The organism is Saccharothrix sp. ALI-22-I (assembly GCF_001984175.1).
Lineage (GTDB): Bacteria > Actinomycetota > Actinomycetes > Mycobacteriales > Pseudonocardiaceae > Actinosynnema.
In genome coordinates, this window is sequence record NZ_MTQP01000055.1 from 115,343 (window position 1) to 173,013 (window position 57,671).

Annotated in this window: 50 protein-coding genes and 2 pseudogenes (2 of these 52 running past the window's edge); 28 read left to right on the forward strand and 24 right to left on the reverse strand. The window is 67.6% G+C overall.

The window, feature by feature from the left end; translation table 11 throughout:
- Positions 1–290, reverse strand: the beginning of a protein-coding gene (locus ALI22I_RS14810) for a cytochrome P450 family protein (protein ID WP_077006069.1). It extends 946 nt beyond the left edge of the window; only the first 290 of its 1,236 coding nucleotides appear in the window; it begins with the start codon at positions 288–290; its stop codon lies off the left edge, out of view.
- Between the two features lie 418 nt (positions 291–708).
- Between ALI22I_RS14810 and ALI22I_RS50830 the strand changes: the two genes are divergently transcribed.
- The 3 genes from ALI22I_RS50830 to ALI22I_RS14825 are packed head-to-tail and all read left to right on the forward strand — an operon-like array spanning position 709 to position 3,179.
- Positions 709–1,248 (forward strand): phosphopantetheine-binding protein, encoded by a 540-nt coding sequence (locus ALI22I_RS50830; protein WP_179118236.1) that lies wholly within the window; start codon positions 709–711, stop codon positions 1,246–1,248.
- Between the two features lie 5 nt (positions 1,249–1,253).
- Positions 1,254–2,402: a pyridoxal phosphate-dependent aminotransferase gene (locus ALI22I_RS14820; protein ID WP_143532208.1), complete on the forward strand. Its 1,149-nt coding sequence runs from the start codon at positions 1,254–1,256 to the stop codon at positions 2,400–2,402.
- Between the two features lie 3 nt (positions 2,403–2,405).
- Positions 2,406–3,179: an SDR family NAD(P)-dependent oxidoreductase gene (locus ALI22I_RS14825; protein ID WP_077006072.1), complete on the forward strand. Its 774-nt coding sequence runs from the start codon at positions 2,406–2,408 to the stop codon at positions 3,177–3,179.
- A gap of 21 nt (positions 3,180–3,200) precedes the next feature.
- Here ALI22I_RS14825 and ALI22I_RS14830 read toward each other — a convergent pair whose 3' ends face one another.
- Genes ALI22I_RS14830 through ALI22I_RS14845 form a run of 4 tightly spaced genes read right to left on the reverse strand, consistent with a single transcriptional unit; the run spans position 3,201 to position 6,446 of the window.
- Positions 3,201–3,434: an acyl carrier protein gene (locus ALI22I_RS14830; RefSeq protein WP_077006073.1), complete on the reverse strand. Its 234-nt coding sequence runs from the start codon at positions 3,432–3,434 to the stop codon at positions 3,201–3,203.
- 30 nt (positions 3,435–3,464) lie between these two features.
- A complete protein-coding gene (locus ALI22I_RS14835; RefSeq protein ID WP_077006074.1) occupies positions 3,465–4,493 on the reverse strand; it encodes a beta-ketoacyl-ACP synthase III in 1,029 nt (342 codons plus the stop codon).
- The gene (gene dmpG / locus ALI22I_RS14840; RefSeq protein WP_077006136.1) at positions 4,490–5,539 is read right to left on the reverse strand and encodes a 4-hydroxy-2-oxovalerate aldolase; all 1,050 of its coding nucleotides are present in this window, start codon (positions 5,537–5,539) and stop codon (positions 4,490–4,492) included. The genes ALI22I_RS14835 and dmpG overlap by 4 nt, the downstream gene beginning before the upstream one ends.
- Positions 5,540–5,543: 4 nt before the next feature.
- Positions 5,544–6,446 (reverse strand): acetaldehyde dehydrogenase (acetylating), encoded by a 903-nt coding sequence (locus ALI22I_RS14845; protein ID WP_077006075.1) that lies wholly within the window; start codon positions 6,444–6,446, stop codon positions 5,544–5,546.
- Positions 6,447–6,683: 237 nt separating this feature from the next.
- Between ALI22I_RS14845 and ALI22I_RS14850 the strand changes: the two genes are divergently transcribed.
- The 11 genes from ALI22I_RS14850 to ALI22I_RS14900 all read left to right on the forward strand — a co-directional run bounded on the left by ALI22I_RS14850 (position 6,684) and on the right by ALI22I_RS14900 (position 23,138).
- Positions 6,684–8,006, forward strand: a complete 1,323-nt coding sequence (locus tag ALI22I_RS14850) for a condensation domain-containing protein (protein WP_202970975.1) — start codon at positions 6,684–6,686, stop codon at positions 8,004–8,006.
- A 39-nt stretch (positions 8,007–8,045) separates the two neighbouring features.
- Positions 8,046–9,386: an extracellular solute-binding protein gene (locus ALI22I_RS14855; protein ID WP_083751731.1), complete on the forward strand. Its 1,341-nt coding sequence runs from the start codon at positions 8,046–8,048 to the stop codon at positions 9,384–9,386.
- 82 nt (positions 9,387–9,468) lie between these two features.
- Positions 9,469–11,232, forward strand: coding sequence for a non-ribosomal peptide synthetase (locus ALI22I_RS14860; protein ID WP_077006076.1), 1,764 nt, complete (start codon positions 9,469–9,471; stop codon positions 11,230–11,232).
- Positions 11,233–11,247: 15 nt separating this feature from the next.
- On the forward strand, positions 11,248–12,792 hold the full coding sequence (locus tag ALI22I_RS14865; protein ID WP_077006077.1) for a 4-hydroxyphenylacetate 3-hydroxylase family protein: 1,545 nt from the start codon (positions 11,248–11,250) through the stop codon (positions 12,790–12,792).
- Positions 12,793–12,833: 41 nt separating this feature from the next.
- Positions 12,834–13,850 (forward strand): methyltransferase, encoded by a 1,017-nt coding sequence (locus ALI22I_RS14870; RefSeq protein ID WP_077006078.1) that lies wholly within the window; start codon positions 12,834–12,836, stop codon positions 13,848–13,850.
- Positions 13,851–13,885: 35 nt separating this feature from the next.
- Positions 13,886–15,124, forward strand: a complete 1,239-nt coding sequence (locus tag ALI22I_RS14875) for an acyl-CoA dehydrogenase family protein (RefSeq protein WP_083751732.1) — start codon at positions 13,886–13,888, stop codon at positions 15,122–15,124.
- A 38-nt stretch (positions 15,125–15,162) separates the two neighbouring features.
- Complete coding sequence (locus ALI22I_RS14880; RefSeq protein ID WP_077006080.1) at positions 15,163–15,831, forward strand: O-methyltransferase; 669 nt, start codon at positions 15,163–15,165, stop codon at positions 15,829–15,831.
- Positions 15,832–16,058: 227 nt separating this feature from the next.
- Positions 16,059–16,268 carry an MbtH family protein gene (locus ALI22I_RS14885; protein WP_077006081.1) on the forward strand — a complete coding sequence of 70 codons (210 nt, stop codon included), beginning with the start codon at positions 16,059–16,061 and terminating at the stop codon, positions 16,266–16,268.
- Between the two features lie 50 nt (positions 16,269–16,318).
- Positions 16,319–21,259, forward strand: a complete 4,941-nt coding sequence (locus ALI22I_RS14890) for a non-ribosomal peptide synthetase (protein WP_179118237.1) — start codon at positions 16,319–16,321, stop codon at positions 21,257–21,259.
- A 27-nt stretch (positions 21,260–21,286) separates the two neighbouring features.
- Positions 21,287–22,363: an LLM class flavin-dependent oxidoreductase gene (locus ALI22I_RS14895; protein ID WP_077006083.1), complete on the forward strand. Its 1,077-nt coding sequence runs from the start codon at positions 21,287–21,289 to the stop codon at positions 22,361–22,363.
- 58 nt (positions 22,364–22,421) lie between these two features.
- The gene (locus ALI22I_RS14900) at positions 22,422–23,138 is read left to right on the forward strand and encodes a class I SAM-dependent methyltransferase (RefSeq protein WP_238598368.1); all 717 of its coding nucleotides are present in this window, start codon (positions 22,422–22,424) and stop codon (positions 23,136–23,138) included.
- A 281-nt stretch (positions 23,139–23,419) separates the two neighbouring features.
- Here the strand turns inward: ALI22I_RS14900 and ALI22I_RS14905 are convergent, their stop codons facing one another.
- From ALI22I_RS14905 to ALI22I_RS14915, 3 genes are all read right to left on the reverse strand, one after another.
- Positions 23,420–25,351 (reverse strand): KedN5 family methylcobalamin-dependent radical SAM C-methyltransferase, encoded by a 1,932-nt coding sequence (locus tag ALI22I_RS14905; protein ID WP_077006084.1) that lies wholly within the window; start codon positions 25,349–25,351, stop codon positions 23,420–23,422.
- Positions 25,352–25,498: 147 nt separating this feature from the next.
- Positions 25,499–25,705, reverse strand: coding sequence for a hypothetical protein (locus ALI22I_RS14910; RefSeq protein WP_077006085.1), 207 nt, complete (start codon positions 25,703–25,705; stop codon positions 25,499–25,501).
- Positions 25,706–25,754: 49 nt separating this feature from the next.
- On the reverse strand, positions 25,755–26,492 hold the full coding sequence (locus tag ALI22I_RS14915) for a class I SAM-dependent methyltransferase (protein ID WP_077006086.1): 738 nt from the start codon (positions 26,490–26,492) through the stop codon (positions 25,755–25,757).
- A 396-nt stretch (positions 26,493–26,888) separates the two neighbouring features.
- On the opposite strand from ALI22I_RS14915, the gene ALI22I_RS14920 reads away from it, so the two are divergent.
- The 7 genes from ALI22I_RS14920 (at position 26,889) to ALI22I_RS53650 (ending at position 34,883) form a co-directional block, all read left to right on the forward strand.
- Complete coding sequence (locus tag ALI22I_RS14920) at positions 26,889–28,298, forward strand: nucleotide disphospho-sugar-binding domain-containing protein (protein WP_077006087.1); 1,410 nt, start codon at positions 26,889–26,891, stop codon at positions 28,296–28,298.
- Positions 28,299–28,455: 157 nt separating this feature from the next.
- On the forward strand, positions 28,456–29,370 hold the full coding sequence (locus ALI22I_RS14925; protein WP_077006088.1) for a putative sugar O-methyltransferase: 915 nt from the start codon (positions 28,456–28,458) through the stop codon (positions 29,368–29,370).
- A gap of 16 nt (positions 29,371–29,386) precedes the next feature.
- Positions 29,387–30,523: a DegT/DnrJ/EryC1/StrS family aminotransferase gene (locus ALI22I_RS14930; protein ID WP_077006089.1), complete on the forward strand. Its 1,137-nt coding sequence runs from the start codon at positions 29,387–29,389 to the stop codon at positions 30,521–30,523.
- Between the two features lie 283 nt (positions 30,524–30,806).
- Positions 30,807–32,393 carry an MFS transporter gene (locus ALI22I_RS14935; protein WP_443216938.1) on the forward strand — a complete coding sequence of 529 codons (1,587 nt, stop codon included), beginning with the start codon at positions 30,807–30,809 and terminating at the stop codon, positions 32,391–32,393.
- Positions 32,394–32,606: 213 nt separating this feature from the next.
- The gene (locus ALI22I_RS14940; protein WP_143532209.1) at positions 32,607–33,980 is read left to right on the forward strand and encodes an FAD-dependent oxidoreductase; all 1,374 of its coding nucleotides are present in this window, start codon (positions 32,607–32,609) and stop codon (positions 33,978–33,980) included.
- A 197-nt stretch (positions 33,981–34,177) separates the two neighbouring features.
- A complete protein-coding gene (locus tag ALI22I_RS14945; protein WP_238598369.1) occupies positions 34,178–34,690 on the forward strand; it encodes a hypothetical protein in 513 nt (170 codons plus the stop codon).
- Entirely contained in the window at positions 34,626–34,883 is a 258-nt protein-coding gene (locus ALI22I_RS53650) for a GNAT family N-acetyltransferase (protein ID WP_238598370.1), read from the forward strand. Before ALI22I_RS14945 ends, ALI22I_RS53650 begins: the two co-directional genes overlap by 65 nt.
- 125 nt (positions 34,884–35,008) lie before the next feature.
- On the opposite strand, the gene ALI22I_RS14950 is transcribed toward ALI22I_RS53650, so the two are convergent.
- Positions 35,009–36,229: a class I SAM-dependent methyltransferase gene (locus tag ALI22I_RS14950; RefSeq protein WP_077006091.1), complete on the reverse strand. Its 1,221-nt coding sequence runs from the start codon at positions 36,227–36,229 to the stop codon at positions 35,009–35,011.
- A gap of 84 nt (positions 36,230–36,313) precedes the next feature.
- On the reverse strand, positions 36,314–37,336 hold the full coding sequence (locus ALI22I_RS14955) for an alcohol dehydrogenase catalytic domain-containing protein (protein ID WP_077006092.1): 1,023 nt from the start codon (positions 37,334–37,336) through the stop codon (positions 36,314–36,316).
- Positions 37,337–37,752: 416 nt separating this feature from the next.
- On the opposite strand from ALI22I_RS14955, the gene ALI22I_RS14960 reads away from it, so the two are divergent.
- Together ALI22I_RS14960 and ALI22I_RS14965 are read left to right on the forward strand one after the other, a co-directional pair.
- Positions 37,753–39,099, forward strand: a complete 1,347-nt coding sequence (locus ALI22I_RS14960; RefSeq protein ID WP_077006093.1) for a nucleotide sugar dehydrogenase — start codon at positions 37,753–37,755, stop codon at positions 39,097–39,099.
- Positions 39,096–40,088, forward strand: a complete 993-nt coding sequence (locus tag ALI22I_RS14965; protein ID WP_077006094.1) for an NAD-dependent epimerase/dehydratase family protein — start codon at positions 39,096–39,098, stop codon at positions 40,086–40,088. The genes ALI22I_RS14960 and ALI22I_RS14965 overlap by 4 nt, the downstream gene beginning before the upstream one ends.
- Positions 40,089–40,236: 148 nt before the next feature.
- Here the strand turns inward: ALI22I_RS14965 and ALI22I_RS14970 are convergent, their stop codons facing one another.
- From ALI22I_RS14970 to ALI22I_RS14995, 6 genes are all read right to left on the reverse strand, one after another.
- Positions 40,237–40,818 (reverse strand): dihydrofolate reductase family protein, encoded by a 582-nt coding sequence (locus ALI22I_RS14970; protein ID WP_077006095.1) that lies wholly within the window; start codon positions 40,816–40,818, stop codon positions 40,237–40,239.
- Positions 40,819–40,985: 167 nt separating this feature from the next.
- A complete protein-coding gene (locus ALI22I_RS14975) occupies positions 40,986–42,389 on the reverse strand; it encodes a condensation domain-containing protein (protein WP_077006096.1) in 1,404 nt (467 codons plus the stop codon).
- A 259-nt stretch (positions 42,390–42,648) separates the two neighbouring features.
- The gene (locus tag ALI22I_RS14980) at positions 42,649–43,932 is read right to left on the reverse strand and encodes an FAD-dependent monooxygenase (RefSeq protein ID WP_077006141.1); all 1,284 of its coding nucleotides are present in this window, start codon (positions 43,930–43,932) and stop codon (positions 42,649–42,651) included.
- 131 nt (positions 43,933–44,063) lie between these two features.
- The gene (locus ALI22I_RS14985; RefSeq protein ID WP_179118238.1) at positions 44,064–45,383 is read right to left on the reverse strand and encodes an MFS transporter; all 1,320 of its coding nucleotides are present in this window, start codon (positions 45,381–45,383) and stop codon (positions 44,064–44,066) included.
- Positions 45,384–45,387: 4 nt separating this feature from the next.
- A complete protein-coding gene (locus ALI22I_RS14990) occupies positions 45,388–46,194 on the reverse strand; it encodes a TIGR03084 family metal-binding protein (protein WP_077006098.1) in 807 nt (268 codons plus the stop codon).
- A 364-nt stretch (positions 46,195–46,558) separates the two neighbouring features.
- Positions 46,559–47,359: a helix-turn-helix transcriptional regulator gene (locus ALI22I_RS14995; protein ID WP_238598371.1), complete on the reverse strand. Its 801-nt coding sequence runs from the start codon at positions 47,357–47,359 to the stop codon at positions 46,559–46,561.
- 570 nt (positions 47,360–47,929) lie between these two features.
- Here ALI22I_RS14995 and ALI22I_RS53660 point away from each other — a divergent pair.
- A pseudogene (locus ALI22I_RS53660) lies at positions 47,930–49,425 on the forward strand (IS701 family transposase).
- Between the two features lie 57 nt (positions 49,426–49,482).
- Here ALI22I_RS53660 and ALI22I_RS15010 read toward each other — a convergent pair.
- Positions 49,483–49,776: a hypothetical protein gene (locus ALI22I_RS15010; RefSeq protein WP_077006101.1), complete on the reverse strand. Its 294-nt coding sequence runs from the start codon at positions 49,774–49,776 to the stop codon at positions 49,483–49,485.
- A gap of 238 nt (positions 49,777–50,014) precedes the next feature.
- Here ALI22I_RS15010 and ALI22I_RS15015 point away from each other — a divergent pair.
- Positions 50,015–50,750, forward strand: a protein-coding gene (locus ALI22I_RS15015) for an IS5 family transposase (RefSeq protein WP_443216941.1) whose coding sequence is annotated in 2 segments (ribosomal slippage) — positions 50,015–50,292 and positions 50,291–50,750 — 738 coding nt in all. Because the reading frame shifts where the segments join, the coding sequence is not laid out codon by codon here.
- Between the two features lie 237 nt (positions 50,751–50,987).
- Here ALI22I_RS15015 and ALI22I_RS15020 read toward each other — a convergent pair.
- Positions 50,988–51,752, reverse strand: a complete 765-nt coding sequence (locus ALI22I_RS15020; protein WP_077006103.1) for a helix-turn-helix domain-containing protein — start codon at positions 51,750–51,752, stop codon at positions 50,988–50,990.
- 304 nt (positions 51,753–52,056) lie between these two features.
- Here ALI22I_RS15020 and ALI22I_RS15025 point away from each other — a divergent pair, with 304 nt between their 5' ends.
- Together ALI22I_RS15025 and ALI22I_RS15030 are read left to right on the forward strand one after the other, a co-directional pair.
- Positions 52,057–52,311 carry a hypothetical protein gene (locus ALI22I_RS15025; protein ID WP_077006104.1) on the forward strand — a complete coding sequence of 85 codons (255 nt, stop codon included), beginning with the start codon at positions 52,057–52,059 and terminating at the stop codon, positions 52,309–52,311.
- Between the two features lie 262 nt (positions 52,312–52,573).
- Positions 52,574–52,804 carry a MerR family transcriptional regulator gene (locus tag ALI22I_RS15030; RefSeq protein ID WP_143532210.1) on the forward strand — a complete coding sequence of 77 codons (231 nt, stop codon included), beginning with the start codon at positions 52,574–52,576 and terminating at the stop codon, positions 52,802–52,804.
- Positions 52,805–52,944: 140 nt separating this feature from the next.
- Here ALI22I_RS15030 and ALI22I_RS15035 read toward each other — a convergent pair whose 3' ends face one another.
- The 3 genes and pseudogenes from ALI22I_RS15035 to ALI22I_RS55115 all read right to left on the reverse strand — a co-directional run.
- A complete protein-coding gene (locus ALI22I_RS15035) occupies positions 52,945–53,787 on the reverse strand; it encodes a DUF6239 family natural product biosynthesis protein (protein ID WP_077006105.1) in 843 nt (280 codons plus the stop codon).
- A gap of 58 nt (positions 53,788–53,845) precedes the next feature.
- Positions 53,846–54,178: a hypothetical protein gene (locus ALI22I_RS53665; protein WP_077006106.1), complete on the reverse strand. Its 333-nt coding sequence runs from the start codon at positions 54,176–54,178 to the stop codon at positions 53,846–53,848.
- A gap of 51 nt (positions 54,179–54,229) precedes the next feature.
- Positions 54,230–54,445, reverse strand: a pseudogene (locus tag ALI22I_RS55115) (hypothetical protein); the annotation flags it as partial.
- Between the two features lie 147 nt (positions 54,446–54,592).
- Between ALI22I_RS55115 and ALI22I_RS47745 the strand changes: the two are divergent.
- Positions 54,593–55,228, forward strand: a complete 636-nt coding sequence (locus ALI22I_RS47745) for a hypothetical protein (RefSeq protein ID WP_143532212.1) — start codon at positions 54,593–54,595, stop codon at positions 55,226–55,228.
- Between the two features lie 169 nt (positions 55,229–55,397).
- On the opposite strand, the gene ALI22I_RS15050 is transcribed toward ALI22I_RS47745, so the two are convergent.
- The 3 genes in view from ALI22I_RS15050 to ALI22I_RS15060 are tightly spaced (each overlapping or abutting the next) and all read right to left on the reverse strand, a layout consistent with a single transcriptional unit that may run on beyond the window.
- Positions 55,398–55,946, reverse strand: coding sequence for a hypothetical protein (locus ALI22I_RS15050; protein ID WP_077006108.1), 549 nt, complete (start codon positions 55,944–55,946; stop codon positions 55,398–55,400).
- Positions 55,943–57,559 (reverse strand): FAD-dependent oxidoreductase, encoded by a 1,617-nt coding sequence (locus ALI22I_RS15055; protein ID WP_077006109.1) that lies wholly within the window; start codon positions 57,557–57,559, stop codon positions 55,943–55,945. The genes ALI22I_RS15050 and ALI22I_RS15055 overlap by 4 nt, the downstream gene beginning before the upstream one ends.
- Positions 57,556–57,671: the 3' portion of a DUF5987 family protein gene (locus ALI22I_RS15060; protein ID WP_077006110.1), read on the reverse strand. It continues 442 nt past the right edge of the window; 116 of the gene's 558 nt are visible here — the last part of the coding sequence; its start codon lies off the right edge, out of view; the stop codon is at positions 57,556–57,558. Before ALI22I_RS15060 ends, ALI22I_RS15055 begins: the two co-directional genes overlap by 4 nt.

The window sequence follows — 57,671 nt, forward strand, 5'->3', positions numbered from 1 at the left end:
AGGTGGTTCTCGCCGTAGGCGGTGGCCATGTTGTCCATCGCCACCCAGCTGATCATCTCCCAGTCGGGCGGGATCTCGCCGTTGATGAACTTCGGCCAGTGGTCGCGGGCACTCTTGGTGACCCTCGGGTCGGTCAGCAGCTGCTTGATCACGTCCGCACGGGTGACCGACCACGCCAGGACACCACCGGGCAGTTCGACCTGGGTCGCCGGGCCCAGAGCTCGCAGGCGGGCGGCCTCTCCGTGGATGTCGCGTCCCGTGGGATCCAGGACCGGGCAACGGCTTTCCATCAGCTCGCCTTTCGGGGACGGGGGAGAACGGGCGAAAGAACGGAGGTCGTCGATGCGGCGCCCTCGGGGTGGAGGCAGTTCCTCCGGCCAGCGGGTGCCGGCCAGCCGCTCGTGTGGATCGTCGACTGCATGCCGCCCCCAATCGGTGCGATCGTGGCTGATCCGAAATCGGCCGGGTGTACGCGAGTTCCGGCCCGCAGTCATCCTCGCGCTACGCCGAATGCGGTACGTCTTCTGCATTGCGTGGTCCCGGCCATCCGGTAGTGCCGCCGTTCTCCCTGAAAGGGATGTCTCCGTTGGCACCTCTTCGATTGCCGGGTCGGGCCCGGATCCGAGCAACGTGGAGGACCTGCCGGCACGCCGAGGCTGCGAAGGTGTCCAGGGGAGTCCCGGAGCTCGAATGGAAGGTGAGCGGCTGATGGCAGTGACTGCGATCCAGGATGTGCGAGAGGTGCTGGGCGCTTACCCCGAACTCGCGGAAGTCGCGGTCCTGACACACGTTCAGGAACCCGTGGGCCAGGTCCTGGTGGCCTACGTCGTACCCGGCAGCCCCGGTTTCGACCTGGCGGCGCTGCACAAGTACGTCAGAGCGACGTTGCCAGGCAGCGCGGCGCCTGCCGCCATCACGGTCGTCGACGCCATCCCGGTGGACTTCACGGGAACGCCGGAGCCGCAGGCGCTCCCCGCACCTGATCTGCGCGGCCTGCTGCCCTACCGATCACCCGAGACCCCGCGCCAAGAGGTCCTGTGCACGATCTTCGCCGAAGTGCTCGCCCGGCCTCGGTGCGGCGTCGACGACGACTTCTTCCGCATGGGAGGTGAGTCGATCGACGCCATGCTGATCGCGAGCCGGGTCGGCCCGGCGGTCGGCGTGGAGATATCGATGAACGAACTCTTCGACGCGCCCACAGTCGCGGAGCTCGACCAGCTGCTGACTCGGCTGAGCACCGGAGGCTGACCACGGTGAAGGTCGCCAACAGGTTACGTGGCCTAGAGCAGTCCGCACTCGGGGCCATGACGGTGCGCTGTCAGGAACTCGGTGCCCTCAACCTCGCGCAAGGGCTCAGCCTGGTGCCGCCGCCCGCTTCGCTGCTGGCGGAGGGCGCACGAGATTTCCAGCACGTCGGTCACTCGTACAGTCGGCCCGAGGGCCTCGCGGTCTTTCGCGAAGCCGTCTCCGACAAGGTGAAGAGGCGCACCGGGCTCAGCGTCGAGCCCGCGACTCAAGTCCTGGCCACGGTCGGCGCGACGGGAGCTCTCATGGCGACGCTCACGGCGCTGCTCGACCCGGGAGACGGCATCATCCTGTTCGAACCCTTCTACGGCAACTACCTGCCCTCGCTCAGGATGCTGGACCTGCGCCCCGAGCCGGTACGGCTGGCCGGGCCGGATTTCGCGATCACCGAGGAACCGTTGCGGGCCGCCGTCGGCGGCCGGACGCGTGCGATGATCCTCTGCTCGCCGAACAACCCGAGCGGGCACCGGCTCACCGCGGCGGAGCTCGAGATCGTCTCGGCCGTGGCGGAAGAACACGATCTGCTCGTCATCTCCGACGAAGTGTACGAGGACATCTACTTCGGACCGGCTCCGCATCTCGCCGCGGCGACGGTCGGAAACCTCAAGGAGCGAACGGTGACCCTGGGGTCACTGGGGAAATCGTTCAGCGTTCCCGGGTGGCGGCTCGGTTACGCCTACGGCCCGGAACCACTGATCAGCGCGATCAGGATCGCGGCCGACGCACTCGTGGTCTGCGCACCCGCTCCGCTGCAGGAGCTCGGCGCGCGGGCGCTGAATCTGGGTGAGGACTACTACCGTGACCTCCGCGCGATGTACGACCGGAAGCGCCGGACCCTGGCGGAAGGCTTCGCCGCCGCCGGGTTGTCGCCCAACGAACCGGAGGGTTCCTACTACCTGTACGTCGATTGCTCGCGGATGGGCGTGCCGACCGGGGTGGAAGCGGCCGAGCTCCTGCTGGCGAGCAGTCTCGTCGGGACGGTGCCAGGAGAGGCGTTCCACCTGACCGCACCGGATCGGCCGTACGTCCGCGCCTGCTTCTCCCTGCCGGACGACGTCATTGCCGAAGCTGTCAGCAGATTGGTGAGAGGGGTCTGACCCATGGTCGAGAACACCAGTGAGCCGGCCGGTGGGCGCGCGGTTCTCGTGACCGGCGCGGCCAGGGGTATCGGGTGGGCTGTGGCGAGGCGGTTCGCGGCGGCCGGTGACCGGGTGGCGATTCTGGACAAGGTGCGGGGCGGTGCCGCGGAGGACCTGGTGGCCGGGCTCGACGGCAGCGGGCACACCGTCGTTGAGGCCGATCTGCTGGACAGTGCGGCCGTGCTGGCGGCGGTGGACTCGGCCGCCGGGCAGCTCGGCAGTCTGGACGTCCTGGTGAACAACGCAGGCATCTTCGTCGCGCACCCGATCACAGAGGTGAGCTACGCCGCCTGGCAGGAGCACTGGCGGTCGACGCTGGGAGTCAACCTCGTCGGAGCGGCCAACGTGACCTGGTGCGCGGTGCGGCACATGAAGGAGCACGGCGGGCGGATCGTCAATGTCTCGTCGCGGGGTGCGTTCCGCGGCGAGCCGGACGTGCCGGCCTACGGGGCCAGCAAGGCGGGCCTGAACGCACTGACCCAGTCGCTGGCGATCGCGCTCGCGCCGTACCGGATCGCGGTCTCCGCCGTGGCACCCGGGTTCGTGGCCACGGACATGACCACGGACTGGCTCGCGCCGCCGGGCGGTGACGAGATCCGGGCGCAGAGCCCGTTCGGCCGGGTCGCCGAGCCGGACGAGATCGCCGCGGGCGTGTTCTACCTGGCCTCCGCTCAGGCCGAGTGGGCCAGCGGCACCATCCTCGACCTGAACGGCGCCTCCTACCTGCGGGCGTGACCAGGCAGCGGCGACGGGACGTCAGGCGGCGGTCCGCTTCCGTTGCTCCATGAGCGCGACGATCTCCGCCACCGTGTCGAGTTCGAACAGCTCGTCGTCGGTGACCTCGATGCCGTGGTGCTGGCTGAGCACCATGGACAGCTCGACGACGGCGAGGGAGTCCAGGCCCGCGTCCTCGCGGAGTGCGTCCGGACGCACTCCGTCGACGTCCAGCAGCAGGACCTCGCTCATGACTGACTTCAGTAGCTCGAACATTGCGTCCTCCGGTGTCCGTTGGCTGGCTGCCTATGTGTCGTGGACTTCGAGTCCGGGCCAGGTCAATGTGGTGGCGCCCCAGGTGAGGCCGCCACCGAAGGCGGCGAGCAGCACCCGGTGGCCGGGTTCGAGGGTCCCGTCCAGTGCCGCCTGGGCGAGCAGGACCGGAATCGAGGCGGCGGCGGTGTTGCCGACGTCGGCGATGTTCTGCGGTGCCGCGTCCCGGCGCAGGCCGAGCCGGGTGGCCAGCGCGGCGCTGACGCGCGCGTTCGCCTGGTGGGTGATCATGCGGTCGACGTCGCTCAGCCGCCAGCCCGCCCCGTCGAGGGCCTCGGTTGCCGCGGCGCTCATCCGCTCGACCGACTGCCGGAACACCTCGCGTCCCCGCATCTGGAAGTACTGCGACCCGTCGTCCGGTACCGCCGTCCGGAACGGAATCCGTGAGCCGCCTGCCTTCACCGTGATCAGCTCGGCGCGAGCGCCGTCACTGCCCAGCACCAGCGGTCCGATGGCTCCCGGCTCGTCGGCCCGGCCACGCCGCAGGACCACGGCGCCCGCCCCGTCGCCGAAGATCGGCTGGGTCGTCCGGTCGTCCGGGTCGAGCAGGGTGGAGAACGCCTCGGCGGCGATCAGCAGGACGCGGTCGGCCAGCCCCGCCGCGATGAAGCCCGCCGCCGTCGCCAGGCCGTAGACGAACCCCGTGCACACGGCGGAGACGTCGAAGGCGGCGACGCCGTTCAGGCCGAGGCGCGCGGCCACGTCGGGCGCGGTGGCCGGGCAACGGTAGTCCGGGGTCGTGGTCGCCAGCACGACGGCATCGACCGGCCCGCCGCCCGCCGACTTGAGCGCGGCCCGGCCCGCCCCGACCGCGAGGTCGGACGTGGCCTCACCCGGCTCGACCCAGCGGCGGCGGGAGATCCCGGTGCGTCCCACGATCCACTCTTCCGACGCGTCGAGCCGCTCGGCCAGCTGCGCGTTGGTGACCACCCGCTCCGGCAGCCAGTACCCGAGACCGCAGACGACCGCGCGGTCCGCGGGCCCGGTCGCACCACCCGTCACGACCGGTCCCCGGTCCCGGCGCCCCGCAGGGCCAGCGCGACGTCCACGATGAGGTCCTCCTGGCCGGCGACCGCCTGGCGGCGGCCGAGCTCGAAGAAGACATCGCGCGGGTCGACGCCCTCGCGGGCGGAGACGTCGAGCACCCGGGTCTTGAACCCCGAGAACACGCCGGCCAGGCCGCTGACGATGGAGATGGAGTCGACTTTGGGCGGTGCGGGCATCAGGTCCCGTTCGGCGACGTCCGCCGCGTCCAGCAGGCGGTACAGGTCGATACCGGTGCGGTAGCCCACGCGTTCGAGCACCGGCACCAGCGCCTCGAGCTGGGTGTTGCCCGCCCCCGCACCGAACCCGCGGGCGCAAGCGTCCAAAATAGACGCTCCAGCCTCGGCCGCCGCGACCGAGTTCGCCACGGCCATGCCGAGGTTGTTGTGCCCGTGGAACATCACCGGCACGTCGACCGCACCGCACATGGCCGTGATGCGCTCGGTGACGTCGGTAGGCAGGTAGTGGCCCGCGGAATCCATGATGCCCACGCCGGTGGCTCCGAACTCGACCAGGCGCGCGCAGTGCTCGGCGAGTTTGCCGGGAGTGGCCATGTGGCTCATCAGGAGCACCGCGTGCGCCTCGACCCCCTGCTCACGCAGGAAACCGAGGTACCGTTCGGCCAGACTGGACTCGGTGCAGTGAGTGCCGATACGCACCAGGTCGACGTCATGCGCGATGGCGTTCTTGAGGTCGTCGATCGTGCCCCAGCCGGGCAACATGAAGACCGCGAGCTTGCTGTTCGTCAGCGCCTGCCTGGTGAGCGACAGCATCTCGTCGTCGCTGAGCCTGGCCCGGCCGACCTGGAGGGAGGAGGCGCCCAGCCCGTTGCCGTGGCCGACCTCGACCACCGGAACACCGGCGGCGTCCGCGGCCAGCGCGTAAGCGCGCAGCTGATCCGCGCCGAGGCTGTGCCGGACGGCGTGGTGGCCGTCCCGCAGAGTCGGATCGTGAATCTGGATCGGCTTGTCCCCGGCGACGTCCCGGCTGGTTGTCTCGGTCATGAGTTCACCCACCTGCCATCGAGAGCCGGTCCGCCGCGTAGGTCTCCGCGGCCAGGAGCGCGGCGGAGTTGATGATGTCGAGATTCCCGGCATAACTCGGGACGCGGTCTCCGGACGACGTGACCTCCACGGCGACGAAGCCCTTGCCGTCGTTCGCGGTGCACGCCTTCACTTCGAAACCCCTGGCGAAGGAGCGGACCTCGGCCGCGGCTGCCGTCACGACCGAGCGCAGCGAGTCGGTCGTGAGGTCCTTGCCCAGCAGGGACATGGCGACCCGGAAGGTCGCGGGTGGTCGCGCGGGGCTGATGTTGAGGATCGCCTTGACGTCGGCGACCCCGGTGAAGCAGCGGACCGCCTCCTGCGTGGTGTCCACGTACTCGTCGAGGTTCATGCGCGTCCCGCGGCCGATGCTGAGGGTGGCGGCAGTCGTCACCACCTCGATGTAGTCGATCTCATGGATCTGCGAGATCGCGTGCAGGATCGGCACTGCCGCCTGCCCGCCGCAGCTCACCATGCTGAGGTCACGGTGTGCGGAGATATCCGCCCGATTGACGGTCGGGAAGATCATCTGCCCGCTCCGGCTGGGCGTCAGGTCGATGAGCATGGTGCCCAAGGGTGCGAGCTTCTCGACGTGCTCGGCGTGGGAGGACGCGCTGGTGGCGTCGAACACCACGTCGAACGGTCGTTCGGAGTCCACAAGGGACTGGACACCCCCTGTCGCGACCGGCACCCCGAACCGGTGCGCCTGCCGCAGTCCTGAAGTGGCTTGGTCCCGGCCGACGACGAGCCCCAGGTCGAGGTGGTCCGAGCGGGCGATCTTGGTCATCAGGTCGATGCCGATGAGGCCGGCGCCGAGCACTGCCACGGACAGCCGGCCTGCCGCTGCCCGGGAGCCGTTGTCGGTCATTCGTCACTCCTGACGCGAGAATCCTGGTTCCAGGCCGAGCCGCGGCGCGGCGACGTGGAGACAGCACTGGTCGGCAACCATGGTCGCAGCCCACGGCGCCTGCCGACGTCTTCGAAACTGCGAAACAGGCGGAATAGTGAGCAATCATGAAGGTGTCTCGAACTTATGTCGTGAGCATGCTGGGAACGAATTGCGATGACCGATCCGACGTCGACCGGTAGATGATGGAGCTGCACCGTGGATCAGTATCCGCTGACTTCTCGGCAAAAAGACCCGAGTGGCCTGGCTCGCTCACCACGGCACGTCGTCGCGCTCGCTCTTCGCATCAAGGGAGAGTTGCGCGTCGATGCCCTTCAAGGCGCGCTGGACGAAGTGGTGGAACGGCAGGAGGCGCTGCGCACCCGGCTCCACTACGACGAGAACGACGGCACGCTCGGGTTTCAGGAGGTGCTGCCGCCGCGGCCGGTTCCGCTCACCGTGCACGACACTCCGCTGCCCGCAGGCCGGGCTCGCGACGAAATGGCCCTCGAGGTGCACGTCGCGTTGCACGACGCGGAACTTTCCTTTCTCGCCACGCCGTCCCTGCGAGCCGAGCTGTATCGTTTCGACGACCAGGACGCGCTGCTGACCCTGGTGACCCACCACCTCTTCAGCGACGGCTGGTCGTCCGACGTGCTCCGCCGCGAGATCGCGGCGGGCTACCGGGCAAGGGTGGCCGGGGTGCCGCACACGCTGCCGAGCCCGGTCCCGTACCGGATGTTCGCTTCCTGGCAACAGGAGTTCCTCGGCAGCGAGAAGGCGGCGGAGTGCCGTCGGTTCTGGGGGCGCGAGTTGGCCGGCGTCGAGATGTACACGATGCCTGCCGACCGGCCGCACGGTCCCGGAACCCGGGCACCGCGAAGCGTGGTGGAGAACTTCTCGATCGACGCAGGCACGTTCGCCGGGGTCACCGCGAGCGCGGCCCGGCATCGATGCAGCGTCTGGCATGTTTTCCTGGCGGCGTTCATGGTTCTCGCGGAAAAGGTCTCCGGCCGGACCGACATCGCCCTGCTGACCGTGAACAACGGGCGACAGGACGAGAAGTTCTATCACACCATCGGCTTCTTCACTGATTTTGTTCCCATTCGACTCGCATTCGGCGACTGTGTTACTTTTCGCGACCTCATGCTTCTCGCGCGCCGGGCGAGTGCGGATTCGCAGCGGTACAGGATGTCTTTCGATTCGGTACTCGATATCTTTCCCGAGCTGATGAAGGGTGCTTTCGATCCGCTGACGTTGTTGCCCACTCTCAACTACGTCCGCTCGCCGAAGGCCGAGTCGCAGGCCCAGTTCGCCACCAGGGTCGAACCGGTCGTTCCGGCGGAGGAAGTGTCGGCTTCGTATGTTCGCGGCGCGTTCATCTGGACCTTTCTTGTTCTTCCGTCCGGCGAGTTTCGATGTGTCGTCGAGTATGAACCCGACGCGATCGACGCGACTACGGTCCGGCGTTGGGGAACTGAGTTCGTCGATCTGGTCCAGGCGATAGCCGACCGCCCCGGCCAGAAGTGGAATGTCCGTTAGAAACCGTTGGCCACCGGTACCGAGTCGTGGAGGATTCTCATGCCGACAGACATCGACGTATGGATCGCGGCCAGCCCCGGCAACGCGCTTCCCGGGGTCGGCGACCCGCTGGTCACCGCCGCCGAATCGTTCAACCGGGCCCATCCGGGGTATCAGGTTCGCGTCCGCAAGATCGAGGCGCACCTGATGCCCGAGACGGTGGCCGACGCGGTCGCGCGGGGAAACCCGCCGGACATCGCGGAATACATGTACTCGTCGGCCCAGACCGCGCTGGACACCCGCGCCCACAACGGTGAACCGTTGTTCGTGCCGGTCCAGCGCGCGATCGGCGGCCGGTCCAAGATATTGGGGGAGCGGGTCGTGGTCGAGGATCTCGTGCCCGTCGTGCGTGACTACTACACCGTCGGCGGTGAACTCGTCGCCATCCCGAGCTTCGTGGCCACCAACATCCTCTTCGCGAACAAGACCATGCTGTCCGCCGCCGGAATCGAGCGCATGCCCGTGACCTGGCAGGACCTCGCGGCGGCGTGCGCCGCCATCGCCGAACTGCCGGGCGGGCCGGGGCACGGGGTCAGCTGGCCGAACTACGGCTGGGTGTTTCACCAGGAACTCGCCGGGCAGCGCGCGTTGCTGGTCAACAACGGCAACGGCCGGTCCGGCCGGGCCACCCGGGTCTTCCTCGACTCCCCGGAGATGCTCAACTACGTGCGGTGGTGGAAGCGGATGTACGAGGACGGCCACTACCTTCCCACCGAGGAACTCCACTACTTCACCGCGATGCAGGCGTTCGAGCGCAAGGAGATCGCGTTCGTGGTCTCGTCGTCGGCCATCGGCCGGATGATCAGCGACATGGCCACCGCGGCAGGCTTCGAACTCACGGCGGGCCAGTTGCCGCGCCCCGTCGAGGACTGTTCCACCGGCGGCACCGTGGCCGGCCAGGCGCTCTTTCTCGCCAGGGGCCTGCCGAAGGAGAAGGAGGACGGCGCCCTCGCCTTCCTGCAGCACCAGCTCAACACGTCACACGCGGTGGCGCGCATGCACGACCCCGCGAATCCGATGACCTCACACCCGATCACCCTGGCCGCCTACCAGCGGTCGACGGCGGACGACTGGGTCGATCCGTACCCCGGCTACGGGGCGGCGGTCGCGCAGGTCGTCACGGCGGAGCGGACTCCGGCGGGGGCAGGCCCGATCGTCGGCAACCTCAGCGGCATCAACATCGCCATCACCGAGGCGATGGAGGACGTGCTGCTCAACGGGGCGGACCCGGTGGCCCGGTTCCGAGCGGCGACCGAGCAAGCGCAGGAAGTGCTCGACCGGTACAACGCGGCGGCCCTGGCCTACCCGCCGAGGACCCCGGCCGACCTCAGGGCGGGCTGAAAGCCGGCGACCTCCAGCACCGCCAGGACCAGGGACGCGGCCGGGCGGCCCAGACCAACCAGACCTTGACGAGGAGAACGGAATGGTAGCCCTTTCGATCCCCGCCCGGTTCGCCGAACAACTCGCGCGGACCCCGGACGCGACGGCGGTGACCGAGGCCGCGACCGGGGCGAAGCTGAGCTATCGGGAACTGGACCGCCGGGCCAATCAACTCGCACAGCACCTGAACGGACTCGGCGTCGGCCGTGAGGACCGGGTGGCGGTGCTGATGGACCGGTCGATCGGCCTTGTGGTGGCCTTTCTCGCGATTCTCAAGGCCGGCGCGGTCTACCTGCCGATCCACGAGTCGTATCCGGCCGACCGGCGGCAGTGGGTGATCGACCGGGCAGGCGCCGCGGTGCTGCTGACCGGCGGGGCGGAGCGCGCGACGGAGCTACCGGCCGGTGTTCCGGTCGTCGCGGTGGACGATCCGGCGCTCGTGCGTGAACCGGCCGTCGACCTTGGGGTGCCGATCCTTCCCGGCCAGCTGGCCTATGTGATCCACACCTCGGGGTCCACCGGCCTGCCGAAGGGGGTCGCGGTGACCCAGCAGGACGTGGTGCGGCTGCTGACCGATCCACAATGGACGCCCGAGCGGTACGCGCGGATGTTGCTGCTGGCACCGCACGCCTTCGACATCTTCGTCTTCGAGGTCTGGCTGCCGTTGCTGCACGGCGGGCAGGTGGTCGTTGCGCCACCCGGACGGCTCGAGCCCGCGACGCTGCGCCAGTTGATCGTGACGCACCGGATCACCGGGCTCCACCTGACCGCGGGCCTGTTCCGGGTGATCGCGGAGGAAGCGCCGGAGACGTTGCGCGGTCTGCGCGAGGTACTCACCGGTGGTGACGTGATCGCGCCCACCGCGGTCAACCGGGTGCTGGAGGTCTGCGACGGCCTCGTGGTCCACGCGTCGTACGGCGCGACTGAAGGGACGGTGCTGTCCACCCGTCTCCCGCTGACCAGGGGAACGCCGATCGGCACCACCGTGCCGATCGGCGACCCGCTGACCGGCGTCACGATCCGCGTTCTGGACGAGCACCTGACGCCGGTACCCGCCAATGTGACCGGCGAGATCTATCTCGCGGACGCGGGCGTCGCACGCGGCTATCTCGGCCAGCCCGGCCTGACCGCCGTGCGGTTCGTGGCCGACCCGTTCGGTGCGCCGGGATCGCGCATGTACCGCACCGGCGACCTGGCCCGCCGGACCACCGACGGCGTGCTCGAGTTCCTCGGGCGGGCGGACAGCCAGTTGAAGATCCTCGGTTTCCTCGTCGAACCGGCCGAAGTGGAGGCGGCGCTGGCAAGCTACCCAGGGGTGGCCCAGGCCGTCGTGCTGGCACGCGAACCCGGGAACAACGGGGAGAAACAACTGGTCGGTTATGTGGTGCCGGAATCCGGCGAGCTTGATCTCGCGGCACTGCGCGCCCACACCAGGAGCCGGTTGCCGGACTACATGGTGCCCGCCGCGTTCGTCCAGCTGGACTCGCTTCCGCTGACCGCCAACGGCAAGCTGGACCGGGCGGCGATGCCGGAGCCGGACTTCGACCGGGTCACTGCCTCCCGTGCGCCGGAAACCGCCATGCAGCGGCTCCTCTGCGAGGTCTTCAGCTCCGTGCTCGAGGTGCCCGAGGTCGGGATCGACGACAGCTTCTTCGATCTCGGCGGCCAGTCGCTCCAGGCCATGCGGCTGCTCAACCAGATCAAGGCCAAGACCGGCGTCGAGGTATTGGTCAACACGCTGTTCGACGCACCGACCGTGGCCGAACTGGCCGCGTTCGTCGACGCCAAGCGGACCACCGCGGCCTGAGACAAGGAGAACGCGATGACCGGACAGACCCGGCCGCTGACCGGCGCCGAATATCTCGAGAGCCTCCGTGACAGCCGGGAGATCTACCTCTACGGCGAACGAGTCAAGGACGTCACCGCACATCCCGCGTTCCACAATCCGGCGCGGATGACGGCCCGGCTCTACGACGCGCTGCACGACCCGGAGCACCGGGACGTACTGACCACCGAAACCGACGCCGACGGCTCCGACGGCTACACGCACCGCTTTTTCACCACGCCGCGGAGCGCGGCCGACCTGGTCGCCGACCAGCAGGCCATCGCCGCGTGGTCAAGGCTGAGCTACGGCTGGATGGGCCGTAGCCCGGACTACAAGGCGTCGTTCCTCGGCACACTCGGTGCGAACGCCGACTTCTACAACCCGTTCGCCGCCAACGCGTTGCGCTGGTACCGGGAGTCGCAGGAGAAAGTCCTGTACTGGAACCACGCTTTCGTGCATCCGCCGGTGGACCGGCATCGGCCGGCGGACGAGGTCGCCGACGTGTTCGTGCACGTCGAACGGGAAACCGACAGTGGGCTGGTGGTGAGCGGGGCGAAGGTCGTCGCGACGAACTCCGCCCTCACGCACTACAACTTCATCGCCCATACCGGGCTGCCGATCAAGGACCGCAAATTCGCCGTCGTGGCCACCGTGCCGATGAGTGCGCCCGGCCAGAAACTGATCTGCCGCCAGTCGTACGCCGCCTCGGCGGCGCTGACCGGTAGTCCGTTCGACTACCCGCTGTCCTCACGGCTGGACGAGAACGACAGCATACTGGTGATGGACAAGGTGCTGATCCCGTGGGAGAACGTGTTCATCTACGGGGACGTCGCCAAGGTCGGCATGTTCACCGGGCAATCCGGATTCAACGAGCGCGCCATGTTCCACGGTTGTACGCGGCTCGCGGTGAAGCTGGAGTTCATCGCCGGGCTGCTGGCCAAGGCGCTGGACATGACCGGGGTGGCCGATTTCCGCGGGATACAGGCGCGACTGGGCGAAGTGCTCGCCTGGCGCAACCTGTTCTGGGGGCTGTCCGACGCGGCAGCGCGGAACCCGGTGCCGTGGCGCAACGGCGCTGTCTTGCCCAACCCGGACTACGCCATGGCCTACCGCTGGTTCTCCCAGGTCGGCTACGCCCGGATCAGGGAGATCGTGCTCCAGGATGTCGCGAGTGGACTGATCTACCTGAACTCCAGCGCGCGGGACTTCCACAACGATGACATCCGACCGTATCTCGACAAGTACCTGCGCGGCTCGAACGGGATCGACGCGGTCGAGCGGGTGAAGGTGATGAAGCTGCTCTGGGAAACGGTCGGTACCGAGTTCGGCGGCAGGCACGAACTCTACGAACGCAACTATTCCGGGAACCACGAGAACACCAGGATCGAACTGCTCCGCGGTCAGCTCGGCGACGGCAAGCTCGACGGCTACCGCGAGTTCGTCGACCGCTGCCTCGCCGAGTACGACCTGAACGGCTGGCGGGTGCCCGACCTCGCCTCGTTCGCCGACATCGGCGCAGCGGGCCGCGCCGCACTCGGCTGACTGGTTGTCCCGGTTTCCACAGACGAGTGATAGGACACTTCATGAGCGTTCCTGATCAGGCGGATATCTCCCCTCAGGTCCAGATGATCCAGCTGTTGACCGGATTCGAGGTCTCGCAGGCGTTGTACGTCGTGGCGAAGCTCGACATCGCCACCATCCTCAGCGACGGCCCGCAGCCGATCACCCGGCTCGCCGCCGAGACGAACGCCAACGCGGACGCGCTTGAGCGGATCATCCGTTTCCTCGCCACCATCGGCGTCTTCCGTACCGAGGACGGCCAGGTCGAGATCACCGAGCTGGGACTGACGCTGGCCGACGGCCGGCCGGAGTCGGTCCGGTACGGCGCGCTCTATTTCATGGAGACGCATTACGGTCCGTTCGGTGAGCTCCTGCACACGGCGCTGACCGGGGAACCGGCGGCTACCCGTCACTACGGTCAGCCGTTCTTCGACTGGATCTCCGCCGACCCGGAACGGGTGGACGTGCAGAACCGTGCGTTCGCGAACATCACCACCGGGCTGCGGGCAGGAATGTTCGAGGGATACCGGCTACCGGACGGCGCCGTCGTCGCCGACATCGGTGGAGCCGACGGCTCGATGCTCGTCCAGTTGCTCGCCGATTCCCCTGACCGCGACGGCATCGTGTTCGACCGCCCCGAGGTCGTGGTGGCGGCGAAGGACAAGCTGGCCGAGCACGGTCTCGCCGATCGGGTCCGCTGCGTGGCCGGCGATTTCTTCGAGTCCGTTCCGGCCGCTGACGTCTATCTCCTTTCCTACATCCTCCATGACTGGGACGACCAGTCGTGCTTGCGGATCTTGCGCACCATCGGCAAGGCAGCCGATTCCGGTGCCCGGCTCGTCCTCGTCGAGGCGGTCATTCCGCCAGGAGACACCCCACATCCGGCGAAGGGGATCGACTTGACGATGCTGGCGCTGGTGAGCGGGCGCGAGCGCACCGCCGACGAGTACCGGGAACTCCTGGACGCGGCCGGGTTCACCCTCGACCGGGTGATACCGAGCTCGACGTCGTTCTCGTTCGTCGAAGCGACGCTGCGCTGACAAGTGATCATGTTCGGTGAAAGGACGGTCAGTACATGACAGCCGCCATGGATACCTCGGCGAACGACTATCCGGCTCCGCCGGAGCCAGGTCTGACCGAGCACGAGGTCCTTGCCCGCGCCGAGCGGATCGCCGAGACCCTCATCGACCGGCAGCAGGAGACGGAGGAGCGCGGGTACTACGCGCCGGACACGCATGAAGTGCTGCTCAACGCCGGCTTCTACCGGCTGTTGGTGCCAAGGCGGTATGGCGGTTACGAGTTCGGTGTCGACACACACATGCAAGTGGTGGCCAGGCTTGCCCGGGGGTGCGCGTCGACGGCGTGGATGTACACCTTCGGGGCGTCCCATGCGCATCTGGCCGCTACGCTTTTCGGCGAACAGGCGCAGAACGAGTTGTTCGCGGGCGGCGACTTCATCTGCCCGGGTGTCGTCGCGCCAGCCGGGTTCGCCGAGCCCGCCGAGGACGGCGGCTGGATCGTGGACGGCGTGTTCCGCTATGCCTCCGGCTCGCCCTACGCCACTCATTTCGTCGGTCAGACCTTCATCGCGGGAGCGGAAGGAGAACCGCCCGAGCAGCTGATGTTCATCGTGCCGAGGGACCAGTGGCGGCGGCTGGACGACTGGGGTTCGCAACTCGGCCTGAAAGGCAGTGGCTCGTACAGCGTCAAAATCGAGAAGGCCCGTATCCCGGCGCACTACGCGTTGCCTGGTACGCACATGGGGTTGTTCTCCGTCGTGGGGGGAACGCCGGGGCTCCGGTTGCACGGCAACACCTTGTACGGAGGCAGCGTGCTGGCCCCGTTGAACTTCCAGGTCGGCGCGCTGGCCGTGGGCTTGGCCGGCGCGGCGCTGGATGTCTACGGCGAGCTGACGCGGGAACGTGCGATCGCGTATCCGCCGTTCGGACCGCGTTCCGAGGACCCGGATTTCCAGCTGCGCTACGGCGAAGCTGACGGACGCGTCGCGGCGGCACGGTCGGCGATGACGGACATGCTGCGACAATGGCGGGAGACGGCCGAGCTGGGGAACGCCACCCGTGAGGTGGAGCTGCGCATGTCGATCATCAGTCGTGAAGTCGTGCGGCTGGCCTGGAGCGCGGTGTCCGACATTCTGTTCCCCACGGCCGGGACCAGCGCCGTGCGTGCGGGTGAACGGCTTGAGCGGATCTGGCGCGACATGTCGACCCTGCACACGCACGCCGGAGTGCACATCTATCTGGCCACCATCGCCCCACGGGAACTCGCTCGACTGGCGCTGGGCATCGCGAACTGAACCCACAACACCCGTATCGCCATGATCAGGAGGAACCGGTGATCCACAGTTTGGTGCTGGACCACGAACTCCAGGAATACGTGCGGGACGTATCGCTTCGCGAGGACGACATCGCGCGTGAACTGCGGATGGCCACCATGCAGCTGTTCGAACACGGCATGCTGACCCCGCCGGAGGAGGCGCAACTGCTCGGCTTCCTCGTCGGGCTGATGTCGGCCACCACCGTCGTCGAAGTCGGGACGTTCACCGGGTACGGCACGCTGGCCATGGCCCGCGCGGTCCCCGCACACGGGCGCGTCATCACCTGCGATCTCAACGCCCGGTGGACCGAGATCGGCCGTCCGTTCTGGGAACGGGCCGGGGTCGCCGACCGGATCCAGCTGGAGATCCGCCCCGCCGTCGAGACCTTGGACATGCTGCTGGCGGCGGGCGGCGCGGGCACCGTGGACTTCGCGTTCATCGACTGCAACAAGGAGAACTACGCCGACTACTTCGAACGATGCCTTGAACTGCTCCGGCCGGGCGGATTGCTGGTGGTGGACAACGTGCTCTGGTCAGGCAAGGTGGCGCGCCCCGGCGTCAGCGACCAGGAGACGGACTCGCTCCGTGCGCTGAACGCCGCACTACGCGACGACAACCGGGTCGAACTGAGCATGCTCCCCGTTTTTGACGGCGTGACACTGGCGTACAAGCGCGCCACGTCATAGTCCACAGTAGACAGCTAGTTCGGGCACGGCGAACGGCTCGCGCCAGGACAGGCGCGGGCCGTTCACCGTGTCGGTGCGAGTACGGGTTGTGGGCCGCGCGGATGGGCAATTGTTGAGATGTGCCGGGTGAATCGGCCGGGCAGACTGGTCAGCGTGCCGCCCGTCGTGGGCGGGCGACCGTGAGCGACGTAGTGCCCGCTGATCGTCCTAAGTGGAATGAGGTTGCCGTGTCCAATCCGTTCGAGGACGCTGACGCCCTGTACTTGGTCCTTGTCAATGACGAAGGACAGTACAGTCTGTGGCCCGTCGGCATCGCCGTCCCGGCCGGCTGGATCACCGTGCATCACGCGGACTCCCGCGCGAACTGCCTCGCCTACGTCGAAGCACAGTGGACCGACATGCGGCCGAACAGCCTTGTCCGCGCCGAACGAGCGTGACTGAGATGTATCTCCAGCGGCGCCCGGGTGTCCCGGGGCGGAGCGACACCGTGCGGAAACTGCCCATGACGGTGTTGCCGGACTTGTTCGCGGCGCAGGCCGTGCGGACGCCGGACGCGGTTGCGGTGGAGTCCGCGGACGTGACGTGGTCGTACGCGGAGCTGGATGCGCGGTCGAACCGGTTGGCTCGGTATCTGGTGAGGCTGGGCGTCGGGCCGGAGCGGGTGGTGGCAGTGGCCTTGCCGCGCTCGCCCGCGACAGTGGCCGCGGTGCTGGCGGTGGCGAAGGCGGGCGCGGCGTATCTGCCGGTCGATCCGGGGTATCCGGCTGACCGGATCGGGTTCATGCTCACCGACGCCGCCCCTGGTCTGCTGATCACCGACCGGGCCACGTCAGCGCGGTTGCCGGAAGTGGCGGGCGTGGCCGTGCTCGACCTTGACGACGCCGCGGTGGCCGAGGCGGTGGCGGTGCAGTACGACGGCGCTGTCACTGATCGGGACCGGATCGCGCCGTTGCTGGCCGAGCACCCGGCCTACGTGATCTACACGTCCGGTTCCACCGGGCGGCCCAAGGGCGTGGTGGTCGGCCATCAAGGCTTGGCGAGCCTGTCCGGGTACATGGTCCGGACGTTCGAGATCCGGCCGGAGTCACGGGTCGCGCAAGTGGCCTCGCTGAGCTTCGACGCGGCCGTCATGGAATTGCTGATGTCGCTGCCCGCCGGGGCGGCGTTGGTCCTTCCCGGGCCGGGGCAGCTGTCCGGGGAGGTACTGGCCGAGGCGTTGCGCGAGCTTCGGGCCAGCCACGCCCTGGTCGGCCCGTCCTCCTTGGCCGGTGCGGCGCCGGAACAGCTGCCTGCGCTGGAATGTCTGCTGGTCGGCGGCGAGGCATGCCCTGGCGATGTCGTGGCCGAGTGGTCGGCAGGCAGGCGGATGTTCAACGCCTACGGCCCGACCGAGGCGACGGTGTGCGTGACGACGAGCGGGCCGCTGTCCGGAGTGGACGCGCCACCGATCGGGAAACCGATCTGGAACACCAGGACCTACGTGCTGAACGAGCGCCTCGAAGCGCTGCCGCCGGGTGTGCCGGGTGAGTTGTACTTGGCTGGTCCGGGATTGGCGCGAGGGTATCTCAACCACCCTGGGTTGACCGCGCAGCGGTTCGTGGCCTGTCCCTTCGGGTCCGGGGAGCGGATGTACCGGACCGGGGACCTCGCTCAGTGGCGCGACGACGGTGAACTGCAGTACCTGGGCCGGGTGGACGAGCAGGTCCAGGTCCGTGGGTTCCGCATCGAGCCGGGCGAGATCGAGGCCGTGCTGGCCGCGCAGCCCGGCGTGGATCAGGCCGTCGTGGTGGCCAGGGAGGACCGGCCGGGCGACAAGCGCCTGGTGGGCTACGTCGTGCCCACGCCGGGGAGCCGCCTGGACACGGCCGAGATCCGGGCCGCCGCTGCCGAGGTGCTGCCCGTCTACATGGTGCCCGCCGCGGTGGTGGTCCTGGACGCGCTGCCGCTGTCGCTCAACGGAAAGCTGGACCGGAAGGCGCTGCCCGCACCGAAGTACGCCGCTGGGGCCGGGCGGGCGCCGTCCACCCCGGCCGAAGGGATCTTGTGCGAGCTGTTCGCCGAAGTCCTCGGAGTCGAACGGGTCGGGGTCGAGGACAACTTCTTCCACCTGGGCGGCCACTCGCTCCTGGTGGCCCAGCTGATCAGCCGGGTGCGGTCGGTGCTGGCGGTCGAGCTGGAGATCCGGACGGTGTTCAATCACCCGACGGTCCAGTCGCTGGCGAAGTCCCTGGACAGGGCCGGGGAGGCGTGGCCGGCGCTGGAGCGGGCCGACCGGCCCGAGCGCCTGCCGTTGTCGTTCGCCCAGCAGCGGTTGTGGTTGCTGGACCAGATGGAGGGGCCGAGCACGACCTACAACGTGCCTTTCGCGTGGCGGCTGAGCGGGCCGGTGGACGCGGGTGCGCTGAGCGCGGCGCTGCGGGATGTGGTCGGGCGGCACGAGGCGTTGCGGACCGTGTTCCCGGTGGCGGAGGGGCAGCCGTACCAGCAGGTGGTTCCGGCCGCGCGGGCGACGCCCGAGTTCACGGTGGTGCGGGCCGACGAGACCAGCCTGGCCGAGCTGACCGGGCAGGCGGCGCGACACGTGTTCGACCTGGCCAGCGAGCTGCCGGTGCGGGCCTGGCTGTTCGAGCTGGGGGCCGACGAGTCCGTGCTGGTGCTGCTGATGCACCACATCGCCAGTGACGGCTGGTCGCTCGGAGTACTGCTGCAAGATCTGGGGCAGGCGTACGAGGCGCGGCGGGCAGGTCACGCTCCTGAGTGGACGGACCTGCCAGTGCAGTACGCGGATTACACGCTCTGGCAGCGTGGGCTGCTGGGCGGGGACCAGGAGCACGACAGTACGCTGAACCGGCAGATGGCCTACTGGAAGTCAACGCTGACCGACCTGCCCGAGCAGCTGGATCTGCCGTTCGACCGCTCTCGCCCGGCGCGTCCCACCTACCGCGGCGGGCAGCTCGACGTCGACGTGGACGCCGAGCTGCACCACCGGCTGGTGGAGCTGGCGCGCGAACACCAGGCGACGTTGTTCATGGTGCTCCAGGCCGGGCTCGTGGTCCTGCTGTCCCGGTCCGGGGCAGGCACCGACATCCCGATCGGCGTGCCGGTGGCCGGTCGCGGCGGTGACGAGGACCTGCATCAACTGGTCGGGTACTTCGTCAACACGCTGGTGCTGCGCGCCGATCTGTCAGGCGATCCGAGTTTCGCGGAGCTGCTCCGCCGGGTCCGTGATCAGGACCTGGCCGCCTACGCGCATCAGGACGTGCCGTTCGAGCGGCTGGTGGAAGTGCTGAACCCGGTCCGGTCGCCCGCCCGTCATCCCCTGTTCCAGGTGATGCTGGCCTCCGACGAGACCACCAGTCGGGAATGGACGGTCCCTGGCCTGCGGGCGAAGGATTTTCCCCTGGCAGGCAACGCGGCCAAGTTCGACCTGGCACTGACGTTCCGGTCGCGGCACGAGCCGGACGGTACCCCGGGCGGGATCAGCGTCGCGCTGGAGTACGCGGCGGACCTGTTCGACCACGGCACCGTGCAAGCGCTCGTCGGGCGGTTTGTCGCGTTGCTGGGCAAGTTCGCCGCGGACCCGGGACTGCGGATCGGCGACGCGGAACTGCTGACGCCGACCGAGCGGGATCTGGTTGTTTCGCGGTGGAATGACACGAGGCGTGACGTGCCGGTGATGCCGCTGCCGGAGTTGTTCGTGGCACAGGTGGCGCGGACGCCGGGAGCGGTCGCGGTGGAGTCGGGTGGCGAGTCGTGGTCGTATGCGGAATTGGATGCGTGGTCCAACCGGTTGGCGCGGTACCTGGTGGGGTTGGGCGCCGGGCCGGAGCGGGTGGTGGCGGTGGCCTTGCCGCGGTCGCCCGCGATGGTGGCCGCGGTGCTGGGAGTGGTGAAGGCCGGTGCGGCGTATTTGCCGGTGGATCCGGGGTATCCGGCTGATCGGATCGAGTACATGCTCACCGACGCCGCTCCAGGCCTGGTGATCAGCGACCGGGCCACGTCGGAGCGGTTGCCGGAAGTGGCGGGCGTGGCCGTGGTCGTTCTGGACGATTCGCGGGTGGCCGCGGTGGTGGCGGATCAGTCCGGTGCTGTTGTCGCCGACCAGGATCGGAGCGCGCCGTTGCTGCCCGCGCATCCGGCTTACGTGATCTACACGTCCGGTTCCACCGGGCGGCCCAAGGGTGTGGTGGTCAGCCACCAGGGCCTGGCCAACCTGGCCGCGTTCATGGTCGACACCTTGGCCGTCACCCCGGAATCCCGGATGATCCAGCTCCTTTCGCTCAGTTTCGACATGTCACTGCTGGAGCTGCTGTCGTCGTTGACGTCCGGAGCGGCGCTGGTTCTTCCCGAGCCGGGGCAACTGTCCGGGGTTGAACTGGCGGACACGTTGCGCGAGCTGCGGATCAGCCACGCGGTGGTGGCCCCGGCCGCCCTGACCGGGGCGGCTCCTGAGAGCGTGCCGGGGCTGGAGTGCCTGGTCGCCGGCGGCGAGGCCCTCCCGGGCGAGGTGGTGGCCGAGTGGTCGGTGGGCAGGCGGATGTTCAACGCCTACGGCCCGACCGAGACGACGGTGTGCACGACGATCAGCGGGCCGCTGTCGGGAGGCGGTGCCCCGCCGATCGGGGGACCGAACTGGAACGTGCGAGCGTACGTGCTGGACGGCCGGTTGGCAGCGGTGCCGCCGGGTGTGCCGGGCGAGTTGTACCTGGCTGGTCCAGGTTTGGCGCGAGGGTACCTGAATCAGCCTGGGTTGACCGCGCAGCGGTTCGTGGCTTGCCCCTTCGGGTCCGGGGAGCGGATGTACCGGACCGGGGACCTGGTGCGTTGGCGGGAGGACGGCGAGCTGGAGTACCTGGGCCGGGTGGACGAGCAGGTCAAGATCCGCGGGTTCCGTATCGAGCCGGGCGAGATCGAGGCCGTGCTGGCCGCACAGCCCGGCGTGGATCAGGCCGTCGTGGTGGCCAGGGAGGACCGGCCGGGCGACAAGCGCCTGGTGGGCTACGTGCAACTCGAGGCGGGCGGAGCGCCGGATCCGGCGGGGCTGCGGGCCGCGGCCGCGCGGATCCTGCCCGGGCACATGGTGCCCGATGCGGTGGTGGTGCTGGACGCGCTGCCGTTGTCGCTCAACGGGAAGCTGGATCGCAAGGCCCTGCCCGCGCCGACGTTCACGGCCGGCGCCGGGCGAGCCCCGGCCACGCCCCTCGAAAAGCGCTTGTGCGAGCTGTTCGCCGAAGTCCTCGGAGTCGAGCGGATCGGGGTCGAGGACAACTTCTTCGAACTGGGCGGCCACTCGCTGCTCGCCGCCGTCCTCGTCGCACGGCTGGAAGACCAGTTCGGCATCACGATCAGTCTCCGGGACTTCCTGGCCGATCCGTCCGTCAGCGGCATCACCGGCCGGGCCCCGCTGCCCCCGGCCGGACAGTCCTGACCCACGCACGTTCGGAGAAGGGGAACGATGACCGACCTGGAGGCCAGCGGTGTCACCATCTACTCGACCTGTCGTTCCAGCATCGGGTACCACGAACAGCACCACCTGCGCAGGCTGCGGGAAATCGCCGGCTGGGTCGAGGACGCCGGCTACCGGGGCGCCCTGATCTACAGCGACAACACCTCGATCGACTCCCTGATGGCGGCCCACGCGGCCATCGCGAACACCGACCGCTTCGTGCCGCTCGTCGCCGTCCAGCCGATCGACCTGAGCCCGTTCGCGCTGGCCAGGGCGGTGTCGTCGCTGGCGCACCTGTACGGCAGGCGGATCGACATCAACTTCGTCAGCGGCGGGTTCAGCCGTGATCTCGCCGTCCAGGGCGACACCGCTTCGCACGACGCCCGGTACCGGCGGCTCACCGAGTACGCGACGGTCGTCAAGGAGCTGCTCACCGGCGGCATGGTCAACTTCGCGGGGGAGTACTACAACCTTCGCCGGGCTCGGCTCAGCGCCCCGGTGCCTCCCGACCTGCTCCCGACGGGCTACGTGTCCGGCTCGTCGCCCGCCTGCCTCCAGGCGGGCGAGGCGCTGGGCGTCCCCCAGCTCTCGTTCCCGTTGCCGCCTGAGGAACACGTCGACCCGGACGTCCCCAAGAACAAGTTCGGCAGGGGCATCAGCGTGGGCATCATCGCGCGTGCGGACTCGGCGGAGGCGTGGCGGATCGCGTACCAGCGGTTCCCGGCCGACCCGGAGGGAGCCGCGCGGATGAAACTGCTCGTCTCCGCGGGCGTGTCGTCCTGGCAGCCCCAGCTCGCCTCCGTGCCCATTCCCGACGAAGCGCCGGGACAGACGTACTGGCTGGTGCCCTTCCGGTACCACCACACGTTCTGCCCCTACCTGGTCGGGAGCCACGACGAGGTGGCACGGGCGCTGACGACGTACCTCGACGGCGGCATCCGCACGTTCGTGCTCGACATTCCCAGGGAGCCGGACGATCTGTGGAACGCGCGGATCGCGATCGAGCGCGCCGTCGCGGCCATGGACGATCCGGCCCGCGCCCGTTCCGGACAGTCGTCTTCGGCCCATGCCGCCGAACTTGCTTGACACACATCACCAAACCGGCCGCACACCGGGAATTCATCCAGGTTTTTTGGGAGGCGTCATGACCGAACCGGCGATCGACGAGGACAGCGTCGACTTCGAACAGCTTTACCAGGGAAACCTGGGCGTCGGACCGCACATGCCGTGGGACATCGGCGCGCCACAGCCGCTGGTGGTGGAGCTGGCGGACGCGGGGGAGATCGGTGAGGACGTGCTGGACGTCGGCTGCGGGCTCGGCGACAACGTGATCTTCCTCGCCTCCCGCGGCCATCGGGCGACCGGTGTGGACGGTGCGCCCACCGCGATCCGCCAGGCCCGCGAGCGGGCCAAGGCCCAAGGCGTCGACGTCGAGTTCGCCGTGGCGGAGGCGACCAGGCTCGACGGGTACGAGAACCGCTTCGACACGGTCGTCGACAGTGCGCTCTACCACTGCCTCAACGAACCGGCCAGGAACGACTACCTCGCCGCGCTCACCAGGGCGACCAAACCTGGCGCGCGCCTGCACCTGTTCTGCTTCTCCGAGGAGCTGCCCGAGAGTTTCCCCACCCCCTTCCGGTTCAGCGAGGCGAGCCTGCGGGAAACGATCGGGAAGAGCTGGACCATCACCCGGCTGCGGCCCGCCCTCTACGCGAGTGCGACGACCGCGGCGGACCTGCTGTCGGTCGAGACCGCGCTGCTGAGCCAGCCGATCGACCCGGAAGCACTGGCCAGGCTCGGTGTCGACGAACACGGCCGCCTCCAGCTTCCCGTGTGGCAGCTGACCGCCGTCCGCCCCTGACCTCGATCTCATCCCGCGCGAGCGGCGATTCCGGCGGTGCCGGACAAACTCACCCGACAGACCACAGAGGTGCTTCTCGTCCGGACGAGAAGCACCTCTGTGGTCTGAACGTGTGCTGCCGGTGGCAGGGCGGGTCGGGCATCCGCAACCGCCGCAGCTGGATGATGCGCAGCGCGGCGGTGCGGAATCGGTCGCGGAACCCGCGGCAGGTCGCTGGGGCGACCTGCGTGACAACGGCTTGGCGATCCAGCGGATGGACGACCGCGAGTGCGGCCGCGGTCTCAGCAGTTGCGCTGTTCCGCCGGACCGCGCACCAGTTCCTGCTCCGGTACGCCCATGTAGTGGATCACGATCTCGTGGTTGGTCGACGTGACGGCCGACTCGGACCCCGCCCGGTAGTACAGGTCCACCGTGGTCGGCCGCGGGGTGAGGTCCGGGTCGCCGTCGGCCTTGAGGGTGGCGATGATGGTCGAGATGTCGTGGCCGAGCGTGACGCCGGCCCGCAGGTAGTACTCGTCCCCGTCCACCGTCACCAGGGTGACGTCGTCGTCGGGGGCGAGCCCTTCGGGCCGGTACACCGGCCGGGTGAGCAGGTCGTAACGGAACACCTCGGCCAGCAGGTCGACGTGCTCGGCCGGGAGCAACGGCCGCACCGCCTCGTCCCACCAGCGCAGCAGCAGCGGCTCGGCCTCGGGCTCGGTGAACAGGAACTTGATGGCCTCGCCGAGGCCGCTGGTGCCGATCTTGGCCTGGGCCGCCCGCAGGAACTCGGCCGACGGGTCGGCGGCGGTGGCGATCCACGCCTCCAGGTTGAGCAGCACCTGGGACTGGCTCAACCCGGCCAGGCGGCGCAGCGCGACCCAGCTGTGACGCAGTACCGCGTTCTCGGCCACCACCCGGGCCCAGAACATGAACTTCTGCATCTCCTGGTTCTCGGCGAACGTCATGGTGTCGTGGGCAAGCAGGTACTCGAAGTCGTCGTTGTCGCCGCGGACGCTCTTGATGCCGTACAGTTCCTTCTTCTCCATGTAGTCGGTGTTGGGCAGCAGCAGCAGCGGGTAGACGGCGATGCGCGACATCCGCTGGGCCAGCCGGTCGTAACCCTCCATGAAGGATTCGACCGTCTCCCCGGGCGCGCCCCAGATCAGCTCGGCGTAGCAGTCCAGCCCTTCGCCGGCGAGCCAGGTGGTGAGGTCCTCCCAGTCGTTGACCTTCATGTTGCGGCGCCGCATCAGATCGAGTGCGCTGTCGTTCAACGTTTGCAGCGCCAGGGTGAAGGAGCTCTTCATGCCCGCGTCCTTCATCGTGCGCACGATCTTGTAGAACGTCTTCGACTTGTTCTTGGCCCACGACGTCTCCAGCGCCCGTGGGAAGCCGTACCGGTCCCGGGTCTCGATGAGCGCCTTGATGAACTCGTAGTCGCCCGGCAGCATGCCGAAGTTGGCGTCGCACGCCACCACCGTGTGGACCCCGAGCTTGCCGAAGATCTCCAGTTCCTCGCGCAGCCGCTCGATCGAGAACGCCCGCACCTTCTGGCCGGTCGCGCCGCCCCAGTAGCAGAACGAGCACTTGTACGGGCAGCCCCGGTTGGTCTCCATCAGGGCGACGTCGTAACGGAACTTGCCGTCGGCGTCGGTCAGTTCGAGCGCGCCGGTGAGGAACGGCGACGGGATCGAGTCGAGGTCGTCGATGCGGGCCCGTTCGGCGGTGGTGACGGCCTCGCCGTCGGCGTTCTGGAACGACAGCCCGTCGATGCCGGCGAGGTCGTGCCGGCTGGCGCCGTCGAGGTAGGCCCGCAACAGGTCGCGGAACGTCAGCTCACCCTCGCCGTTGATGACGATGTCGACCTCGGGGAACGTCCGGAACACCCGGGCCGCCTGGTTGGTCGCGTGGTTGCCGCCGAAGATGACCCAGCCGTCCGGGTTGAGTTGCTTGAAGGTGGCGGCCAGGGCACCGAACGACCGGTAGTTCCAGCCGAGTACCGAGAACGCGATGACGTCGGGGACGCCGTCGGTGAACAGCGTGTTCGCCATCATCGTGTTGGTGACGCCACCTCGGAAGTTGGCGATCTCGATGTCCGCCTCACGCCGGATGCGGTCGTCGGACAGGGCCATCGACTTGAGATAGCCTGCCGCCAGCGGCATCGACTCGAGCGGCATGTCCCAGACGCCCTGCTGCACCAGGCAGACCTTCGTGGGGTGATCAAGAGGCACGGGTTTCTCCTTGCGCGGGCGGTGGGATCAGGAGCCGTTTCCATCGTCAGCGACCGGAGAACGGGCAGGCACCTCCGATATTGCGTTCCCTTGGTGAGACGGCACAATGGGCGAACCGCGGTGCGGGGGCCGCTGCGTGATGGGCTGTCAGGGCGCGTTGAAGAAAGCGCCGGAGTCGCGCGGCGAGGAGCCGTCCACTCTCCACATGCGACAGGGCGGCACCGGGAACGACTCCCCGGTGCCGCACCGGGACCTTCTGCCCGAGGTGCCCAGGCTGACGCCCTCGGGCAGCGGATTCACCGTCCACTGCCCGAGGGGCGACTCGTCGTCGAGTTCGACATCGAACCGCGTCACCCAGCGGCACCGGTGTCAGGGACATCGCGAACAGGGGACGCGCACGCGGCTAGCAGCGGATGGCGAACCCGGTGATGTACCTGGTGTTGGAGCGGTACAGCACGTCCGTCGACACGTCGCGGAGGACGGCGTCGACCTCGTGCGCGTAGAGGATCTGCGACCGGTAGGCGCCCCAGTGGATCTGGCCGTCGGTCGCCCGCAGCGCGATCGCGTTGCCCAGGAACGACAGGCTACGGCCGAGGTGACGCCACCGCCCGTGCACGTTGCGCTGGTACTCGTGGTAGTGGTCCATCGTCCAGATGTTGCCGATGAGCACGCCGCCCGGCTTGACGAACTTCTTCAGCCGCTCGATCACGTCCTGGACCCGGCCAAGGTGGTGGATGGCGTTGGCACAGATCACCACGTCGGCCTGGCCCAGTTCGAGATCGGACCAGAAGTCGCCGTGGACCAGTCGCAGCCGCGGGTCGTTGACCCGCTTGCGGCTGGCCTCGAGCGCCTTGGCCGATACGTCGACCCCGACCACCTCGGGCGCCGACGTGTGCTTCACCGCCGCCTCGAGGTAGATGCCCGGCCCGCTGCCGAACTCGATCGTGCGCTCGGCTCCCTCGCCGTAGCGCTCGATGAGTTCGATGATGCGCCGCTCGTTGTCGGCGATCTCCGGACCGCCCAGGCTCGACTTGTCGTATCGGGTCGGGTTCCAGACCCGGGCCGCGAAGTACTCGCGCCCCTTGGGTGGAAGGTTCTTGACCAGTGCGCGGCCCAGTTCGACTAGCGCCTCCGCAAGCATGTGTCCTCCGTGGATAGTGGTGAAGGGGTTAGCCGGATCGGATCAGCCGCGACGGCGCGATTCCACCAACGGGAAGACCAGTACTCGCGACCCTCCGGCGGGTACTTTCTGGCGATACGCGTGACCCGGCCGGAACGGCGCACGCCGGGCCCGAACATCATGACCCGCGGCCGTGAACGGCGCATCTCCTGGATTGCGGATTCGACCGCGCTGAAGGCAATTCGAGCCGGACCTGCGAGGAACACGTGAGGCCGGCGTTGAGCGCGCGGGCCTCCGGCCGCGGTGCCCCTGTTGCGCAAGTATGGAGAGGGTGCCGTGAGTGTGCCCGTGAAATGATCCCGGAATAGAGTCAACTCGTGGCGCTTGCGGGCGTCCTGCCAGGGAGGGACCCGATTCATGCGAGTCTTGCTGACCTGCTATCCGGCAAACGTGCATCTTTATCCGATCGCGCCGATCGCGTGGGCGTTGCAGAGTGCCGGACACGAGGTTCGCATTGCCACGCATTTGCACGAAGGCTTCGCGGACGCTCTCACGCGGATCGGTCTCGTTCCGGTGTCACTCGGGAATCCCAACGATCCTGAGCCGGTCTTCCGCGAGGACGCCGGCATGTCCGCCATGCCGGAGGAAGTGGATGCCTACGCGAAGGTGATGGGTCTGGACCCGGAGGAACGCGAACACTGGATCTGCTTCTACCAGTACCTCATCCGGCCGATTTCCGACTATCTCAGGGCCGACCTCCCGTATGCGGGCGATCTGGTGGAATTCGCGCGCAAGTGGAAGCCGGACCTGGTGCTCTGGGATCCGGTGTTCGCGCCCGGTGCGGTGGCCGCGGCGGCCAGCGGTGCGGTCCACGCGCGTTTCCTCGGCAGCATGCTCGACTGGCCCGCCTTCTTCCACAACAAACTCGAGGAACACCGGACCCAGCTTGAGGCGGCCGGGCTGGTGGCGAACCCGTACGCCGAGGCGATGCGGCCGCTGGCCGAGCGATATGGCGTGACAGTCGACAAAGAACTCCTGTACGGGCAGTGGACGGTCGACCCGCTGCCGGACGGTATCCGGCTACCTACCGATCAGCCGAAGCTTCCGGTTCGCTGGGTGCCGTACGCGTTCGCGGAGACCGCCCAGCCGTGGCTGTACGAGCGGCCGGAGCGGCCGCGAATCGCCCTGTCGCTGGGCGAGTCGACGCGACGGGTCGTCAACGGCGACTTCGGCCGCACACCCAAGCTGTTCGAGGCCGTGGCCGACCTGGACGTGGAAGTGATCGCGACCCTGAACAGCCGCCAGCTCGACGGGGTGCAACGGATCCCGGACAACGTGCGCGTGGCCGAGTGGCTGCCCCTGCCTCAGCTTCTGCCGACGTGCTCGCTGCACATCCACCACGGTGGCAGCGGCACGGCCATGCCGGCCGTCGCGTCGAAAGTACCGCAGATCGTCACCGACACCGACGAATCGAACATGCTTCGCCTCTTCACGCCGGCGGGTAACTCCGGGGCCGGTATGATCAGCGCGGATCACGACGTGGACGGGTCGGCGGCCGTCGCCGAGGCAACGTGGGAACTCCCCGCGAAACACATGATGGCGCCCTGGTGGTCGAGGTACGTCACCAAGCACGGCGCGGGTGTCAGGATGAACTACCAGACCATGTCCGTCGAGGAGATCCGCAAGCAGATCCTCGACGTCCTGCACGGACAATCATTCCGGGCCGGCGCGGACAAGCTGCACGACATCTGGCTGGCGACCCCGAGCCCGAACGAGATCGTTCCGGCCCTTGAGCGCCTGACCGTGGAAGGCCGCGGCCGGATCTGAGTTCGGCGCCGGAACGGTTGTTCAACCTTGGCCTGTCGCGGTGGCGGGCAGCGGTTCTCGCGAGCGAAGTTCCGCCGAAGAATCCACAAGGCCCAGGAGAATCATTGCGTTATCACGCGCCCAGTCGAGGTCGTGTGGGCGGGATTGGAGCACGGCAATGCCTCATAAATACGGCCCGAGTCAGCTGCGGGCGCGGCACGACGATGTTCACGTCACTGCCGAAGCGGTCAGGGACTTGAGCGGCTTCAAGTCGCAGCCGATCAACTTCAAGATCGGATTCTGGGACCCCAGCGTCAACGGGATGCGGTATCTGAAGGCGTTGACGTACAACGTGGCAGCCGGGTTGAGCGCGGAAAGCCGGGCCAGGTTGCGCAGAATCCGCAATCGGAACCTCGGTGAACCGATCACCGTGAACTACGCCGGGGACGCGGTCTGCATGGACTACTTGCAGGCGGTGCTCGAACTCGAGTTCATCACGGCCGGTTTCAATCCGGACGGCCGGCGGATCCTGGAGATCGGTGCCGGGTACGGGCGCGGCTGTCACACCATGCTGTCGAATCACGACGTCGCCGCGTACTACATCGTCGATCTGCCGAACTCGTTGACGCTTTCCAGGGGATACCTGGAGAAGGTGCTCGATGCCGACCAGCTCGCCAAGGTCCACTTCCTCACGATCGACGAGGTGGACGAGCTGCCGGACGCCGAGCGCTTCGACCTGGGGCTCGGCGTCAACGCGTTCGCCGAGATGACCGTCGACACCGTTCGGAACTATCTCGCGTTCATCGACAAGCGCTGCGACCACTTTTACGTGAAGGACCCGGTTGGTAAATACCTGGACGGCAGCCTGGACGGTCACTCGGAGGGCCGTGAGGTGGTCGAGCTGGCATTGAGCACCGGCCTGTTGCAGGACGTCATCGACGTCCATGACAGCGAGGCGGTCGCGGCCCACACCGGCAACTTCGTTTCGGCCTACCAGCCTGGTGCGGGGTGGCGTTGCCTCGCCGACGGCTGGGCCGTGCCATGGAGCTTCTACTGGCAGGCGCTGTACAAGAACGAGCGCCCGGTAGCGTAGAGGTGCGTGATCTTTCATGATTCCGCTTTTCAAGGTCGCAATGTCGCAGCAGGGCGCCATGGACCGGGTCGCCGGCGTTCTGCGCAGCGGCCGGCTCGAACACGGGCCGACCGTTACGGAGTTCGAAGCCGTTCTCGGCGAGCGTATCGGTAACCCGAGAGTCATCGCGCTGAACAGCGGCTCCTCGAGCCTGCATCTCGCCATCGATCTCGTAGCCCGGTCGCGGTCGGCCGAGGGGCGGCACGGTGGCGAGCCAGGCGAGGTGCTGAGCACCCCGCTGACCTTCGAGGGCACGAACTGGCCGATCCTCGCCAATGGGCTGAGAATCCGTTGGGTGGACGTCGATCCGGGGACGCTGAACATCGACCTTGACGACCTGGCGCGGAAGATCTCGCCCGCGACCAGGGCGATCGTGGTCGTGCACTGGACCGGCTATCCGGTGGACCTGAACCGGCTGCGTGACATTCTGGACCAGGCGGAGGCGCGCTTCGGGTTTCGCCCGATAGTCATCGAGGATTGTGCGCAAGCTTGGGGGGCAACCTACCGGGAAATGCCCCTGGGAAACCATGGCAACATCTGTATGTTCAGCTTCGGCGCGCTCAAACAGCTCACCTGCGGTAGCGGCGGGATGCTCGTTCTCCCGGACGACAGCCTTTATGAACGGGCCAGGTTGCGCAGGTGGTACGGGATCGACAGGCGAGCGGACCGGACGCATGGTGGCTACGACGTGTCCGAGTGGGGCTACCGCTTCTACATGAACGACATCGCCGCCGCGATCGGTCTTGCGAACGTACACCTGGCTGACGAGCTGCTGGAGCGTCATCGGGACAACGCGGCCTTCTACGACAAAGAACTGTCCGGACTCCCGGGCCTCGAGCAGACGGAGCGCGCTCGGGACAGGCAACCTTCGTTCTGGGTATACCCCATCAAGGTATCTGACCGGTCATCGTTCATGCGCAAACTCGCCGACGCGGGCATCGCGACAAGCATCATTTCCCGGCGCAACGACGCGCACAGTTGCGTCGACGCCATGAGCACGACGCTTCCCGGCCTCGACAGCGTGTTCGATCGAGTGGCTTATATCCCGGTCGGCTGGTGGTTGTCCGAAGGCGACCGCGCCCACATCGTGGAGACGATCAAAGCCGGGTGGTGACGAATCAGGAGATGCGGGTCGAGATTTTGATTTGATCCTTCCGGAAACCGCCGTCATCCATCGAGCACCGCATTGTCGAAGATGCGGCACTGAACGACCGGTGCAACGATGGATTCGCGAAGACGCACACTCATTCACGGCTGTGGGCGCCCGCTGAACGGGATTCGACGCCTCTGTGCCGTAGTGGGGCGGCCACTTTTGACGGCGATGAGTCTCAAGTCGGATCGCCGCGTCACCGGAGGCCACCCGATGAGCGGCTCCCGACGACGAGAGGACCGAGAACTTGACTGTGGACAACGTCCCGCCCAAGGCCGGGCGGCGAGAGTGGCTTGGGCTGGCCGTGCTGGTTCTGCCCACGATACTGACGATGATCGATGTCAACGTGTTGTTCCTGGCGCTGCCCCACTTGAGCGCGGATCTCGGTACCTCGGCGACCCAGCAGTTATGGATCACTGACAGCTACGGGTTCGCGATCGCTGGGTTCCTGGTCACGATGGGTACCCTCGGTGACCGAATCGGTTACCGGAAACTGTTGATGATCGGCGGGGCCGCGTTCGGTCTCGCTTCGGTGCTCGCTGCCTGGTCCAGCAGCCCTGGGTTGCTCATCGCCGCTCGTCTGCTGCTCGGCGTGGCCGGGGCGACGATCATGCCGTCGACGCTGGCACTGATCAGGACCATGTTCACGGACCCCAAGCAGATGGGCACGGCCATCTCCGTGTGGGCGTCCGCGATCATCGCCGGCGTCGCGCTCGGCCCGGTGATCGGCGGGGTGATGCTGGAGTACTTCTGGTGGGGTTCGGTATTCCTCATCGGTGTACCGGTGATGGTGCTGCTGGTGGTGGCCGGGCCGGTTCTGCTGCCCGAACACCGCGACCCGGACGCGGGCCGGCTGGACCTGGTCAGCGTGTTCCTGTCGCTGGGCACGGTTCTGTCGGCTGTCTACGGCCTCAAGGAACTGGCCAGGGATGGCTGGGGCCTGCTGCCTGTCGCGTTCGTCGTGGTCGGTGTGGCCTTCGGCGCGGTCTTCGTGATTCGGCAAGGCAGGCTGGCCAGCCCGCTGCTCGACCTGCGCCTGCTCCGCATCCGCGTGCTGGCCAGCGCATTGCTGGCCGGGCTGTTCGTCGGGGCCATTCAGAGCGGCAGCGGCCTCATGGTCACTCAGCACCTGCAACTGGTCGAGGGACTCGAACCGCTACAGGCGGGACTGTGGCTGCTGCCGCCGACTGTCGTGCTGGTGATCGGCATCTACCTGAGCCCGCCTCTCGCCCGCCGGATTCGCCCAGGCTACGTCCTCGTCGGCGGCGCGCTGATCGCCGCGGCGGGCCAGTTGGTGATCACTCAGGTCAGCGCCACGTCCGGGCTGGCTCTTTTGCTAATCGGTTTCGGTGTCGTCTACCTCGGCGTCAGTCCGATGGGCGTGCTCGTGGCCCAGATCGCCATGGAATCGTGCCCACCTGAGAAAGCCGGTTCGGCGGCGTCGCTGTCGTCGACCGGCAGCGAGCTCGGCGTCGCACTGGGCATCGCCACCCTGGGAACCGTCGGCACCCTTGTCTATCGCGGCGAGGTGAACGTCCCCGCCGAGGTCCCGCCCGCGGCGGCGGACGCCGCCAACGAGAGCATGGCCGGAGCCGCGGCAGCGGCCCCGAACCTGCCCCCTCAGGTGGCCACTGACCTGCTCGACTCCGCTCGCGAGTCCTTCACGTCCGGCCTGCACGTTGTCGCAGGCGTCGCCGCCGTCCTCTTCGTCGGCCTCGCCGTCCTCATAGCGGTCACGTTCCGGCATGTACCTCCCTCAGGCGCGGACCCGGCGGATCATGCCGAGGAGATCGGACCGGACGGACCCGAGAAGGAAAACCATCCTGCCGTCTGACTGCCGCCGCACGGTTTCCCACTCGGTCCTCATGCCGCTGACGAGTCGCAATCGAGAGGACGTGAACATCGAATTACGGATACGACGATATCCGTGCCGGGTGAACAAGGCGAACATGGAGGCCGATGTGTTTCGTGATGATGCTCCGGAGGCATTAGCCAGTGCCGTCGCTGAACGGTCACGGGTGCCGGGAGCGGGCACCGAGGTGAGTCGGTGAACGGCCACCTCGGCGACCGGGCCGTGGTGCTCGGCGGAAGCATGGCCGGCGTGCTCGCCGCCCGGGTGCTCGCCGAGTCCTACCACGAGGTGCTCGTTGTCGAGCGCGACGAGGTGCTCGGAGTCAGCACGCCGCGGAAGGGCGCGCCCCACACCGTGCACGCCCACGGCTTGCACGCCCGCGGCCAACTGATCCTGGAGGAGTTGTTCCCCAACCTCACCGACGAGCTGAGCTCGGCAGGCGTGCCGACCGGCGATCTCGGCGAGATGCGTTGGTACTTCGACGCGAAGCGGCTGCGACCGGCACGGACTGGACTGACCTCGGTCACCGCTCCGCGGCCGGTCCTCGAACACCATGTCAGGTCGAGGGTAGCGGCATTGCCGAACGTCAAGTTCCTGGAACAGCACGACATCCTCGGGCTTGTCGGCACGTCCGACAGCGCCCGGATCGTCGGGGTGCGGGTGCAGCAGAGAGCGCCGCATGCCGGGGAGGAGGTGCTCGACGCCGACCTGGTCGTCGACGCCACCGGCCGCGGCTCCCGAACTCCCGCCTGGCTGGAGGAATTCGGCTACCAGCGGCCCAAGGAGGACCGGATCAAGATCGGCCTCGCCTACACGACTCGGCACTACCGGACGCGTCCCGAGTGGTTCGACGGCGTCCAGTCGATCAATCCGGTCGCTTCACCAGAGCACCCGCGCGGCGCCTTCTTCGGGCAGGTCGGCCCGGACACCTGCATCCTGTCCCTGACGGGCATCCTCGGCGACTACCCGCCGACCGAGCCCGAGGCGTTCCTCGAGTTCGCCAAGTCGTTGCCGGTACCCGATGTGTACGAGGCCATCCGAGACGGCGAGGCGCTCGACGATCCCGTGTCGTTCCGTTTCCCGGCCAGTGTGCGGCGCCGGTACGAGCGGCTGACCCGGCTGCCGGAGGGACTGCTGGTCATCGGTGACGCGGTGTGCAGCTTCAACCCGGTCTACGGCCAGGGGATGAGCGTCGCCGCCATCGAGTCACTTACGCTGCGCGACCACTTGCGGGAGGGCAGGCCGCCACAGCCGCAACCGTTCTTCGCGGACATCGCCCGCGTCATCGACATGCCGTGGGAAATCTCGGCGGGTGGCGACCTCGACTTCCCCCAGGTGGAGGGGCGCCGGACGATCAAAATCCGCGTCGGCAACGCTTACCTGGCGCGGCTGCGACATGCCGCGACCAAGGACGACGAGGTCACCAAGGGGTTCATGCGGGTCGCCGGGCTCATCGATCCGCCGCAGGCGCTCATGCGCCCGGGAATGCTGCGGCGGGTCCTGCGGCACGCCGTCCGCCGTCCACCGGCAGGGCGAGCTGTGGTCGGTCAGCGCGAACCCGGTCAATGAATCGATCACCGGCAGCCCTGACCACATCCACCAGGCGCCCACCTCCCGGCGATGACCCGCTTTCGCGGCTGTGACTGTGTGATCCTCGATCACGGCTGCCGGTCTTGGTCGGTGGTGGGCGTTCTGCGGGCAGGGGGTTGGAGGCGCGGACCAAACAAACCGGCTGACAATCACGGTCTCGCGCTGCCAGGACGACCATGATGGTCGAGCACCTACCACTGTATGGCCTGCTCCTGCGCACCCGCGCCTGGAACTGCGCCTGCCTGCCCACCTCGAACTCGACGAGCTGGCCGCTCTCGCCGTCAACGGTATCCACGCCCCCGGAGGTGACGCCGTTCGTCGCCTGGACCGACCAGCCAGCAGCCGAAGTCGCCCGCACGGTGATCCAGCAGCACTGGCGGGCACTGGCCGACTGGACGCCCCGGGAGTGGACGCTGCCGCTGACCGTCTGGCACGACGGGCTGGTGGTCGGCCAGCAGATCATCACCGGCCGGGATTTCGCCATCACCCGTGAGGTGCGCACTGACTCCTGGCTGGGACGGTGGCATTACGGCAAAAGGCATCGGCACCGAGACAACGCCCGCAACGCCGACCAGGTGCGCAGGCTGTTTCCCGGGTACTCGACCTGTTTCGTGGTGCGAGGCCGTGCTGCATCTCGGTTTCGCCGGCCTGGACTCCGTCGAGGCCGCTTCGATCGCGTTCACCGATAACGCCGCGTCGCTGGCCGTCTCCCGCAAGCTCGGCTACCGACCCGACGGCATCGCGCGCCGTGCCGTGCGGGGGCGCCTAGCCATCGACCAGCGACTGCGCCTGACCCGCGCGGCATGGGAAGGGCACCGCAGCGTCCCGGTCACCATCGAGGGCTTGGCCCCCTGCCTATCGCTGTTCGGCGCGAGCCGCTGAGCGACGGTCGATCAACGGCCTCGACCAGTCGAGCACGTCGGCGCCGTTCCAGCAGCCGGGGGCCTACAACCGGCCGTGCCGCCATGGAACCCGCGAAAGCGGCAGGTGACTGGCGTGTGTGCGCGTCAGACGATGTGGACATCGGGTATGTAGAGAATCCACTTGCCGCCGGCGTCACGAAACGACTTCTCCTTCGCCATGATTTCGTCGGCGTGGTTCCAGGCGAAAAGCAGGGCGAAGTCCGGGTAATCTTGCGAGAAGGCTTCCGGTGGCCGCACCGGGATGTGGGAACCGGAGACCAGATGTCCTTGCTTCGACGGGGTCGAATCGCAGATGAAAGGAACCAGGTCCGGTCCGATTTCGCAGTAGTTCGTCACCGTCGTGCATTTTCCGGGCGCGCCGTAACCAACAACTCGTTTGCCGTCGGCCCGAATCTCTCGCAGCAGGGCGACGAGATCACCGCGGACGCGCTTGACGTCGTTCCCGAAGCGTTCGAACGTGTCGGGTTCAGCCAGCCGTCGAGTACGCTCCTCGGCGAGCAGGGCGTTCACCGCCGGTGTCGGCGTGCGCCTGGAAGGCCGGGCCAGCGTGTAGCGAATCTCGCCGCCGTGCATCGGTATCTGCTCGACGTCGACGAGTTCGAGCCCGAAGCGATCCGCGATGGCCTGCACCGACCTGACGGTGAAGTAGAAGACGTGCTCGTCGTAGATCTGGTCGAAGGCCGTCCTCCCGACGATGGTGCCGAGGTAGGGTTCCTCGAACACGAACACCCCGTCGGGCGCCAGCAGTGCTTCCACGCCGAGGAACAGCGACTCGATGTCGGCGATGTGGCAGATGGTGTTGGCGCCGAAGATGACATCGGCACGGCCGTGCTCGGCGCGGATCGCGAATGCGGTCTTCACGTCGAAGAACTCGTTGAGCACCCGGACGCCCTTGGCCCTGGCCAACTCGGCCACGTTGCCGGAGGGTTCCACACCGAGGTGCCGGACCCCGGCCTGTGCGATGGTCGCCAGCATCACGCCGTCGTTGCACCCGATCTCCACGATGAAGGGATCCGGGCCGGTCGGTTCGGACTCCATGAAGCGGCGCGCGTTCCGCTCGAAATGCTTACGGTGGCTCTCCGAGCCGGAGGCGTGATATCGGTATGCGTTATGGTACCGGAGGTGCTGGGGGACTTCCTCGAGCAATTGGACCGTCGTGCACGACTCGCACATTCCCACCGCCAGCCGGAAGAAGTGCTCGCTGTCGATGTCTTCCGGTCGCAGAAAGCCGTTGGCCATGGTCTGACGCCCCAGGTCGACGAACTCCTGGACGTTGCCGCCACATACCCGACAGGTGATATGCATGAGAAATTCCTGCCTAACCTGGCGTTGCCTAATGGAGGGGCCGCCGTTCGGCGGGGCTTGGCTTGCGGGTGAAACAATGCGGCTTCAGTAGGTCACGACCGCGCGGAAGCGGACATCGCCCCTCCCGACCTTTTCGACCGCCTGCGCGACCTGTTCCTTCGGGAAGGTCTCGATCATGGGGGTGACCTTGCCCGCGGCGACGATGGCGAGCGCCTCCCTCAGGTACATCGGGCCGTTGTGGGTGGCACCGATGACCTTGTTCCCCAGCGCGAAGAACGGATAGGCCAAGGCAGGAGGGATGACGAACGGCTCGGCCGGGTCTATGCCGGCCAGCACGAGTCGTCCACCGACCCGCAAGCCCTGTAGGGAGTCCGCAGCGGCCGGGTGCGAGCTGCTGGTCGACACGATGACATCGGCACCGCCGACCTCGCGTAACTGCTCGCCGCCGGCGACCACGATGTCGGCACCCAAGCTCCGGGCAACGTCGTGCTTTTCGGGCGAGCTGGTGATGGCGACGGTCTCGAATCCGCATGCCCGGGAGAACTGCAACGCCAGGTGGCCGAGACCACCGATACCGAGCACGGCCACCCGCTCGTGGGGCTTGGGTTCGGCCGAACGGAGCGCGGACCAGCTCGTGTAACCGGCGCAGAGCACCGGAGCCGCCAGCTCGGCTGACAGTCCATCCGGGATGAGCACGGTCTCGGCGGCGGCCACGACCATGTACTCGGCATGCCCGCCCTGCGCGGTGAACCCGGTCGACGTCGGCGAAGCGCACAGGAAGGCAGCCGTGCCCGACAGCGGCCGGTCGAGCAGGCAATAGTCGCAACGGCCGCAAGTCCCTCGAACCCAGGTGGTGCCCACCCGGTCGCCGACCCTGCGGGAGGTGACCCCGGGACCGAGCTCGACAACCTCACCCACCGGCTCGTGCCCAGTGATGGCGGGGGTGATCGCGGGGAATCCGATGACACCCCTGGTCGCCCACACGTCGTTCACGCAGACCCCGCACGCCCGCACTCTGATCAGCACGTCGCCAGGGCCCGGCCGCGGCGTCGGGACTTCACGGAGCTCCCACGAAGCGTTGATCTCCGGAATAACAGCTGCCTTCATGACATCACCTTCGTGACGATGTTCCGGTTCGATTCCACATGCAGCCGAGCAATTTCTCCCGATCCAGCAATCGCATCATCTGTCATTCGGGCCGGTGTGACATCTCCTGGGTTGCGGTGTTCGAACGGGATTTCGACAGCTTTTCCGGCACGCAATCCAGGAGATGCGGGACCATCCGGCCGACTGTGACGATGCCAGGTAAGAGGTGGTGTGGACAAGTTTCGGCTGTGCACCGGATCGTGCGAGGGTGCGGTTTCACCCGAACCAAGGGGTGCCGAGGCCCGTTCTGAGAATGGCTGTTCGATTCTGCTTCTGTCGCATACCAGGGCCTGTTCTGGATCGGAACCGAGGAGATGATCGCCGTGGGTGTCAAGGCTGGAGATCGCGGGGAGGTGCCTGGCGGGAGTGGAGCGCGGATGCCCCTTCTGTCCGAAGGCCGAGATCTCCGGGTAGCGGTAATTGGCCTGGGCTACGTCGGTTCGTGTTTCGCCGCGGACTTGGCTGCTCGTGGTTTGGATGTGGTCGGTGTGGATACGAATCCGCGCCTTGTCGAGGAATTCAACACCGGTCATTGCCGGCTGGAGGAGGAAGGGCTCGCCGAACTGGTGGCCGATGGAGTGGCTGCCGGCCGGTTGCGGGCTACGACTGACTATGCCCTGGTGAGGGACGTCGACGTGGTGCTGATTACGGTGGGTACGCCGGTCCGCGAGGATGGTTCGCTCGCCGATGAACAGCTGCACGGTGCGTGTTCGGAGTTGAGCAACCATATTCGCCCAGGCCAGTTGCTGGTGTTGAAGAGCACCGTGCCGCCGGGGACCACTCGGGGTCTGGTGTTGCCGTTGTTGCAAGGTGGCGGGCTCGTCGGTGGGGTCGATTTCGGCCTGGCGTTCACTCCGGAACGACTGGCGGAGGGCGCGGCCTTGGCCGAGTTGCGGTCGTTCCCGATCGTGGTCGGCGGTCTGGACGACGGCAGTGCGCGGGACGCGGCGGAGTTCTGGCGTGCGTCACTGGGGGTCGAGGTCATTCTGATGGACACGTTGGAGGCCGCGGAGATCGTGAAACTGGCTGACAACTGGTGGATTGACCTGAACATCGCGCTGGGCAACGAGCTGGCCAAGTTCTCGGCGTTGTTCGATGTGGACGTGCTGGATGTGATCACCGCCGCGAACTCGATCCCCAAGGGCAAGGGCAAGGTGAACATCCTCTTGCCGAGCGTGGGCGTGGGCGGGGCGTGCCTGACCAAGGATCCGTGGATGGTGTGGCACTCGGCGCGGGAGCGGGGGCTGGAGATCCTGACCGCGCCCGCGGGCAGGCAGGTCAACGCCAGCATGCCGGAGTACACCGCGCAGCTGGCCATCGACGAGTTGACCAAGCTCGGCAAGGACCCGGCCACGTCGAAGGTGGCCGTGCTGGGGTTGGCGTTCAAGAACAACACCGGGGACCTGCGGGCCACGCCGACCGTAGGGGCGGTGGCATCACTGGCAGGCGCGTGTGCCGAGGTAAGCATCTACGACCCGTTGGTGGACGCGGGCGAAGCACGCAAGTTGTTCGGCCGGGCGCAGGCGGCGAGCGTACATGATGCGGTGGCGGGGGCGGACTGTGTCGCGGTACTGGCGTTGCACCGGGAATTCGAGGATCTCGATTTCGCGGCGCTGCCGGTGGCGCCGGGATGTCTGATCCTGGACGGCCGGGCGTACTACTCCCGCGAGACGATCGCCTCGCTGCGGGCGCTGGGCTACCACTATCGGGGCGTCGGGCGATGAGCGCGTCCCGGGTCGTGGTCACCGGTGGCGGCGGCTTCATCGGCAGTCACCTTGTGGAGCGGCTGATTGCCCGAGGCGACGAGGTGACCGTCTTCGACGGGACGTCGTCGCCACCACACCAGAAAATCGCCCTTCAGCATGCCCGCTACATCCAAGGTGACGTCCTGGACGCCGCCGCGCTGCGGCGTGCCATCACCAAGGGCGTGGACATGGTGTTCCACCTTGCCGCCGTGGTCGGCGTCGACCAGTACCTCGCGCGGCCGCTGGAAGTCATCGACGTCAACGTCACCGGCACCCGTAACGTGCTCGACCTGGCCAGTGAGGTCGGCGCCAAGGTCGTGGTGACAAGCACCAGCGAGGTGTTCGGCAAGAACCCATCCGTGCCCTGGCGCGAGGACGACGACCGCGTGCTCGGCTCCACCGCCGCGGACCGCTGGGCCTATTCCTCCAGCAAGGCCCTCGCCGAGCACATCACGTTCGGGTTCGTGCGACAACGCCGCTTGCAAGCGACCATTGTCCGTTACTTCAACGTGTACGGCGGCGGTCAACGCCCAGGCTTCCTCGTCAGCCGCTCGGTTCATCGGGCGCTGAACGGGCGCCCGCTGATCGTCTACGACACAGGCAAGCAGACTCGGAGCTTCACCTTCGTCCAGGACGCCATCAGCGCGACCCTGCTCGCCGCCGACCACCCCGCCGCCGTCGGCGAGGCGTTCAATGTCGGAAGCATGACCGAGACCACCATCGGTGACACGGTCAGGCTCATCGCCGAGCTCGCCGGGCCCCAGCAAGTTCCGATCACGTACGTCGACACCCAAGCCACACTCGGGCAGTCCTATGAGGACCTCAGCCGCCGCATCCCGGACAACTCCAAAGCCCGCGCGCTTCTCGGCTGGAGACCCACCACCACCCTCAAAGACGGGCTCGCCCAGACCATCGCATGGGCCCGCGACAACCCCTGGTGGCTCGCCCTGCCCGACAGTGGTGCGTAAGACCGCCGTCGCCTGACAAGCACGATGTGGGCGTTCGAACCCTCGTCCGGTCACGATTTCAGACCGGCCAGGAGACATGGCCTCCGGCCCGCGCACGACGCGGCCGGAGGCCGTATCGTGCGCGGGCCCGACAGCGTGCCGGTTTCGGTCAGCGGCGTACTTGGTAGCGCAGGTGGAGGACGCGGTTGCCTTGGATGGTGACGTCGGGGTCTTCCAGGAGGTGTTGCGCGTTGACTGTGCCGAAGTAGCGTTTGCCGGTTCCGAACACGACGGGGACGACGTCCATGCGTACTTCGTCGACGAGGCCGGCGGCGAGTATCTGGCCGCCGACGTTGCCTGCGGCGACTTCGACGAGGCGGTCTCCGGCGAGTTGTTGTGCTGTGGCGACGGCTGCTTCGATGCCGTTGATGAAGTGGAATGGTGCTTCGGGGTCCCAGCCGTCGGGCTGGGGGCGGTGGGTGACGACGACGACGTGGTCCATTCCGCCGGGGGGTTTGCCGTCCCAGCCGTCGGTCATGTCGAAGACGTGGCGGCCGACGATGGTGACGCCGATCTGGTCCCAGTAGGCGCGGGTGTAGTCGTAGGAGGTTTGTGAGACTTTGACCGCGCCGGTGTCGTCCAGTGAGAACTCGCCGTTGGACAGCCAGTCGAACAGCGGCCCGGGCTGGTCGTTGTCGTCGGCGACGAAGCCGTCCACTGACACCGAGCTGTACATGACCACCTTGCCCACGGGCTTCTCCTCTGCTGCTTGCTTGGAGTGGGTGCGCCGACCCTAGCGTGCGGTGAGCAGCCGTTCTTGTAAGAAATCAATCAGCGTGGGAGATGGCCGTAAGAAGGAACCCGGGCCGCGAGGCGGCCCGGGTTCTGGTGCGGGTGTCCAGGGTCAGGGGGTGCCGTCTACTGCCCACCGGTCCTGCCCGGCAACGCTGAATCCGGGGCCTTGAGCGCGGCGCGCAGCAACTCCCGGTACTCGTCGACCATCGCGACGATGGTCGACTGATCGAAATCAAGGCTGTTGAACTTCACCAGGCCCGCCACGTTCCCGGCCTGGTCGAGGTCCAAGTCCCAGAGGCTGCCGTCCGGGAGCTCGGAGGTGTCGACGGACGAGACCAGGCTCCGCCGCAGTGCCGTGTAGCGGATGTCGCCGACGCCCTCCGCCGCCGGTTCCGGAGGGAACTGGGAGAGCTGGAACGTGGTGACGACGCTGTCGGCGTCCACGGTCGGACCGCGCATCATCTCCACTTCGGACTGACCGATGATCTCGTTGAACGGCAGCTCGTAGGAGTACGCCTCGAGCAACGCGGCCCGGGTCCGGTGCACCAGGTCGGCGAAGGTCGCACAACCGGACAGGTCGGTCCGGATCGGCAGGAAGTTGAACAACGCTCCCACTGTGTGGTCGAAACCTGGATCGGTACGCCCGGACGTGATGATCGGCGAGACGATGTCACGCACGCCCGTCCTGCGGTGCAGCAACAGGGTGAAACAGGCATAAAGAACCATGAACGACGAGCTGTTCAGCGACCTGGCCAGCGAAGCGCTGGCGCCGGCCAGCTCCCGGTCGATCATGAACCGGTACACCGAGTAGACCGGCGGGACGTCCGGGCGCCGGGGCCGGTCGGTGGGAAGGGTGAGCATGTGCCCGCCCGCCAGCGCGGACTGCCAGTACTCGCGCGCGATCGCCGCGCGTTTGGTGCGGCCGACCTGCCGCTGCCAGTCGGCGTACTCGCGGTACTGGCGCATGACCGGCAGCTCGGGTGCGGGCAGCCCGCGCCGGGTCGCGTAGCAGATGGCGAAGTCGCGCATGATCACATGCATCGACCAGCCGTCACTGACCAAGTGGTTGGCGACCAGCACGAGCACCGCGTCATCGTCGTCGAACCGTCCCAGCGTGGCTCGCAGCAACGGCGTTTCCGTGGCGGCGAGCCTGCCGTTCCGGTCGACCTCGTTGAGGAACTCGTGCGCCCGGTGCCCGCGGTCGGCCTGCTCCGCTGGCGACTGAAGGTCGACAACCGTGAGGGGCACCGGACCCGGCGGGTGGACGCAGGCATGAGGAGCGTCAGCGTCCCTGATGATGGTGGTACGGAGCACCTCGTGCCGCGCGACGACATCGTCCAGCGCGAGGTGCACGTTCGCCATGTCCAACCGCCCGTGAACGCGCCAACCGGCCGAGACGATCATCCTCGGGCCGAAGACGCCGACATCATCGCCCCGGTCGAAGGCGTACAGGAATTCCTCGCTGACCGAGAGTGGACGGCGGGTCGTTCCGTCACTGATGCTCGGAACTTGCTGTTCGGTGGTCATTTGCCGCCATCCGTTCCGGCAGTCGCCATGGTGCCGTCCGCCTCGCCGGGCCCAGTCGTCATCTCGTCCGGGAGTTCCGCAGGGCTGAGGTACATGTGAACTCGCTTCCTCTGTGGCTCGCGAATCTCCATGGCGCGTGAAGCACGACCTACGCGGCAGTCGCTGTCGGGGAGGTCCGCCGCAGGAATGGTCTCGGACCCCCGCGGCGGAACACATCTCCTGAACTGCTCCGCTCACGGGCGAGGCCCGGCCACCACCATCACGGGCTCTTGCTCCCGCTGCCGATCGGCGATCCGGCCGGGGCCGCGGAGTCCGGCACGCCCGCGTAGTCGGGCAGCTCGATGCCGTTGATCGCACGCCCGACCAGCTCCATGAACCATTCGCCGGTGAAATCGGGGCCCGGCTCGGCGTCCGGCCCGGGGATGTCGCGGCTGCGGGCGTTCAACCGGCCGATCTCCTGGTTGGCCTCGACGAACGGGCGCATTCGCGCCTCGTAGCGGGCGAACCCGGCGTCCGGGTCCCATCCGGCGGCGGCCAGCTCTCCGGCCAGCACGTAGGCACCGACCAGGGCCAGCCCGGTGCCCTGCCCGGACATCGGCGACGAGCTGAACGCCGCGTCCCCGAGCAGCCCCACCCGTCCGCTCGACCAGCGGTCCATCACCACCTGGGCGACCTGGTCGAGGTAGAAGTCCGGGGTGTCGTCCAGGTGCGCGAGGATCTTCGGGGTCAACCAGCCCAGGCCCGCCATCCGCTCACGCAGCAGGCGCTTCTGTGCCTCGACGTCAAGGTGGTCGACGTCGAAGTCGGCGGAGGCGAAGTAGAACATGGTCATCGCCCGGGTGGCGTCCTGGATGGGCCGCAGGAGCGCCGAGCGCCCGGAGCCCTGGTCCTGGTACTCGAGCAGCCAGCGGTCCAGCCCGAACTCGTTGGGCACGCTGTAGAAGGCCAGCACGTGCCCGAGGTGGCGGAGGAACCGCTCATGCGGCCCGAAGACCAGCTCCCGCAGCGCCGAGTGCGGCCCGTCGGCCCCGACCACCAGGTCGAAGCGCCGCCGGTCGCCGCTCGCGAAGACCACGTCGACCCCGTCCGCGTCCTGGGTGAGCTCCGCGATCCGGTCGCCGAAGACGTACTCGACGTCGTCGCGGGTGTCGTCGTAGAGCACCCGGGACAGGTCCCCGCGCAGGATCTCGATGTCCGCGATGAACCCGTCGCCGCCGTCGTCCTCGGCATGGAAGGTCTCCAGCACCTGCCCGTCCGCGTCCACGGTGTGCGCGCCGGCGGTGTCGGTGCACACCGCGCGGACCGTCGCGTCCAGGCCCATGCGCTCGATGACCTCCTTGGCGACCCCGCGCGCGTCCACCGCCTGCCCGCCGGGACGCAGCTCGGGGGCCCGCTCCACCACGGTCACCTCGGCTCCCCACCGGTGCAGCCAGTGGGCGAGCGCGGGTCCCGCGATGCTCGCGCCCGCCACTAACACCCGGGGACCGCTCGCCCGCGTGCCCTGCTCGCCCGTCCGCTCCTGCTGGGAGTCGTCGTCGCTCATCACTGCCTCCATGTGCTTCCTGCCGCTGTCGGTGGATCCGGCAGTATCGACCATAGCCCGGCACGAAACTCATCGGTTCGGCCGGATCGCGATGCGCACTCCGGGGGAAGCACGGATCCGGCCAGCTCGGGCTACTTCGGCACTGTGCTGGCCAGCTGGGCGGGTGCCGCGCCGGGGGCGGATGCTGACAGGAACAAGGTGAGTAGCGCGGCTGCCAGCACCGGTACGGCGAGAACGACCAGCGCGGCGTCGTGGGAGAACGACTCCAGGAGTACGCCGCTCACCGCGGCACCGATGGCAGCACCGACCTGCCGTGCGGTGTTGAGCACGCCAGAGGCCGCGCCGGCGTCGTCCACGTGGATGTGACGTAGCGCTTCGGTGGTGGTCGGCGCGATAGCCAGTCCTTGTCCGACGCCGATCGCGATCAGCGGCCACACGAACGACGAAGCGAAGCCGACGATGCCGACGCCGAACGCCACCAACCCGGCACCAATGAGAAACCGGCCGCCGATCCGGTCGGCGAACCGCCCGGCCAGGGGCGCGACCGCGCTGAGGGCCACTGTCCACGGCAGCGCGGAAACACCCGACATCAACGGGTTCATGCCCAGTGTGTCCTGTGTGTACACGACGTAGGCGAGGAGGAACCCGGCCAGCGAGAACGACAGGACAAGCGTGATCGCCGTGGCGACGCGGTAGTGCCGGTCCTGATAGAGGTCCAGCGGGACCAGAGGTTCGGGGTGGCGTCGCTCCCACAACAGAAAGGTCGCCACCAGCAGGCCGGACGCCGCGTAGAGCCACGTGGACCCCGACTCCACAAGTGCGTAGACGAGAACCAACAGGCCGAGCGTGATCAGCGCCGCGCCCATCGGGTCGAACCGAGAACGGACCCGGTTGCGGACTTCGGGTACGTACCACAACGCCAGAACGGCCCCGGCAAGCCCGACGGGAAGGTTGAGCAGGAACACCGACCGCCAACCGAACTCAGTGATCAGCAAGCCGCCGAGGACAGGGCCACTGACGGCCGCGACGCCGCCGACCGCCGTGAAAACGCCGAACGCCGCGCCGCGTTGCCGTGGCGGGAAGATGATCGAGATCAACGCCAGGGACTGTGGAACCAGCATCGCCGCGCCGACGCCTTGACCCGCCCGCGCCGCGATCAGCCAGCCGGCGTTCGGAGCCAGCGCGCAGAGCGCCGACGTGAGCACGAACAGGACGAGGCCGCCGACGAACAACTTGCGCGGCCCGACCCGATCGCCCAAACGTCCGAAAAGGACAAGGAGTGCCGCGAACGTGATCAAGTAGGCGTTGATGATCCACAGCACTTCGTCCAGACCGGAATCGAGGCCGGCCATGATGTCCGGTGCGGCGGTGTTGACGATGGTCGTGTCCAGCAGGACGAGGTAGTTCGCCAAGCACAGGACCAGCAATGCCCGCCACGGCCCGGCCCTCACCGGATCATCGGTTTCCAGCCGCGGCGAACTGGCCGGGCTCGCGCCCCTTGCCTGCCGGTCCGCGGTAGGCCTGCGCGATGGTCAGCCAGTGTGCAGCCAGATCGCCGACCGCCTCGACCGCCAGGTCCTCGTGGTGTCGCCGCCTGCACACCAGCAGGCAGAAGTCCACGGCCGGACCGGAGATCCGGTTCTCGGCGTCGTCCGGGCCGAACGTCCACTCGGTGCCGGACGGCGCGGTCAGCTCGAACCGGAACTCCGTCTGTGGCGGTGTGAGACCCCTTGCCGCGTAGCCGAATTCCCACGTTCGGACCGCGAAGGCGACGATGTGCCGGACGCGATCGGTCCGCTCGACCTGGACTCCGAGGCCGTCCGCGACGTCTTGGCCGTGCGCGAAAAGCTCCATCATGCCCGCGCTCGCCAGCACGGCGGGAGGCAGCGGGTTCACCAGCCATGGAACGACCTCGCCTGGCGGGACGGCGGCGAGCGCGTCACAGGCGTCGGTGAGCTCGGCCCTCCAGCGGGGCAGAAGCTGATCAGGGGACAGGGCCAGGTAGGGCGCCATGGCGGCGTCCACAGCCGCGTCGAAGTCCTCCCCGGCCGTGGCCGCGATCTTCTGGAACACGGCGGGATCGGCGGCCGCGAGCCCGGCCATGCGGAACGTCGCGGTCAGGTGCGCGATCTGGTGGGCGACCGTCCACCCTGGTGCGGGCGTCGGAGTCGACCACACTGCCGGGTCCGTAGTCGACAGCAGCCGATCGAGCTGGTCGCTGTCGGCTTTCAGATCGGAGATCACGGCGAGCGCTGACGTCATCGGCCTGTCCTTTTCTCAAGGGTGGAAGGCGTTCGGGGTTTCACAGTGCGTTAGCGGATCGCGGGCAGGTAACTTCTGTTTTACTCGGACAGGGAACTGTGCGACAACCTGCCATTGCGACAATCGCGCTTCCCGGCACGCCGATGGTCGGCAAGCCCGCCAGAACACACGGAGTCATGAAATCCTGCGCTTGCTCTGCGGTCGCGTGGAATGCCGCCCACATTTCGGGAGTTGCGATCCGGGCGCGAGTCCGTTGAAGCCGCCCCGGCGCACGGAATGGATCTGCTGAGCTCCGGGGTCGTCGAGTGAAGAATTGCGCGAGCACGGACGCTGTGCTGACGCGCGCACCCAGACCACGTGCCGGTCAGCAGCGCAGGAGCCGGTCTCCGGCAGCGATTCCCGGAGCCGGGGGCGAGAGCCGGACCGGGGTGTTCGCGTCGCCAAGGCTGATCGCGAGCGGAGGGTCGATCGGCCGCATCCGGCGCATCTGGACCGTGAGCCCGGTGACCTCGCCCTCCTTGATCGTGATCGGACCGCGGGTGGCGCCGATCGAGAACCGCTCCTCGGGAGTCGTGGCCGCCGGGTGCTCGGCGATCGCGATGACCACCCAGCGGCCCGCCGGGACGTTGCCGATGAACGCCTCCGTTGCCCAGGAGTCGGCTGCCACGTGCGTGAAAGCCACCGGGCCGCGCTGCGGGATCGGGTCGGCGAACACGCCCAGCAGGACGTTGCCGGGGCCGAACTCGGCCGGCATCTGGATCTTCCCGGCGATCGAGCCGCCTGCGCGCTGTGCCGGGATCAGGCCACCGCCCGCTTCCTGCAACAGCTCCAGCGACGGCATCCGCTGGAACTGCGGCGAGACGGCGACCAGCAGGTCCCGCACCTCCGGCGCCCGGTACTGGGTCGGTGTCATGCCGACCGACCGGGTGAACCGGCTGGTGAACGTGCCGACGCTGCTGTAGCCCACGCTGCACACGATGTTGGAGATGGTCAGCGACGTGGTCAGCAGCAGCCGCTTGGCCTCGAAGATCCGCACCGCCGTCAGGTACCGGCCAGGGGTGACCCCGGTGATCTTGGAGAACGTCCGGGAGAAATGGAAGGGGCTGACGAAAACCTCGGCGGCCAGATTCTTCAGCGTAATCGGCTCGGAATACCGCTCATGCATCGACGAAATCGTCTGATGAATGGCTGGAAGCATAGACTTTCCCCCATGTTTGTGGCACCGTCATACCAATACTGATATAACGGTGGCGTCGGTCGATTCGTCCGGGGTGTGTCGTCGTTCCCCCTGAGGACACGCGCGAACCGAATGGTCAAGCAGGCCCTGCCTTCGTCGCCGGAGAACCGGCGTTTCCGTCGCGTGTCAGCATCACACGCAGGGCAGGCCCCCTGCATCTCCGAGGTTGCTATCGGGGATTAGTACTCCAACCGGACTTCGGGGTCTTGGCCGGTGAGGGATGCCGGGAGACGGGTGCGGCCGCCAGTTGATCATGAGTTGTCGGGTGGACAAACCGAGATCGCGTGGTGGCCGCGGAGGTCATCGTAGACCCTGCCGAGGTGGACCCGTCCGGCTGACGGGACGTCTTCGACGGGCTGATGGCGCGGGTGGCGAAGCGGTTCCGGCGGGTGGAACCGCGTCGGCGGGCCAGGGCGTTCGTGGAAGGGCTGCCGGCTGATCTGCCGCGCAAGAACTGCTGGACGATCGCTGAGCATGCCGGTGAGGACGCCGGATGGGATGCAGGACCTGCTGTCGCGGGCGGTGCGGGATGCCGATGCGGTGCGGGACGACGTGCGGGAAGCCGCAGTGGATCATCTCGGTGACCGCGGGGCGATGCGGGTGGTGGACGAGACCGGGGATGTGCATGGTCGGGGTGCAGCGGCAGTACACCGGCACCGCGGGGCGGATCGAGAACAGCCAGGTCGGAGTGTTTTGACCTACACCACCGCGGTGGGGCACACACTCGTCGACAGGGAGTTGTATCTGCCGCGCTCATGGACCGGTGATCCGGGCCGGTGCGCGGCGGCGGGGTTCCAGCCGACGCGGGGTTCGCGACGAAACCGGAGTTGGCCGCGCGCATGATCGTGCGCGCCCTGGACGGTGTCGTGCCCGCGGAATGGGTGACCGCGGACGAGGTCTACGGCGGCAACCCGACGCTGCGGGCGGTGTTGGAGCAGCGGCAGGTCGGGTATGTCCTGGCGGTGGCCTGCGATCACCGTGTCAGTACTGCCACCGGCAGTTACCGGGCCGACGAGTTGGTTGCGCGGCTGCCGGAACACGTCTGGCAGCGTCTGTCCGCGGGGACAGGCGCGAAAGGGCACCGGTTCAACGACTGGGCCTGGATCAGCCTGGCCAGCGGCGAGGACGAGCTCGCCGGGTCGCGGTGGCTGCTGGTGCGGCGCTATCGCCGCACCGGCGAACGGGCCTACTACCGCTGCTACGCACCCGCACGGGTGCCGCTGGCCACGCTGGTACGGGTGGCCAGCCGCCGATGGACCATCGAGGAGTCCTTTCAAACCAGCAAAGGCCAGACCGGACTGGACGAGCATCAGTGCCGCACGTGGACGTCCTGGTACCGCTGGACAAGTCCACCAGCCGGGCTGGTTCCCTTGACGCTCAACGAAATCCGGCACCTGTTCGCACAACTGGTCATTCAGCCTACCCGAGACATCAACGTTTGCCCGCGCTGGTCACGCTGGCGCCGACGACCGCGCTCGGCAAGCTCGCTACCAGCGGCAATCCGACCGAGAACCATGAAGATCACGATCTACGGCTGGAGTATCAGGCCGAACAGCGGCGTATCGCGCGGTAATTCCGCGGTTATACCGTGCAATCGAAACCGGATTATCGGCACATTTTCCTCGCAGGTCGGGAAGGCTGTTGCGGATAACGAACCTCGGGCCATTCGGCCGTTGTCTGGAAATGTCGCCGTTCTGCCCGGTACGGCACGGCGATCTTCCGCGACCCGGACCGATCCATCCGGCCGGGCCGGAACGAGCGGAACGCCGTCGGCGGATCAGGCCGGCCGGACGGGGAGCGCCGCGAGACCGTGCGTCACCAGGCTGCCCCGCCAGTCCGGTTCCCGGCGGGTACCTCGAGCCGCGGCCACGGGAATCCGGCAGGCGGCGCACCGATCGCGATCCGGCCGTCCAGGCGGGCAGGCGGCGTGCCGCGGCAGTGGTGGATCGCGTGCCCGAAGGCCACTTGGAGGTTGTCGGCGTGGTCCGGGGTGAACACCGCGGGGCCACTGAACCTCTCCGGCTCGCGATGGGTGGCCGGCCGGGACACGATCACGACGGGTTTGCCGGGATGTTCACACCGGCCAGTTCGAACTCCTCGGTCTCGTCGGGCCGCGACCGGGCGAGCTGCTCCGGATGGGTGACCAGCGTGCCGATGAGTGTCACGGTCGCCTCGTGGCCGGTGATCGGCAGCAGGCACACCATCGAGGTCAGCTCGTGCTCGGTGCGCCTGTCCTCGCCGGGCACTCCGAGCATGCCGGTCAGCACGCGGATCGGCAGTGGCAGTACCAATGTCTCGATCAGGTCGGCCTCGTCGTGGCTTGCCGTCGCGTCGATCAGGGTCACCGGCTGCTCTTGTCCGCCCGCGCAGCCGCAGGTCGGTGACCGCTCCGAATCCGATAGCCCGCCACGCTCGCCCGCCAGGGGGCACCGGTCCCGTGCCACGCACTTGCGCGTTCCACGAGTGCCTCCGTTGGTGCGCCCTCGCCTCGAGGCCTCCGGCGATGACCTGTGGCGGGTTATTCTGCAAGGAACTGTTCCGGCCGGCGCTGTTCTGTCCTGTGTGGACAGTGGGTGGCCGCAGATCTGGTCAGGAGAACGCCGATGGCGAAAGGCCGATCACCCTGTTGCAGGCCCCTCCCGACATCGGGACGGCGGCCACGTCCACGTTTGTCAATGGTCACTTTCCCCGTCGCCGCCGGCTGATCGTGCTGCTCAGTGGGAGTTCCTGCCGCAGGAGCTGGGCCCCGGCTCGGGCATGACCTGTTGGCGCCGCTTGGCCGAGTTGCACTCCGCCGGCGCGTTGGCCTGGGACCGGGCGGTGGTCGACTCCTCGCATGTCCGCGCGGCGCGTCGTGGCCCAAAGCGGCCCGAGCCCGGTCGACCGCGCCCGACCGGGCTCCAAGCACCACGTCCTGACCGACGGCGGCGGTATCCCGCTCGCGGTGATCCTCACCGGCGGCAACCGCAACGACGTCATCGGTCTGGAACCGCTGCTGGACGCGGTGCCCCACGTGCGCGGCCGGCGCGGACGGCCCCGCCGTCGTCCGAAGACGGTCTACGCCGACCGGGCCTACGACCACGACAAGTACCGCAGGCGCCCGCGCGCCAGGGGAATCGGCACGCGGATCGCCCGTCGAGGTCAACCCCACGGCTCCGGACTGGGCACTGTCAGGTGGGTGGTAGAGCGCACGATCGCCTGGTACCACGGCATGAAACGCCTGCGCATCCGCTGGGAACGCCGCGACGACATCTACGAAGCCTTCCTCGGCCTCGCTACCTGCATCATCTGCTACCGACACGTCCAGCGATTCTGTTAGGAGCAGTTACACCGCAACGGTTCTCCCTGGGGAGATCCGGCTTTGCCCGCCAGTGTCCACACTGGCGGGGATGCCGTGGTGTGCTGATCCGCGGCTGTGCGAGAGCCTGGCCATCAGGTGGCCGCTGAACCGATGTTGTCGCTGCGAATTCCTACGGGCTGCCGATGACGGTGCATTCCGCCCGCCCGGCCGGAGGCCCCAGGCCCGCTGTCAGGTCAGGGGCCGCTCCACTGTGTTTCAACCCATTCGGTCGTGAAGTGCGTTGGTGCGCAGATCGACAAGAGCGAGCAATACCGGCGGATCAAGGGAGCGGGCCGGGCGCAGTCGGATATCGGGAAGCGTGACCGATTGCCCTGGTTTTACGGTGATCGGCCCGGTCGAGCCGACGAACAGTCCGGGTTCGGTGTCGTACGGCCGCAGTACTTCGTTTCGATCGGCCGCGACGGAATGTGTGAGTAAATACCATTCACCCGGCGGGACGTGCTCAAGGGTGTATCGGCCGGGCCTGCGAAGAATGGTGCACCGAACCGGCCTTCCGTGCGGAAGCCGATCCCGGAACAAACCGGCGAATATCAGGCCGGGGCGCTCGTTCTCCGGTGCCCGGACATGGCCGTGAGCGGTGGCGTACTTGTCCGTGTCAGTGGATCGCTGGTCCGGGCACAACTGTTCGGTGAAACCGCCCATTTGCCGGAACATGCTCGGCGAGACGCCGACGCTGCTGCGGAAGCGCGAACTGAACGTGCCGACGCTGGCGTAGCCGACCTGATGGCTGATCTCGGTCACGCTCAGGTCGGTGGTGATCAGCAGCCGCTTGGCCTCCTGTAGCCGCACCGCCGAGAGGAAACGCCCTGGTGACAGGCCGGTGACCCGCTGGAAGACCCGCGAGAAGTGGAACTTGCTGAGCATGGCGGTTCTGGCCATGTCGTCGATCGTCAACTGGTCGCTGAGATTGTTCCGCATGGACTCGACGACCCGGACCAAGGCTTCCTCGATAATGCCCATCAGCTCTCCCCAGCATCCCCGCACAGCTCGGCGTGAGGACTGTGCGCGAGCTGAACCCCAGCCGTCAGAAATAACCTAGAAGCGAGCCTGATTATCGTCTGCCGGTTCTGGGCGAACGTTGATACTCTGTTCGCCGTACGCCCGGCGGTGGTACCCGTGACTGTTTCGCTATAGGCCACCAGTGGTGGCCCGTCGACCTGCCCCCCTCTCGCCGTAAACCCTTTACGAGACTACCAGGGGCGATTTGGGGGCACAAGGCGCTCCGGTAGGCGGCGATCACGCTCCGTATTTTTATGGCCGGCTGTTGAACGCGTTGCCTGGCGAGAAGGAAGGCGAGGAGAAGCTCCGTGGTCTCGAGTGTGACCGGACCTGGTCGGGCCGACGTCCTGAGCTCGCGGCCGTGGAGGGTCAGCCTGCCCTGTGGTACCACGCCTACCAGCGGAAACTCCAGGGCCGGCACCTGGACGTCGGTCAGCAGGCCGGTGCTCAACGCGAGCCGGACCGCCTCCCGGCCGCGCGCGTGGTCGTGCAGGAACCTGCGGCCAGGTCGTTCATGTAGAAGACGTGTGCACGCGTGGTCGACGAGCGTCGGAGACGCCCCTACGGTTCCCCGCATTCATCTCGGCCATCGAGTCGATGTTGACGCAAAGGCCGAAGTTCCTGTCGGGCAAGATTCGTCGATCGCATCGACCGGGACTAACAAGATTTCTCGGAATGCTACGGAGTGAGCACCTCCGCCGGGCATTTCGTCGACCGTCGCTGCGCAGATCCGCGGTCACCAGGTTCCAGCAAGTCACGGCCGCGGTCTTTTCCCGCCGTGCGTGGCGGAGCCGGCAGGACAGCACGATCGCGACTGTCCCGGCCGCATCTGGTCGGCGATGCTGCGGTTGATGATGGGAGCACCGATGAAGGTGTCGGAACTGGCCAGGGCGACCGGCGTGCCGATCCCGACGATCAAGTATTACCTCAGGGAAGGCATGCTCGCGCCCGGACGCCGGACGAGCGTCAACCGGGCATGGTACGACCACGGTCATGTCCGCGGCTGCGGTTGATCAGCGCACTCGCCGACCTCGGCGGACTACCGATCGCCGACGTGAAGGGGATTCTCTCCATTGTCGACGGCGGAACACGCGGTGTTCGTGGCAGGTCCCGCCGGGATCCCGAAGCTGAACCGCCCGGCCTGGACAGGGAGTCATGGGCGGCCGCGCGGGACCATGTCGGCCGGATGATGACCGAGCACGGTCTTGACCGTGCCGGCTGCACAGCGATGCGACAGGCTCTCATCGCCTATGTGACGACCATCCTCGATCTTGACCGCGGCGATCTGCTCGATCTGCTGGAACCTCACGTCGCGGCATGTGTCCGGCTCGCCGGCTTGGAGGCGGCCGTGCTCCGGGACGATGACGACATCGAAGGCGCGGCACTCGTGGCGGTCATGGGCAACGTTCTCCTGTCCGCCGGCAGGTTCCATGCGCGACACGGTTAGGTGCGCGGTCGCGCCGAGCGCGGCGACAGCCAGTAGACCTACCAGCACTCGCGACACGATGTTGGGCGCCCGGCACGCGGCGAACCATGACAACCCGGCGAGGGCCGCAAGAACGCCGGTCTGCGACGTGGTCACCGACGAGGTGAACGACGCGTGGGCGAACACCCCGAGCGCGGCCACGGCTGTCACCGAGGCCACCCACGGTGCCGAGTTTCGCAGGCGCACGAGTGTGACGTTGTCCCGAGCCAGGATCAGCCAGACAGGCATCGCCGTGGCGAACAGCAACAGAACAACGACCTGGGAAGGCAAGCTGACCCGGGTCGCCAGCATGAGCTCCAGCAGGATGGCGGCGGAAGCCGTGCCCGCGACGAGCGCGGCTTCTCTGCGTCCGTACTGCGGCAGGAAGGCTCTGACCATTCCGAACGCCGTGACTGTGCATACGGCCACGAGCACGGCGACCCGTAGCAAGAGCGGTCCGATATTGAACGGCACAGTCACCACATGGTCATGGCCCACCGCCCTCACACCGCCGATCGCGCGTACGAACACCGCATGGCGTCGCGCTCGTCGCTGTTGGGCCACAGGACATGGAGACAAGCTCCTGCTGTCAGCATGCGACTCCTCTCGCCGTGATGGCCGTGGCCATCCGGGACCGTTCCACTGCCGAGCTATCCCGCCGGGCAGCAGCCACCGTGCTGCTGCCGAGCCCCCGGCTGCCCCGCCACCGTGTCTCGGCGGTGTATCCGTTCTTGACAATGTTTTCCGCGATCGGGACATAGGCGCCGGCAATCAGCACAGTGTCATGAATCTCGACATCGGACGCTTCGGCGGCCTTGGCGGCGGCGACGGCATCCGCGCTGACCGAGGAACCGCTTTCCCGGACCTGTGGGGTGATTCCGAGTAGCGTGGTCAGCTCGGGCGATCGAGGTGCGTCGTCCACGGAAGCACCCAGTTCGACCGCGGCGATGGCTCCGTGCGAGTTGGCGCAGAACGTGCAGCCGTTGCCGCGGGAGACTTCGGTCGCGATCGTCTCGCGTTCGCCGCGGGTCAGGGAGTTGGCTTCCCGCAGCAGGACCTCCGCCAGCGCGGTCAGCGGCTCGGCCGTCTCGGGACGGAACTTGAACAGCCCTCTGATCCCGGCAGGGTGTCGTCCAGATCGATGTGTGCCATCGGCTCCTCCATGGGTGTGTGCCCAAGACTGCGGCAGGGATCAGGCGGCACACACCTTCCGGGCTGCGCACTGTCAGGCCGTTGTGCCAGGGTGGCCCCATGACGACCCCCTGTCGCACATCCGTGGCAGGTCGGCACTGTTACCTGCGTACGCGGTGCGCGAGACAGAACAGGGGTGACACAGGTGCGATTCGACGGCAGGTTTCCCAGGGTGGTCATCGTCGGAGCGGGCCTGGGCGGCACCGCCACGGCGGTCCGTCTGCTCCAGTTCGCCCGGGAGCCGCTGGAGGTCGAGCGCGCAGTTCCTGGAACGCGTGCGGGTAGTGGCTCTCCTCAATTAGCCATCGGGCGCCGTGCAGGCCTAGTTCCGGGTTGGCCTGAGGTCACCATCCGGCTGGATCGTGAGTCGGTTGTCCTCGGTGCGGCCGGACCCGCGCCGCGGTCGGCGAAACCCTCGTCCGCCACCTTCGACGACATCGAATCGATCTGCGTGGTCGTCACGGACTCGACGGACATCCAGTCGACCAACGCTCTCGCACCGCGCGTCGAGCAGGTGGACAGTTTCTTCGTCCGGGAGGAGTTCGTCTGCTTCGGCGCGAACCTGAGCCCGATCGACTCGCTGCGGGCAGGAATTGGCGAAGCCGAGCGCTACGGCGCCGCCATCGCCTCGGAGCTGTGCTCGATGGTGAAGGAACTCCTGCCCGGCCAACGCCTGATCATGCGGCTGCTCGACCTTCGCTCGGGCGACGCCGCCCAGATCACGACCGGTGTTGAGGTCGATCACGACACTATGTGCAGCACCTTCCGGCCCGCAGACTGATGATGTGCACCGCCGAACTGCGGCAGCTCGCCCAGGAAGTCACGCGCTCAGCATCGACGCCGTGACGTCGCATCAATCGATGCGGAAGGCCGCTGCGGTGAGCTGGATACCGCAGCGGCCTGTCCGGCTCGCATCCGCCAGGAACGCCCGCATGAGCGACGGCAAGGATTTACGCCGGCCGTTTGCAGGAGCACTTCATGGCGGCCCGCTCACTCGCGCTTGGCCTCATGTGATACAGCATCGCGACAACCATAGGAGCGAACACAATGGCGTTGTAGAACAGGTGAAGCTCGATCCGCGGGAACAACAGCTGGGCGACGCTCGTCGGAACCGGGTTGCCCATCAGGTTGGAGCCGGTCAACGCCTGCAACAGCAACAGCAGATGCTCCAGGTGATGCCAGACCTGGATCCACAACGCGATTTTCCACCACTTCTTGGCGCGCCCGGTGAATCCGTGACGCAGCACCCAGAAGCCGATGAGCATCACGATCGCGTAGCTGTAGTGCAACCATTCCGACGTGACCAGCCACGGGAAGACCAGGCCCAGCACACCGCCCGCCTCCGGCCGCGGCCAGTCGAGTACGAACACCTGGATGGCCTGGACGATGTGCTCGGCCCAGTGCGCGAGTACGATGAACCCGAAGACGTACAACCCTGCCCTGTGACTGGTGCTGTTGAGCCTGGCCGTCAATCCGGGCGACTGGACATGTGCGGTCATGACAAGGCTCCGGTCTTGGTGCTGCTGACTGGCAACGTTCCGTCATACTCCACATTGACGCCGCGTTCGCGGGCCGCCGCGACAATCCCGGGAATGGCGCGCTCGGCCAGCGCCGAGATGGTGAGAGCCGGGTTCACCGTCAGCGCGCCGGGCACGGCCGAGCCGTCGGTGACGAAGATGCCCGGGTGGCCACGCAGCTCGTGCCGGTCGTCCAAAGCGGACGTCTTCGGGTCGTCGCCGATCCGGCACGACGCCAGCGGGTGCACGGTGTACGCGCCGACGACGTCGTTTGTCCATGGAGTGACCTTCGCCAGGCCGTCCCGTTCGAGGATGTCCTTGACCTCGGCGTCTGCCTCCGCCCAGCCACGCAATGTGTTCGGCGTCGGGTCGTACCGCAACGATCCCCTGCCCAGCATCTGCTGGGATATCCGATACGCGTTGCCAGTGGGCGGGGGCGGGCCGAAAACACCCTCGTTGTCGTCCTCCGTCATCTGGAAGATGATCAACCACGATTTCCACCGTGCGAGCATTTCCTTCTTGTCCACGCCGAACCAGGTCGGGCCGGTGGCGTCGGCGGCCTGTGCGAGGATCGTGCCGAGGCCGGGCGGGAAGTACAGCTGCTCAAGGGAAAAGCGGGAGTACTCGGGCAGCGAGCCGTCCAGCCGGTCCCAGTTGGCGACCATCGGGCCCTTGCCGATCTGGTTCGCCTCGTACGCCAGCCCATCGCCGCGGCTGAGCCCGAGGACTTCACGGACCCGTTGCTCGTTGACAACCGCGGTGTTGAGCCGTTCCCCGTTCCCCGAGAAGTACCGACCGACAGCGTCGGGCATCGGGCCGAGTTGCTCGGCGGACCGTTGCAGGATGACGGGGGTGGCGCCCGCGCCCGCGGCGAGGACCACGATCGCCGCGTCGATCTCGCCACCGCCGTGGTGGATCCGGTAGTCCTCCTCGTCCACGAGGTTGTAGTGCACCCGGTAGCCCGTGTCAGTACGGGAAATGCGTTGCACCTCGTGCAACGGCCGGATCTGCGCACCGTGTGACAACGCCGCGGGCAGATAGTTGAACAACAGTGACCGTTTGGCGTCGAAGCGGCAGCCCGCCATCATCCAGTTGCAGTTCGTGCACTTGGCGCGGTCGATACCGACCGGTACGGGGTTCGCGGTCCGGCCGGCGTGGTCGCACGCCGCCGCCCACAGGCCGCCCGCGTAGCTCACGTCGTCCCAGGTCTGCTGCTCGACCTGGAGGGACTCGGAAACGCGGTCGTACCAAGGATCTAGCGTCTCCCGGCTGATCGACGCCGGCCACATCCGACGGCCGATGCTGCCTTGTCGCTCGAACACGAACCGGGGCGCACGCGGCAACGCCGCGAAGTACACGACGCTGCCGCCGCCGACGCAGTTTCCCGACAGCACGCTCATGCCGTCGCCCGCGACGAAGTCGAACACCCTGGTATAGGACGAACCGAGCAGGTAGTCGTGTTCGAAGTCGGCGCCTGCCAACCATGGCCCGCGTTCGAGAACCACCACATTCGCGCCGCCGGCAGCCAGGTGATAGGCAGTGATCGCGCCTCCGAAGCCGCTGCCGATGACGAGAACATCGGTTGATTCGATCATGCCGGGCTCCCTGAGGGGGTCGTGTCCGGATGCCGCCTGGCCAGCGGCCTGCCGTAGGAATGCTCGCGGAACCGCCACAGGCCATCGACATCCGGCTTGCTGAATCCCATCG

What these genes read in the sequence shown, in the direction of transcription:
- ALI22I_RS14875 (WP_083751732.1), top strand. Translation starts at nt 13,886, where the DNA reads ATGACAGCCGCCATGGATACCTCGGCGAACGACTATCCGGCTCCGCCG.
- ALI22I_RS14995 (WP_238598371.1), bottom strand. Translation starts at nt 47,359, where the DNA reads ATGCATGAGCGGTATTCCGAGCCGATTACGCTGAAGAATCTGGCCGCC.
- ALI22I_RS14975 (WP_077006096.1), bottom strand. Translation starts at nt 42,389, where the DNA reads ATGACCACCGAACAGCAAGTTCCGAGCATCAGTGACGGAACGACCCGC.
- ALI22I_RS14870 (WP_077006078.1), top strand. Translation starts at nt 12,834, where the DNA reads ATGAGCGTTCCTGATCAGGCGGATATCTCCCCTCAGGTCCAGATGATC.
- dmpG (WP_077006136.1), bottom strand. Translation starts at nt 5,539, where the DNA reads ATGACCGAGACAACCAGCCGGGACGTCGCCGGGGACAAGCCGATCCAG.
- ALI22I_RS14865 (WP_077006077.1), top strand. Translation starts at nt 11,248, where the DNA reads ATGACCGGACAGACCCGGCCGCTGACCGGCGCCGAATATCTCGAGAGC.
- ALI22I_RS14860 (WP_077006076.1), top strand. Translation starts at nt 9,469, where the DNA reads ATGGTAGCCCTTTCGATCCCCGCCCGGTTCGCCGAACAACTCGCGCGG.
- ALI22I_RS14900 (WP_238598368.1), top strand. Translation starts at nt 22,422, where the DNA reads ATGACCGAACCGGCGATCGACGAGGACAGCGTCGACTTCGAACAGCTT.
- ALI22I_RS14920 (WP_077006087.1), top strand. Translation starts at nt 26,889, where the DNA reads ATGCGAGTCTTGCTGACCTGCTATCCGGCAAACGTGCATCTTTATCCG.
- ALI22I_RS50830 (WP_179118236.1), top strand. Translation starts at nt 709, where the DNA reads ATGGCAGTGACTGCGATCCAGGATGTGCGAGAGGTGCTGGGCGCTTAC.
- ALI22I_RS14990 (WP_077006098.1), bottom strand. Translation starts at nt 46,194, where the DNA reads ATGACGTCAGCGCTCGCCGTGATCTCCGATCTGAAAGCCGACAGCGAC.
- ALI22I_RS14930 (WP_077006089.1), top strand. Translation starts at nt 29,387, where the DNA reads ATGATTCCGCTTTTCAAGGTCGCAATGTCGCAGCAGGGCGCCATGGAC.
- ALI22I_RS14830 (WP_077006073.1), bottom strand. Translation starts at nt 3,434, where the DNA reads ATGTTCGAGCTACTGAAGTCAGTCATGAGCGAGGTCCTGCTGCTGGAC.
- ALI22I_RS14825 (WP_077006072.1), top strand. Translation starts at nt 2,406, where the DNA reads ATGGTCGAGAACACCAGTGAGCCGGCCGGTGGGCGCGCGGTTCTCGTG.
- ALI22I_RS14980 (WP_077006141.1), bottom strand. Translation starts at nt 43,932, where the DNA reads ATGAGCGACGACGACTCCCAGCAGGAGCGGACGGGCGAGCAGGGCACG.
- ALI22I_RS14845 (WP_077006075.1), bottom strand. Translation starts at nt 6,446, where the DNA reads ATGACCGACAACGGCTCCCGGGCAGCGGCAGGCCGGCTGTCCGTGGCA.
- ALI22I_RS15020 (WP_077006103.1), bottom strand. Translation starts at nt 51,752, where the DNA reads ATGGGCATTATCGAGGAAGCCTTGGTCCGGGTCGTCGAGTCCATGCGG.
- ALI22I_RS14915 (WP_077006086.1), bottom strand. Translation starts at nt 26,492, where the DNA reads ATGCTTGCGGAGGCGCTAGTCGAACTGGGCCGCGCACTGGTCAAGAAC.
- ALI22I_RS14945 (WP_238598369.1), top strand. Translation starts at nt 34,178, where the DNA reads ATGATGGTCGAGCACCTACCACTGTATGGCCTGCTCCTGCGCACCCGC.
- ALI22I_RS14955 (WP_077006092.1), bottom strand. Translation starts at nt 37,336, where the DNA reads ATGAAGGCAGCTGTTATTCCGGAGATCAACGCTTCGTGGGAGCTCCGT.
- ALI22I_RS15055 (WP_077006109.1), bottom strand. Translation starts at nt 57,559, where the DNA reads ATGATCGAATCAACCGATGTTCTCGTCATCGGCAGCGGCTTCGGAGGC.
- ALI22I_RS14925 (WP_077006088.1), top strand. Translation starts at nt 28,456, where the DNA reads ATGCCTCATAAATACGGCCCGAGTCAGCTGCGGGCGCGGCACGACGAT.
- ALI22I_RS14895 (WP_077006083.1), top strand. Translation starts at nt 21,287, where the DNA reads ATGACCGACCTGGAGGCCAGCGGTGTCACCATCTACTCGACCTGTCGT.
- ALI22I_RS14855 (WP_083751731.1), top strand. Translation starts at nt 8,046, where the DNA reads ATGCCGACAGACATCGACGTATGGATCGCGGCCAGCCCCGGCAACGCG.
- ALI22I_RS14950 (WP_077006091.1), bottom strand. Translation starts at nt 36,229, where the DNA reads ATGCATATCACCTGTCGGGTATGTGGCGGCAACGTCCAGGAGTTCGTC.
- ALI22I_RS14960 (WP_077006093.1), top strand. Translation starts at nt 37,753, where the DNA reads ATGCCCCTTCTGTCCGAAGGCCGAGATCTCCGGGTAGCGGTAATTGGC.
- ALI22I_RS14965 (WP_077006094.1), top strand. Translation starts at nt 39,096, where the DNA reads ATGAGCGCGTCCCGGGTCGTGGTCACCGGTGGCGGCGGCTTCATCGGC.
- ALI22I_RS15050 (WP_077006108.1), bottom strand. Translation starts at nt 55,946, where the DNA reads ATGACCGCACATGTCCAGTCGCCCGGATTGACGGCCAGGCTCAACAGC.